Genomic DNA, 56,754 nt, shown 5'->3' with positions numbered 1-56,754 from the left:
GCTAGGAGCGAGGAATAAACGGGAGCTTAAAATTCGCGTGTCGAGTGAATATCTAACGGAAATGTTTCAATCAGAGCTAGGATGATTGTCGTCCAAGCTGCTTCAATATCCCCGACTATAGGAACGACGACCGTGATGCAGAAGCAATTTCCAGTAGAGCGCACAGACGCTGAATGGCGTGCCCGCCTGACGCCCGAGCAATACCATGTCATGCGTGGGCATGGCACCGAGCGGCCCGGCTCCTGCGCGCTCAATTACGAAAAGCGTGCCGGCCGCTTCACCTGTGCCGGCTGCGACCAGCCGCTTTTCATTTCAGGGACCAAGTTCGAAAGCGGCACCGGATGGCCCAGCTTCAACGATCCCGTGCCGGGCTCGGTCGAGACCAGCACCGATCGCAGCCACTTCATGGTCCGGACCGAAGTGCATTGCGCGACCTGCGGCAGCCATCTTGGCCATGTGTTCGAGGATGGCCCGCCGCCGACCTATCTGCGCTATTGCATCAATGGTGTCGCCATGAACTTCGCGCCGGAGGAATGAGGGTCCGCCCTGGCTAGAAGCTGATCTCGGCCATCGTGGCGCGGTGATCGGACGGCCAGGGTGTCACCACGATATCGGCTTCCGGCGCTTTCTCGCCAACGATGCCGGCTTTGATGACCTTCAGATCCTTGGCCCGGGCAAAGGCGAAATCGATCCGGTCGTGATGATCCTCGGGGTCGGTCGGCGCCGTCGTCGGCGTCCAGGTATAGGCTGGCTTGGCGACGGGGTCGGGAAAGGCCGCGCGGAACGTATCGGTGAAACCATGCTCCTCGATGGCGGCCGTGCTGGGAAAGCGGACCGGCACCGGATTGTGCCCGGCCTTCACCGTTTCCGCCGTCCAGTCGCGGAACGACGGTTCGTTGAAATCGCCGAAGATGAAGGCCGCATCGGCCCCGTCGGCCGCCTTCAGATCCTCGAACAGCAGCTTCAACGCGGGTCCGCGCGTTTCGCTCGCGAACTTTACCGCTTCGGCCTCGGTCTTGATGAAGGGAGAGGCGCCGTATTCGATGCCGAGCAGCTGATAGGGCTGATAGGGTGAATCGTCGAGATGGATGTTGAACGCCCAGACCTTGCGCCCGTCCACGTCGATCGGCACGCCGAGATCGTGCGGCGTCGCCTGCCCGATCGGATAGCGGCTGATGATCGCATTGGCCCATAAGGCATCGTTGACCTGCGTCTGGTCGTAATAGTGAAAGCCTAGCTTCTCGGCGATGGCCTTGGCGGCGCTGTCGCCGGTCGGGGGGCAGGAATCGGCGGTGCAGGGATCCGATTCAAGCCGCGTTTCCTGCACGCCGATAATGTCGGCACCCGCTGCCTTGATGGCCGCCACGGTCTCGTCGACCGGCTTCTGTTCGTTGGCGCCGCCGCCCCAGATGTTGAAGCTCATGATGGTGAGCTTGGTGTCGGCAAGGGCCGGTTGAGCAGTCAACGCGATCAGGCCGGCAAGCGGCAGCAACTTTCCCAGAAACATTCCCTGACACACTCCCAGGCGCATGGCATTCCCCCATCTGACTTTGGCTTGTTTGAATGAATGGCCAACCAATAACAGAGCAATGTTGCAAGTCTGGGACGGGTTTGGTGTTTCTGTCCAGTCCCGATCGTCTTCATGGATCTCCTCTATGCCGCAGGCAATGGCGAGCAGCCTGTTTCGGGCAACGATCTGACCGCGCGGTATCTGTACGAAGGCAGGCAGCCCTCGATACACGCGAGCCAAGTGCGGATGGCAGGGTGAGGGTCGATTGGAGTACGGTCTTCCACCGCCACCGCAGTGTGGCCGAAGGATTACTGATGAGAAAAGCGGCCTACCTTGGTGTGATCTATATCAACTCTGGTTGCGGGCAAACCCAGCGGCGATTGGAACAAGTCGGCCCGATGGGCTTGACCGCACAAGCCAAAATAGTGAAGGCGGATCGACGTGCGAGGGGCTGGTCATGGCGGCAATCTCCTCAGCGTGGAAAGGCTACCGAGAGGATGAAGGCGATGTCCTAGGGGTAGACCAGCCCCCCGCTCTATTCACTATGTCAGAATATTCAATGGTCGACTCGCCCCTGCTATTCGGTGGCTTTGAGGAATAGGTCGCGGAACTGTGCCTGCATGACAACCGGGGTTTCATCCAACCCGGGTTCTGCTACACCGGGAATACGAACGACGAATAGCGGGTCCAAGGCGTCGGAGATAACCTCCGGTGGCAGGTCGGAATCTGGTTTGATCCGTTTCGCCTGCTTCATGATACGCGATCCATGATCGCCATGGATGAAGATCATCGCGTTCTTGCCAGATGGGCTGGCGAGGATGGTGTCGACAATTTCCAACGCGCGTTTGTGGGTGCATGCCATCTGTTTGGCAAACCCCTGGTAGCGCTCTGCATCCGAAGCGTCGCTCTTGTCGTAATTTTGCAGGGTCCACTCGCTGAGCGGCTTCAAGCTGCAATCCTCGTTCACAATGTATGGGTTGTGGGGCATCAGGACATGGGCAAAGTAAGCCTGCCCCGGCTTCAGGTCCATGACGCGCTTCTGCAACTCATCCATTACAGCAAGTGCGCTGCCGGCGCGCAGCTGGAAGCCGCGTGGGATCGGCTTGAAGCCGGCATTCTTCAGCGGCTTGCTGAAGAGCCGATACAGCGCCACCTTACCGATATGACCCTTATTGTAATAATGGAAGTCCATCACCAGCAACGGGAAGACCGCGCGTTGCAACAGGCTGCCGGCGAAACGAGTCATCGAATGACCTTCACCGTTCGCACGGTAGGAATAGCACTCATCGACTCCTTTGCTGCACAGATCGATGTAGCTCGTGCTTATCGTGGTGATGCGATAGCCAAGTGATTTCAACCGTTGCACCCAGCGGTTTTCCTTCACCATATTGTATTCTACGCCGTTGCGGCGCGATTGTTCGGTGTTGTAGTCGAAGGGCTGGGTCTGATCGCCAAGACCAAGAAGATTGCTGACTGACACGCGCGTTGAGCCAGCGACCGAGCGCGCCGCACCGAATACGCGGAACCCTCGGCTGATGTAATCGTCGGTGACTTTCTGCGCCAATGCAGCGTCGAGCATCCCAATACGAGCGGCGGCGGTCGGCGACATAAACTCGTCAAGCACGATATGAACGATCGGCGGAGATGCCGGCGTGGTCGCGGCTGGAGCGGCATCCTCCGCAGCGACGGTCTCCTGGGTGAGCAGGGGTCGTGTTCCGGCAATCATGCTCGACAAGACGAAAACGAGGCCGAACACTAGAATCATCGGCCGCACCGAATTTTCCAGACGGGTATGCATCAGCAGGCAAATGCCGAGCCCGATTAGAATCGGTACCAGCGCCTTGTCCAGAAAATAGGAATCGACGATCCAATAGATCAGGATAGCGATCAAAATCCGCCCGACGACTTTGTGGATCTTTGCAAGACCCGTGAACAAGCCTGCCAGGACCAGCGATCCGGCAGCATAGATCAAGGTCTCTGCGTCGCCAGGCCAGTAGCCCAAGTCCATCAGGTTAGGGATGAAGACGGCCAGAAACAGGACCGCAAAGATTGCAAATTGCATTGAAAAAACCCCCCAATTCGAGTGCCAACGCGCCGATCCAGCCTATTGCCGATGGCGAAGCTTCAATTCCTGCGTGAGTAGGCCACCAGCAGGCGTCCGTTTTCTGTGAAGCGATGCTCCGCTATCGTCGTCGCCCTGGTGCCAAGATAGGCGCGAAAGTTCGACTCGTCATAGTCGAGGAAGACATCATCCCTGTTCTGCAGCATCTGCTGGACCATCGGGTCTGACTTGGGAACGAACTCGATGATTCCATGCGGCGCAAGGTCGAGAAACCAATCGACCACGGAACGCAAAGGGATATTTCGTCCAATCGCCATGTGATGAATGACGGCGAGGCCCAGGACGGCATCGGCGTTGACGCGCTCCTTCAGGCCCTTGCGTTCAGCTTGGTTCCATCCTTGATTGGAGCTTGGGTCGGCACAGTCAACATAGAGCGGCAGCAAGCCGGGCTCTCCAGCGGTGCGACGCCGATAGGCCGTTTCAAGGGAGTCGAGGTCGCCATCGAGAACAACCGCATGTTTGGCTCCGGCCGAAAGGGCGGCTGCAGAATAGTCGCCGGTATTCCCGCCGACATCCCAAATCGAGCGGACGCCGTGGCGCTTGACCAATTCTCGAACGAAGTTGCCTTTGACCGACTGCATCTCGTTGGAATAGGTGTTCACATTGGCATAGGCGCTCCAAAAGGTCGGGGCCATGCGGGCGGACTTAAGGCCCGCTATGCTGGCGCGCAGTTCGCCAAGCAGTGCCTTAAAGCGCGCCGCAGGTAGATTGACCGTGGTGGCAGCTCCGCGCTGAGTGCTGCCTGCACCGCGTCCCGCACGTTCCTGCAGCGTGACATGCATGAGTCCGATGAGCGAGAGATAGCGCTTGGAGAACGGCAGGAGCTTCACAGCGTCCACGAGAGACATACCATCTGTCTGGCCGCGCAGCATCGCCTGGAATGGCACGCCACGCCACGCTTCCAGCAACAGTGGCAGTAAGAACAGCCGGGTGAACTGATTGTATCCAACCCAGATCTCGCCAGGTCGATAGCGGCGCAATGACAGCACATCAATGTGCAGGACTTTGCCTTCGATGAACTGCATATTATAGGGTGTCGCGTCGGAAAGAACGAACCCGAGATCGAATGCTGCAATCTGCAAGTCGAGATGCGCCAACGCCGCATCTTTAAGCTGAGAGAAAGTCCACTCAAACGGATACGAAATCGTTGATACGCGCGGATGCCGAATAACAAATTCGGGCAACTCTCCCCGCGGTCCGGCGAATGCGGCCGCTTCCTCTGCACTCACCGGTTGCGGCTCGCTCTCAATCAACAAACCTGTGTCAACCAGTTTCCGAAGAGCTCCAGATTCTATTAACGCGCGAAATTCCGGCACGGCCGCCGGATTGACGCTGCGTATAACTTCATTGTCTCCGATGAAAACGTAACCGGACGGATCGCGAAACGAGCCCGGATCGCGGCAAATCTGATTTGTCAAAACCACCCCATTGCGGTGACGCCAGCAGAAGAAGTGCTCGGATTACTTCTTGCGCGACACGATGGATGAGAAGAAACCTACAATTCGCTGCCGAAGTGAGCGAATTCCTGCAAGGCAAGCAGCAACGCCGGCGATTATGCCCTGAATCAAGAATGTCCCCGTGACCGGGTCAAGATAGGCATAAGCAGGCATAGCAGTCAGGACCAGCAGCAAGCCGCCAGTGGCGATGTAACGAAAACTCAGCAATTGAACCTCCAAACAGCGGCCAAATACCCATCCAAGCCAAAAGGCCTACGACGATCCATAGATTGAGGCCGAAACAGGGCGACACACTAGCTTTGCCCCTGAATTTTGGCAATCGCAGGTAGCGGTCTCATTCTCAGCACCCGTTCCCTTCTACAGAACAGATTATGCAATACCGATAACCTCATATTGAAAATTGGTATAGCTACATGGATTGGCCTGACTCGGTGCGCATTTTCTCGCTGGTGGCCGAGGTGGCCGGCTCTGCAGCGGCGATGAGGGCACTGCGGCTGGAGCATCAATCTGGCTGATCGGAATCGATCTGGATCCTTGCCAACCGCCCCGGCGGCGCCGACAGTCCCGGTCATGCCTGCCGTCATCGCTTTTGCCCGTCGCCTACCTGTTGGCCTTCTGTTGGCGATCTTTTCTGCCTGCGCTCTCCCGCCGCCTTTACCTGGCCAGGCGAACGGGATTTACCGGCTGGATTACAGCGGCGTCTATGGCACCGGCCGGGTCGACCTTCAACTGGCCGGCGGTCACGTGGCGGGGCTGGGCATTGGCGGCCCGGGCCCGGTCTTCGGCGGTCATTATTCCTGGACGCCGGATCGCCGTTTGCTGCGGCTGCAGCTTCGCATTCACCTGCCGCCACTCCGGCAGCTGGTCGGCGATGTTGCGGTCGTGGGTGCAGCGCGCCAGATGATGGTCGCCTTCGATTTCTCGCCGGATCTCGACGCGGGAGAAAGCTGGCCGGTTTCCCTAGCCACCCAATACGGGCCCATCGAGGGCCGCTTCCAGCGCCTCGAATGACACCTTCTATGCTGCGCAGCAAATAAGTGATTTCAATTACTTAATCGTAGCTGAGCGGTGTCGCCTTGCCGCGGAAGACATGATAGCTCAGGGCCGAATAGCCGATGATCGCCGGCAGCACGACCAGGGCCCCGATCAGGATGACGAGCAGGCTTTCCGGCGCCGATGCCGCCTCGAACAGGGTGATCCGGTCCGGGACGACATAGGGGTAAAAGGAATAGGCAAGGCCGGTGAAGGCCAGCGCGAAAAGCCCGGTCACACAGATGAAGGGCAGGCGCGACCAGCGGTCATGAGCGGGTGTCATGTTGCGCAGGAAGACGGCGAGGCCGATGAAAATCGCCGCCGATCCGACCGGCAGCGGCGCCAGCAGCAGGATCGTTGCGCCGCCGAACCATTTCTCGAAGATGCGCGGGCTGACCAGGGGCGAGGCGATGGAAATCGCTGCCATGCCGATCGCCGCGAAGACCAGACTGCGCAGCGCCCAGTGGATGGCGCGTTGCTGCAGATCGCCCTCGGTCTTGATGATGAGCCAGGTGGCACCCACCAGCATGTAACCGGCCACCAGGCAGATGGCGGTGAGCGCGCCGAAGGCCAGCGTTGCCGGTGTCTGCTCAAGGCCCATCACATAGACGCCCAGCATATAGCCTTGCGACAAGGACATCAGGAACGAGCCGAAAATGAAGATGCGGCTCCACAGCCGCTTGGTGCGGCCCTCCGCCTTGGCGCGAAACTCGAACGCGACACCGCGCAGGGCGATGCCGATCAGCATCAACACGACCGGCAGGTAGAGCGTCGACAGGATGATGCCATGTGCCAGCGGAAAGGCGACCAGCAGCAAGCCCACCGCCAGCACCAGCCAGGTTTCGTTGGCGTCCCAGAAGGGACCGATCGCCGCCATCATGCGGTCCTGTTCGCGCTCATTGGCCAGGGCGAACAACATGCCGATGCCGAGATCGAACCCGTCGAGCACGACGTAGATGAGGATGGAAAGCCCCATCAGCCCCGCGAAAGCGAGCGGCAGCCAGATGGTCGGATCGCCGAATAGGTTGAGCATGATCGTCACTCCGCCGCTGCGAACGTGCCGGCTTCGGCCGGCTTGTCGGCTTGGGGTTTATCGCCCTTCGCCGCTTTCCAGGCGAGGCGCGTGATGACGCCCATATAGGCGACGATGAGAAAGGCATAGACGATGAGATAGAGGGAGAGGCTCAGACCGATCATCGGCGCCGGTACGGGGCTCACGGCATCTTCGGTGCGCAGGATGCCGGTCACCAGATAAGGCTGGCGGCCGATTTCAGTCACGTACCAGCCGGAGAGCACCGCCACCCAGCCCGAAAAGGTCATGCCGATGAAAGTTCGCTGCAACAGAAGCGGCAACTCGCCTCGGCGCCACAGATAGAAACTGCCGGCCCAGGCCACCACCAGCATGAGGAGCCCCAGCCCCACCATGATGCGGAAGGCGAAGAAGAGCGGCGCCACCGGTGGATGATTGCCCGCATAATCGTTGAGGCCCGGCACTACCCCGTCCGGCGAATGGCGCAGGATGAGGCTCGCCCCAGACGGTATGCCGATCTCGAAACGGTTTTCGCGCTGGGCTTCGTCGGGCCAGGCGAAGAGCAGCAGCGGCGTCCGGCTCTGCGTCTGCCAATTGCCCTCCATCGCCGCCACTTTCTGCGGCTGGTATTCCAGCGTGTTGAGGCCGTGCATGTCACCGGCCAGGATCTGCAGCGGAATGAGGATCGCGGCCAGATAGATTCCGGTCTTCAACGCAGCCTTGAGATCGGCCGCCCGGTCGCCCCAGTACCAGCGCAGCGCCGAGACGCCCGCCACCAGGAACGCGGCAGTGAGGCCCGAGGCCAGCAGCATGTGGACAAGGCGGTAGGGGAAGCTCGGGTTGAAGATGATCGCCACCCAATCCTCGGCATGGACGATCCCGTCGCGGATCGTGTGGCCGGCCGGCGTCTGCATCCAGGAATTCAGCGCCAGGATCCAGAAGGCCGACAGCGTCGTGCCGAAGGCCACCAGGAACGTCGCCGTCGTATGCACCCAATTGGGCACCCGCTTGAAGCCGAACAGCATGATGCCGAGGAACACGGCCTCCAGAAAGAAGGCCGTTAGCACTTCATAGGCCAGCAGCGGCCCGGCGACATTGCCGACCGTCTGCATATAGCCCGGCCAATTGGTGCCGAACTGGAAGCTCATGGTGATGCCGGAGACGACACCCATGGCGAAGGACAAGGCGAAGACCTTGACCCAGAAGCGGTAGGCCGCCATCCAGCGCATGTCGCCGGGCTTTGTCTCCTGCAGCCCGTCATGGCGCAGCTTGAAGTAAAGCAACACCCAGGCGAGTGCGATGGTGATGCTGGGAAAGAGAATGTGGAACGAGATGTTGGCGGCGAATTGCAGCCTCGCCAGAATGACGGCATCCATCTTTCCATCTCCTCCTGCCGTCTTGGAATTGCAACGGCCCACGACAAAGATTGGAATTACTCTAACCGGCTAGCCCAAATCCGATAGCCGGCATTTGGCCGCATGCGGCGCAAACGCCCACACCCTAACCGTGGTTATCGGCCGGCGCGAACAGCTCGACCGGTGTCGAAACGCCGCGCACGGTGCGGGCGCCGACATGGCGCATACCGAGATCTGCCGTTGCCGCAAAGGCACCCGAGGCAAGGATCGGCAGGCCGATCTCCTTGGTGAGATCCTGCAGGCGGCTCGCCTCGTTGACGGCAGGCCCGATCACCGTGAAGTCGAGCCGCGTCCCGGCGCCGATATTGCCGAAGGCGACGTTGCCGATATGGAGGCCGATGCCGAAATCGATCGTCGGTTTCCCTTCCTCGACCAAGGCCGCATTCAGTGCTTTGAGATTGTCCCGGGACTGCAATGCGGCTTGAAGCGCATCGCTGCTGACGGCCGCCCGCGTCATCGTATCCGTTACCGGAAAGACGGCGAGCAGCCCATCGCCCATGAATTTCAGGATCTGTCCGTCATGGGCGGCGATTGCCGTGCCCAGCGTGTCGAAATAGCGGTTGAGAAGATCGACCATCGCAATCTCGCCCAGCATCTCGCTGAGATGCGTGAAGCCGCGCAGATCGGCAACGAGGATCGCCGCATCGATGGGCTCCACCGCGCCGCGCTCGATCTGGCCACCATAAACCCGCGCGCCGGCGATCTTGCCGACATAGGCCTCAAGGAGATCGAGCGCGATGACCCGCAGCGCCACGCGCTCGAGAAACGGCGTCATCGCCCAGGCGACGCGGCGCAACAGGGCCAAGCCCGCATCGTCGCCGCCCAGCGCACCGAAGCCGCCCGGCCGCTTGGTGGCGAAGGACATGGTGCTGGTGCGCGTCGTGTCCTGGATGGGCAGCGGAAAGAGGCAGTAATCGGTGACACCTTGCGCTGCCAGATCCTGGATCAGCGGCATGTCCGGCACGGCATCGCCCGCGCGCCACCGCCAGGGCCGGTTGGTCTGCTCCGCCACATAGACGGGGCTGCGCAGGTAATCGTCCCAGGTCAGGATGCCGGCGCGTTTCAGCTGCCGCTCCTCGATCTCGCCATCGCGCCAATAGAACGTGCCGCCGGACAGTTCCGGGTGCAGCACTTCCATGGCGATGGAAATACGGCTGAAGGGGCCGATCCATTCGTTGAGCCGGTCGCAATAGCCAGCGAAGATGTCGGCATAGGGCAGAGCACCCAGATTGTTGTCGGATGTCCCGTCGCGGCGCTTGCCGGTATCGCCCAGCGCCGCCTGTGTCAGCCAAGCCATCAGGCGGCCGAACCCATCCATGTCATTGGCAGGAAGATCCGTCATGGGCGGAGGATAGCGGCCGCCACCGCCGCTGAACACCCTTTACGACAGCTTCAGCGCCAAGCGCACGGCGCCCCAATGCTTGCCGCCGGCCTTGATCGGTGCGTCGATTTCCTTGAGGATGACGAAGTTGCCGCCGCCCATGTCGCGGGCATAGGTCTGCACGATGGTGCGTGTGGCGCGACCGGCGAGCGTCCCGGCGCGGTCGGTATAGATGCGCCGGTTGCGGGAATTCGCCGTGTTCCACAAGGTTTCGCCGGGCTTCTGCGGCAGCGAATATTTTTTGTTGTGGGCGGCGATATAGCCTTTGCGGTCGATGATGCAGCAGAAGACGATGCGGTTGTCGCGTGTGAGCGGCGGCTCAATCAGCGGCGGGAACAAGCGTTCGACCAGATTGGTATGCCGCGCCATCACCTGCTGCGGGTCGGTTCCGGCGATGGGGTCGTACTCGACGTCGAACAGGTCCGTCGCACTGATGTCGCGGTCCGACAGCGCCTTCTCCAGCGCAGCGCTCGCCGTCGAAGCGACATCGCCGGCAAGTTTCATATAGGGCTCGTCTTCCTGCGAGGCCAGAACCAGGCGCTTGTGCAGGGCTTCGATTTCCGCCGTGCCGGGATTCATGAACTGGATATGGATGCCGAGCGGATCCTGACCGACCAGCCGCGCCCGGAATTGACCGACACCCTGCAGATCGCAGCTGCCCTCGCCCGGTCGCAGCGTCACATTGTTGTCCGCCACGACCAGCACGCCGCCGTCGGAGACATCGCCGGTAAAGCCGGTGACGGATTGGCCGTCGAAGGTTCCCTTGAAGGCAATGGCCGCAGTGCGGCGCACGGAATCCCGCCGATTGCCGCCGACGGAGGAGCGCAAGATGACATAGAGGCGCTGCTGCAAAGCGCCGATATCGCGGCTGACCAAGGCGGACAGATCGTTGACGTGGCCAGCCGTCTGACCCGTCCGTTCGACACTTTCCAGCATGCGCGCGACATTGTCGGCGACGGACCGGGTCGACGCCGCGGCTTGGCCCGCACTCTGCATGATCTCGGCGGTGGCGGCGCGCTGCTCTTCGCTGGCGCGCGCGACCTCGATCGTCACCGCGTCGATATCGCGGATGCCGCCCGCCACATTGTCGACGATGCCCACGGCCTTGGCGGTCGATTGCGTGATCTCCTCCGCCTGGCCGTTGACCTGGGCGATCCCTTCCTCGGTCTGACGGGCAAGGCTCTTCACCTCGTCGGCAACGACCGCGAATCCCTTCCCCATCTCGCCGGCGCGCGCCGCTTCGATCGTTGCGTTGAGCGCCAGCATCTTCGTCCTGGCCGCGATCTCCTGGATCATGGTGACGACATTGCCGATGTTCGATGCTGTCCTGGAAAGACCCGCCACCTCGGCATTGGCAATCTCGGCGCCTTCGCGGGCGTTGGCGGCAAGCTTGCTTGAATTGTCGATCTGGGACGAGATGGCGCGGCTCGACGCCTCCAGCTCTTCGGTGGCGCTCGCCACCGTCTCGACGTTGCGGTTGGTGGCGTCGACCAGTTGGTTGACCTCCATCGCCATCTGCTTGAGGTCGCTCGCCGTCTGCGACAGAAGCAGTGCGTTCTCGCGCAGTTTCCCGGCCTGGGTCGAGATGTCGCCCACCGTCTCCTTCACCTCATGCTCCAGCGTCTCGGTGAGCTGCAGCATCTCGGCCTTCAACTGCTCGTCACTGCGCTTGCGCTCTTCCTCCTGCGCCGCGCGCAGCCGCTCATTCTCCTTGGCATTGTCACGGAAGATCGCGACGGCCTTGGCCATCGCGCCGATCTCGTCGCCGCGCTGGGTCGATGGGATGGCGATATCGTGTTGGCCCTCGGCCAGCGCCGTCATGGTGTCGGTCATGCGGATGATCGGGCGAATGACGCCCAGTGCAATCGCCGCGATGCCGCCGGCCACCAGAATGAGGACGACGATCGTGACCGCCCAGATGATGGCGACATAGCTGCTGTCGGACGCTGCGGCATCCGCCTCGATGCGCGCATTCTCGGTGTTCGATCCGGTGACGATGGCATCGATCACCTGGCGATGCGCCTGATAGGCGGCACTGACTTCATCATAGAAGGCATCGATTTCCGCCTGATCGCCCTTCTCGATCGCCGGCAATAGCTTGTCGATCGCGGCGTAGAATTTCACCACCTCGGCGTGACTCTCATCGACCAGCTTCTTGCGCAGAGCCTCATCATAGTCGGCCGTCTGCCAATAGGCGTGCCGGGCGTCGTAATCCATCTTCAGCTGAGCCAGCCGGTCGCGGTGCTGCGCCAGCTCGGCCGGATGTTTCACTGCCAGCGTCGCTTCGAGATAGGATTCGATCACATATTCCGGCGGTGGCAGGATATCGGCGATGAGGTCTTTGCCCTGCACGATCTGGCGATAAAGCGGCCCGCCGACCTTGAGCTCGCTCAGGGCCAATGAATTGGTGACGAGCACCGCCGCGAAGCCACCGGCGATGAGCAGGCCGAAAAGGATGATGGCTTTCGCCACACTCAGTCGCAGTCTCATTGTCGGATCGGCTCGGCAGAAATGTTGAAGGGTTGGCGCTTGAAGGAAGTATTCGGCCTGTCCCGTTTATGCTGGGTTAAGAAGCAGGCTGAAGAAATACCGACTATGGTCGCAAGTCCTAACGCTGTCCGATCCCATTCCTAAAGACGTGACGGCGCCCCCGGTGCAGTGCACAATCGGCCGGACGCCGGAATCTGCCGCGCGCATCCGCCATTGATCGATTTTCTCCATCACTGAAGCCGGGACTATCCATTTCCCCGGTTCCTGCATCGGCGCGATGATGGTTGCCGAAAGCGCTACGCCAAGCTGAATCAAGGAGAAGCCAGCCATGAACGATGTCAAGAAAGCCGACGGCAAATGCCCCTTCCACAATCCGCAATCCGGCGGCACGACGAACCGGGATTGGTGGCCCAACCAGCTCAAGTTGGAAATCCTCAACCAGCATTCCGACCGCTCGGACCCGATGGGCGAGGCATTCGACTATGCCAAGGAATTCCAAAGCCTCGACCTTGCCGCGGTGAAAGCCGACCTCAAGGCGCTGATGACGCAGTCGCAGGATTGGTGGCCGGCCGATTTCGGCCATTACGGCCCGCTCTTCATCCGCATGGCCTGGCACAGCGCCGGCACGTACCGCATCGGTGACGGCCGCGGCGGTGCGGGTGGCGGGCAGCAGCGTTTCGCGCCTTTGAACTCTTGGCCCGACAATGTCAGCCTCGACAAGGCGCGGCGCCTCATCTGGCCGGTGAAGCAAAAATACGGCCGTAAGATTTCATGGGCCGATCTCATCATCCTCACCGGCAACGTTGCGCTGGAATCGATGGGCTTCAAGACGTTCGGCTTTGCCGGCGGCCGCGCGGATGTGTGGGAACCGGAAACGGTCAATTGGGGCTCGGAAACGGCCTGGCTTGCCGGCGACAAGCGCTATTCCGGCGAACGCCAGCTCGAAGGAAGCCTCGGCGCCGTGCAGATGGGCCTCATCTATGTGAACCCGGAAGGACCCAACGGCAATCCGGACCCGCTCGCCGCCGCCAAGGACATCCGCGAAACCTTCGCCCGCATGGCGATGAACGATGAAGAGACCGTGGCGCTCATCGCGGGCGGCCATACGTTCGGCAAGACCCACGGCGCCGGTCCCGCAAGCCATGTCGGGGCGGAGCCAGAAGGCGCCGATCTCGCGGCGCAGGGCCTGGGCTGGGAAAGCAGCTATGGCAGCGGCAAGGGCGCCGATGCCATCACCAGCGGGCTTGAAGTCATCTGGACCTCGACGCCGACCAAATGGAGCAACAATTTCTTCTGGAACCTCTTCGGCTATGAATGGGAACTGACCAAGAGCCCGGCGGGTGCCCATCAATGGGTCCCGAAGGGCGGTGCCGGTGCCAATTCGGTGCCCGATCCCTTCGACAAATCGAAGCGCCGTCCGCCGTCGATGCTCACCACCGATCTGGCGCTGCGTTTCGATCCGGCCTACGAGAAGATCTCGCGTCGCTTCTACGAAGACCCGGATGCCTTTGCCGATGCCTTCGCGCGGGCCTGGTTCAAGCTCACCCATCGCGACATGGGACCGCGCGCCCGCTATCTCGGGGCCGAGGTGCCGAAGGAAGAGCTGATCTGGCAGGACCCGATCCCGCCTGTCGATCACAAGCTGGTCGACGATGCCGATATGGCGGCGTTGAAGACAAAGGTGCTGGGTTCCGGCCTCACCACCGCAGAATTGGTGGCGACCGCCTGGGCCTCGGCTTCGACTTTCCGCGGCTCCGACAAGCGCGGTGGCGCCAACGGTGCGCGCATCCGCTTGGCCCCGCAAAAGGATTGGGAGGTCAACCAGCCCAAGGAACTGGCCAAGGTGCTGAAGGTGCTCGAAGGCATCCAGGCCGACTTCAACAAGGGCGCGTCCGGCGGCAAGAAGATCTCGCTCGCCGACCTCATCGTCCTTGCCGGCAATGCCGGTGTCGAGGCGGCGGCGAAGAAGGCCGGCCATGACGTGACCGTGCCCTTCGCACCCGGCCGCATGGATGCGACGCAGGCGCAGACCGATATCGAATCGTTCGCCGTGCTGGAACCGGTTGCCGACGGTTTCCGCAACTACCAGAAGGGTCATCTGGGCTCGGTCGCCGAACATCTCCTCATCGACCGCGCCAATCTGCTGACCTTGACGGCGCCCGAACTCACGGTGCTCGTCGGCGGCCTGCGTGTGCTCGGCGCCAACAGCGGCGGCGCGCAGCACGGTGTCTTCACCAAGCGTGTCGGCACGCTTGCTAACGACTATTTCGTCAACCTCCTCGACATGGGGACGGAATGGAAAGCGGTGAGTGACGCGAAGGAAGTCTATGAAGGCCGCGACCGCAAGACCGGCGACGTCAAATGGACCGGCACGCGTGTCGATCTGGTCTTCGGCTCAAACTCGGTGCTTCGTGCCCTTGCCGAAGTTTATGGCAGCGCCGATGCCGAGAAGAAGTTCGTGACCGACTTCGTTGCCGCCTGGGCGAAGGTCATGAACCTCGACCGGTTCGATCTCGCCTGACGTATTAAGTTTGAACGAATAGGTGCGGGCAGGAAGGGGTGGCCAAGTTGGCCGCCCCTTCTTGTCGTTCAGATGAAGCTCAGAACAAGCCCGCCGGCTGACGTCAGCGCCAGCGTCTTCACCAATCCCAGGCGGAAGTGGAACAGGATGAGCGCCGCCAGCAGCGCCAGCAGCAAGGCAATCGGATCGACACTTGCCAGCACAGGTAGGTCGATTGCAAACGGACCGAAGGCAATGCTCACCTGCGCGCGGAACAGCACATGGAGCGCGAACCACAAGGCCAGGTTGGCAATGACACCCACGACGGCCGCCGTGACCGCTGCCAGCCCACCGGCCAAGACGCGGCTCCCCTGCATCTTCTCGATCCAGGGCGCGCCGAGGAAGACGAAGGCAAAGCAAGGCGTGAAGGTCACCCACAGCGTGATCGCGGCACCCAGCAATGCGCCACCGATGCCGCCGTCGCGAAAGCCCGCCAGGAACCCGACGAATTGCAGCACCAGGATGAGCGGCCCCGGCGTCGTCTCGGCAAGGCCCAGCCCCGTCAGCATCTCGGGGCCGGTCAGCCAGTGATAGGTCTGGACCGCATCCTGCGCCACATAAGCGAGCACCGCATAGGCGCCGCCCATCGTCACCACCGCCATCTTGGAAAAGAACAAGGCGATATCGCCATAGGTGCCGCCGATAGCGAAAGCGAGCATACCGGCCGGCACCAGCCACAGCAGAAGCGCGCCGACGCCTGCCTGCGCGGCGCCTTTCGCCAGATCCGCGGCCCGTTGCGGCTCCCGCATCAGCAGCGTGTCGATGAGGGCCAGCGTCTCTGCTTCCGCCGTTTCATGCCAACGATGCGTGAAGCCGCGTGGGATGACGAGGCCGATGAGCCCCGCACCGATGACGATCAGCGGAAAGGGTATCTTGAGGAGGAAGAGACCGACAAAGGCTGCCGCCGCCATCGCATAGGCGGCTTTGCCTTTGAGCGCCCGCTTGGCCACGCGCAGCAGCGCCTCGACCACCAGCACCAGCACCGCGCATTTCAAGCCGAAGAAAAGTCCGGCGACGAGCGGCAGATGCCCCAGCAGCACGAACGCGAGCGACAGGCCCAGCATCACCAGCGCACCAGGCAGAATGAAGAGCAGCCCCGCCATCAGCCCGCCCCAGACCCCGTGCATCAGCCAGCCGAGATAGGTGGCAAGCTGCTGCGCCTCCGGCCCCGGCAGCAGCGTGCAGAAATTCAGCGCATGCAGAAAACGCCGCTCACCCACCCATTTCAATTCGTCGACGATGATCCGGTGCATGAGGGCGATCTGCCCGGCCGGACCACCGAAGGACAGCAGGCCAATCTTCAGCCAGACACGGAACGCAGCGCGCCGCGTCGGCATCATTCCATCCGGCATGTTCATCGGCCGCTCCGCGCCTGGTGGCCCACCCAATTATGCGCTTCGCCCACCGCATCGCGGCACCAGCGATAGAACGCGTCGTAGAGTGGCAGGCTCGCGGTGAGCTGCGCGACGTCATCCTTGTACATGCGCGAAAATCCGAGCGAAGCGGCGAGCAATCCCGCTGCTTGCGGCGCGATGTCCAGTCGGTCTGTGTCGGCGCCGCGCACGATTTGGGCCAGCCGCTCCAGCGCATCGCTGTTCAGACCGAACTCGGCCAGCATCGTGTCGAAGGTGCAGGTGTCGCCACGATGACTCCAGAAGGCCCCCTCGATATCGAAGGGCGTTGCGCCGAACCGGTCGGCGACGTTCATCACCTCGCTTTGGGCGACGAACAGGAAGATCGCGTCAGGATCGACGAAACGGCGGATCAGCCACGGGCAGGCGATGCGGTCGATCTTGGGTCGGGCCCGCGTCACCCACAGGGTGCGGCCTTGGGCATCCCGCTTCGGCAGGGCGCCGTCATTGACCAGCAGGCCGCCTTGCGCGACCCAGGCTTCGTGGCCGCCTTCCAGGCTTTCGGCGGCGATGCCTTCATGGCGCAGCCAGGCGGCGACACCCTGGCTCAATTTGAGGCCACGCTGGCAACTGACGATGACGGTCTGGCCGGCAAAGTCCTGCGCCCAGTCGGCGACCTTCGTGTAGTCGCGCCGCTTGGCGCCGGGGATGAAGCGGGGGTCGGCGGCGAAATCCTCATCGTTGCGCACGTCCAGAATGACGGGCGCATCGGCAAGGCCGATCAGGCGCGAAAGCTGCTGCGGTTGAATGCTGTCGAGATTGGGCATGGCGACGTCCACTCCAAAAGGGAGATGCGGACGCGATACTCTAGCCAAGGCCTCACGGGGCGATCGCGGTCAACCCCTTAAGGGCAGATGATCTGAAGGCGCCCGGTCGCTGTCAAGTTACCGCGTGGATTAGCCAATTTGGATATTTTTATCCGGGTGATATTGACGGCGTATATTTACCCGGATAATAATATGCCAACGACAAAGGAAAACCACCGTGACCGAGACCTTTACCGCCTTCGAAGGGCAACGCCGCTTGGCAGCGGGCCCACTCGCCGAAATCGCCATCGCCGTTAAACGGGCCGAGGGGCGGCACGACCGGCCGATCCTGATCTATGCCGATGCCACTGGAAAGGCGATCGACCTCGATACCCGTGGCAGCGAGGCTGAAATCGCCGCGCGCTATGCCCCTGCCGCAGCCGGTCCAGCGCCGGAACCGCGTGGCCGCGGCAGGCCTAAATTGGGTGTCGTCGCTCGCGAGGTGACTTTGCTGCCGCGTCATTGGGAATGGCTCGGTGAGCAACAGGGTGGTGCATCGGTGGCGCTGCGCAAACTCATCGACGATGCACGCCGACGCGAAGACGGCTGGGCCGGTGCCAAGCGCGCGCAGCGTCGCGCACAAGATGCTGCCTACCATTTCATGTCGGCGATGGCGGGCGATCTGCCGGGCTTCGAAAGCGCGATCCGTGCCCTCTATGCCGATGATCGACCGGCGGTCGAAACGCTGACTGCTTCGTGGCCCACGGACATCAGAGAACATGCGCTGAAGCTTGCCTACGTAGATCTCTAGGCACCGCCCTCCCCGCCCGTTGGCGCGCGCCAGCGTTGCTAGGCGATGGCCTTCACCGGTCCGCCGTCGGCATCGATGCAGGGCTCGCTCATGCGGGCGGCCGACCCGTCGGCCTGGTGGCCGCTGGGGAGACTCGGGTCCAGCATGCGGATCGCCTCGAACTGGCTCAGGAAGATGTGTCCGCCGCCTGCCTGCAGATGATCGAGGAAATCGCTGCGCCGCAGGGCGTCCATCACGGGTCCCTTCACCTCGGACAGATGGAAGGTGACGCCGGCATCGTGGAGCCGATGCTGGATTGCCTCCAGGCTCTCAAGGGCGCTCGCGTCGATGAGATTGACCGCCGGGCACATCAGCACGACATGGGCCAGGGTCGGCCGCGCCGCGATCTCGGCATAGATGCGGTCCTCAAGCGCGCGGGCATTGGCAAAGTACAGACTCTCATCGACGCGGATGCTGAGGACCCGGTCGCTCACCAGCACGCGGTGGCGGTCGACATTGCGGAAATGCTCGCTCTGCGGCACCAGCCCGACGATGGCGACATGGGGCCGGCTGGTGCGCCACAGGAAGAGGAGCAGCGACAGGGCGACACCGGTCATGATGCCGGCCTCGACGCCGACGAAGAGAACGACGGCCATCGTCGCCGCCATCGCAATCGCATCGTGGCGCGAATAGCGCCAGGTGCGCGGCAACGCCTTGAGATCGACCAGCGACAGCACGGCAACGATGATGGTAGCAGCCAGCACGGCTTGCGGCAGATCGTGAAACAAGGGCGTCAGCAGCAGCGCCGTGAGCAGGATGCCGAGTGCCGTCATGGCTCCGGCAAGCGGCGTTTCCGCCCCGGCATCGAAATTGACGACCGAGCGGGCAAAACCACCCGTCACCGGGAAACCGCCGGTAAAGGCCGCCGCCAGGTTCGAGGCACCGAGCGCCATCAGCTCATTGTCGGGCGTGATGCGCTGGCGGCGCTTGGCGGCCAATGTCTGCGCGACCGAGATGGATTCGACGAAGCCCACCAAACTCAAGAGCGCTGCGCCGCCGATCAATTGCGACCACAGATCGGCATCGAAGCTGGGCCATGTCAGCGGTGGCAAGCCTTGTGGAATCGCACCGACGATCTTGACGCCCTTGGCATCGAGCCCGAATGCGGCGACCGACAGGGTCGAGACGATGACGGCGGCCACGGGCCCGGCCTTGGCGATGACATCGGCGGTCCGCGGCCCCAGGCCGGCCTTTACCAGCAGCGGCTTCAGCTGCTTGCGCACCCAGAACAGGAACAAGGTGGCGCTGATGCCGATGATGAGCGTCGGCAGGTTGATATGCGCCGCCTCCCGTACCAGGGCACTTACCATCTCGGGCAATGTGTCGCCACCCGCCTTGACGCCCAGGATATGCTTTACCTGGCTCGTCGCGATAAGCAGGCCCGACGCGCTGATGAAGCCCGAAATCACCGAATGGCTGAGGAAGTTCGACAGGAAGCCGAGGCGCAACAGCGCCATGCCCACCAAAATCAGGCCGGAGAGAAGCGCCAGGACAAGTGCTGCTTCGATATAGAGCGGTGAGCCCGGCTCGGCGATCTTGGCGGCCGCCGCTGCCGTCATCAGCGAGATGACGGCGACCGGCCCCACGGCCAAGGTGCGGCTGGTGCCGAAGAGGCAATAAGCGATGAGCGGCAGGATGCTGGCGTAAAGACCGATATAGGGCGGCAATCCCGCCAGCATGGCATAGGCGAGACTCTGCGGGATCAGCATGATGGTGACGATGATCGCCGCCACCGCATCGTTGCTGAAAGTCGTCGCCTTATATTCCCGCGCCCAGCCGAGCGCGGGAATCCATTTTTCCAAACCGTTCATAGAGGGCATTTCGTCGTTACTTGCGTTGCGTGGGATCGGCGCAGGCCGCGGCCGATTCATGGGGTTGCGGCTGGTGCGGCAGGATGGTGGGGCTTGCCAGCCATTCGCGGGCCTTCAGCATGGCATCGAAATAGAGCCAGGGCAGGACCGACACCTTGGCGAACCAGGCGCTCCAGCGGGGCTTGGTCGAATCCCACGGGAAGGTCGGCAGCAACTTGCCGCCATAGCCGAACTCAGCCAGGATCACCTTGCCGCGCTCGACAGTGAGCGGACACGAGCCATAACCGTCATAGATGGCGCGCGGATTCTTGCCATCGAGAATGGCGATGACATTTTCCGCCACGATCGGCGCTTGCTTCCGGACGGCGGCCGCCGTCTTGGCGTTGGGTGTCGAACCGACATCGCCGAGCGCGAAGATGTTGCCAAAGCTCTTGTGCCGCAAAGTCTCGGAATCGACATCGACCCAGCCGGCGCCATCGGCCAGCGGCGATTGGCGGATGAAGGCCGGTGCCGTCTGGGGCGGCACGACATGGATCATGTCGAAGCTCTTGGTGACGCGCTCGACCGACCCGTCATCCTTCTTGATCTCGAAGGTCGCCTGCTTGTTCGGTCCGTCGATCGATTTCAGGTTCGAATTGAAGACCAGCTTGGCGCCGTACCGCTCCACATATTTCATCAGCGGCGGCACGTAATCCTTGACGCCGAACAACACGCCACCGGCATTGTTGAACTCGACGGTGATGTTCTTGAGGCAGCCTTTCGCCTCCCAATGGTTGGCGGAGAGATACATCGCCTTTTGCGGCGCGCCGGCGCATTTGATCGGCATCGGCGGCTGGGTGAAGAGCGCCGTGCCGCCATTCAAGCCCTGCACCAGCTCCCAGGTATAGGGGGCAAGGTCCAGCATGTAGTTGGACGTCACACCATTCTTGCCCAGGGTGTCCTTCAGGCCATCGATCAGGTCCCAGCGCAGTTCCAGGCCCGGCGCCACAATCAGCGCTGAATAGCCGATCGGCGTGCCGTCTTCGAGAAGGACGGCGTGGCGGCTGGGATCGAAGGTCGCGACCGCGGCCTTGATCCAATCGACGCCCGCTGGAATGCAATCGCTCATGGGGCGCGTCGTCTTGCGGCGGTCGAAAACACCGCCGCCGACCAGAGTCCAGCCCGGCTGGTAATAATGGATTTCTTTGGGCTCAATGATGGCAAGCTTCAGCGCCGGGCGGCGCTTCAAAATGCTCGACGCAACCGAGCATCCGGCGGCACCGCCGCCGACGATGACGATATCGAAATTCTTGGCAGGCTTCGCGGGCACGGTGCCGGTCCCGCTCGCCGTCATCTGGCTGGGTGTGGCCGACCATTCAGCCTCGAGGCGCGGGCGCAGCGGATTGAGATCGTAGCCAGCGTCGGCGGCGACTCCGACAAGAACCGCCGGGTCGAGCCGTGCGGCTTCGGAGAGCGCCCACAGCGTGGTCGAACGCGTGCCGGTACGGCAATAGGCAAAGACCGGACCTTTCAGCTCGGCCATCGCCGCACGGAAGGCGGCGACATCGGCTTCCGTCACCTTGCCGGAGACGACGGGGATGTGGCGATAATCCATGCCGCTGGCCTTGGCAGCCGCGGCGATGGCGGCACCAAGCGGCTGGCCGTCGCCTTCATTGTCGGGCCGGTTGTTGATGATGCTGTGATAGCCCCGGGCGGCGAGTGTTGCGACATCCGCCTCGCTGATCTGCGGGGCGACGGAAAGGAAGGGCGTCAGGCGGCGCAGGTTCTCCATGATGCGATCCTCCCTCTCACAGCGCGTTGATGGGCAGCTTCAGATAGCTGACGCCGTTCCCTTCCGCGGGCGGCATGTGACCGGCACGCATGTTGACCTGGACCGAGGGCAGGATGAGGCGCGGCATGTCGAGCTTCGCGTCGCGCGTCTCGCGCATGGTCACGAATTCGTCCTCCGACTTGCTGGCGCCGACATGGATATTGTTCTTCTTCTCGGCGCCCACCGTCGTTTCCCACACATAGTCCGTGCGGCCGGCGGGCAGGTAATCGTGGCACATGAAGAGGCGCGTTTCTTCAGGGAGCGCGAAGATCTTCTGGATCGAGCGATAGAGTGTGCGCGCATTGCCGCCGGGGAAGTCGCAGCGCGCCGTGCCGTAATCCGGCATGAACAGCGTATCGCCGACGAAGCCGGCATCGCCGATCAGATAGGTCATGCAGGCCGGCGTGTGGCCGGGCGTATGCATCGCCTTCGCCTCGATCGATCCCAGCTTGAAGGTCTCGCCATCCTTCAGCAGACGGTCGAACTGGCTGCCGTCGCGGGCGAACTCGGTGCCGGCGTTGAAGACCTTGCCGAACACGTTCTGCACGGTGACGATCTCGAACCCGATGGCAAGCTGCCCGCCCAGTTTGGCCTTCAGATAGGGGGCGGCCGACAGATGGTCGGCATGGACATGCGTTTCCAGCAGCCAGGCGACGGTGGCGCCCTTTTCGGTCACATGGGCGATGAGGCGGTCGGCGGATCTGGTCTTGGTGCGGCCCGAGGCCGGATCGAAATCGAGTACGGAATCGATGATCGCCGCTTGGCGGGTCGCCGGGTCGATGACGACATAGCTCACCGTGAAGGTGTCGGGATCGAAAAAGCCGGTCACTTCGGGCTTCGGGCTGGCGCTCATCTCAACTTCCTCCTGGTTTTCCGTGTTTTATGTGTGAAATTATGTTGGTCTTTCAGCGGTTTGGTGACCTGCCGGCTAGCCGTTCTGGTCGCAGGCCGGCGCGCAATAGGTGACGTAGAGAAACTCAATGAGGCGTCGCACGTCGTCGCGGTCGAGGGCGTAGAGCACGTTCTGCCCGTCGCGCCGGGCGCTCACGATCCCGTCCTTGCGCAGCAGGGCCAGCTGCTGCGACACGGCCGGCTCCTTCATGCCGGTCAAGCGCGCCAGTTCCGTCACCGACCGCTCGGCCTCCGCGAGCTGGCACAGGATCAGCAGACGCTTGGGGTTCCCCAGCGACTTCATCAGCTCGCTGACCTTGCCGGCCGTCTCGAGGAGATCTTGCATCTGCATATCTGCAGATATCTGCAATTATGCAGGAAATGGCAAGAAAAACCGCCTGCGACACCCCGCCGCAGTTCGGGTCAGCCCTCGCTAAATCCCGGAAATTGCATTGAAAAAAGGGCGAGACTGATGGGCGAGAGCGGCTCGCGGTCAGGCACCACCAGACCCACCTGCCGGCTCACTTCCGGCTCCAGGAGGTCGAGCGCCACCGCACCCGTCGGCATGCCCAGCACCTGGATGAGCGATTTCGGCACGATTGAGGAAAGCCGGCCCGAGCGCACATGGGCGCAGAGATTGACCACCGAATTGGTTTCCAACTGCGGGCGCGGCGCGCAATCCAGCGACTTGAAGACGGAATCGATGATGCGCCGGTTCTGCATGTTGGGGGTGAGCAGGCAGAGCGGCAGTTCGGCGGCCTGCCGCCAGGTCGCGAACTTCGCATGGCCGAGCGGCCCCTCGACCGGGGTCAGCAGCACATAGCGCTCGGTATAGAGCGTCCGCTGCAGCACGCCCTTCAAGGGCTCGGCCTCCAGATAGGTGATGCCGGCCTCAAGCTCGAAATGATCGAGCCCCTGCTGGATCTCGATCGACGAGGTCGACCAGACCGTGACCTTCACCTGCGGGTGCCGGTCGTAAAGCGGGTCGGTGACCAGCGGCACCAGCGGCAGGGCGGATGGAATGACGCCGAGCCGCAGATTGCCGGTGAGTGAGCGCTTGGCGTTCTGGATCCCCTGCCGGAGGCTTTCATAGTCGGAAAGGATGCGCCGCGCCCACAGCAGCACCTCCTGCCCTTCCGGGGTGAAACCCTTGAAGCGCTTGTCGCGATCGACCAGCGGCACGCCCAGCTCTTCCTCGAGCTGCTTGATTGCAGTCGAAAGTGCCGGCTGCGTGATGTTGCAGGCGGCGGCGGCGCGGGCGAAATGCCGCTCGCGCGCGAGGGCCGCCAGATAGACCAGCTGCCGGACGAGCATGCCGGCCTCTTTCCGTCAGGCGCTCTTGGCGAGGTCGGGCTGCTTGGCAGCCAAATCCTGCAGCGCCTTCAAGGTCAGTGGCTTCAGGCCCGCACCGCCCGCCTTGAGATGGGCGAAGATGCCGCGGCGCATGCGCGGGTCCCAGAATTTTTCGATGTGCGTGGCGATGCCGGCGACCGCTTCCGTCTCTGGATAGGATTGGAAGAATTCGGCGATCTGGTTCGCCATCGAAATGAGCCGGTTGTCGTCCACGTGTGTAGCCCCCTTAAGGCAGAATGCGATTGGGATGGGTGAGCGACAGCGCGCTGTCGCGGCGCGCCAGCGCCAGCAGGGTGATGCCGGCCTCGTCGGCGACGCGCACCGCCATCGCCGTCGGCGCCGACACGGAGACGAGCAGCGGCAAGCCGGCAATGGCCGCCTTCTGCACCATCTCGACCGAGCAGCGCGAGGTGATGAGCCCAAAGCCTGAAGTCGTGTCGATCTTCTTCGCCATCAGCGCGCCGATCAGTTTGTCGAGCGCGTTGTGCCGCCCCACATCCTCGCGCACCAGCAGCAGATTGCCGTCGATGTCGGCAAAGGCCGCGGCATGGAGCGCATGCGCCTTGGCGTTCATAACCTGCGCCGGTGACAAAGCATGAAGCGCCTTGTCGATGGCACCGAGCGATACCTGAGTTGCGGCCGTCACCACCGGAAGATCGCGCGCCACCGCGTCGAGGGAATCGAGCCCGCACAGGCCGCATCCCGTGCGCCCGGCGATGGTGCGGCGGCGCTCCTTGAGCTGATGGAACCGTTCCGAGGCCAGCTCGATCTTGACCTCGATCCCCTTTTCATGGGTAACGGTCTCGATGTCGCGGATCTCATTGCTGCCGGCGATGATGCCTTCGGAGAGCGAAAAGCCCAGCGCGAAATCCTCGAGGTCGGCGGGGCTTGCCATCATCACGGCGTGGGAGATGCCGTTATAGACCAGCGCCACCGGCACTTCCTCGGCAAGGAAATCCAGCCGGTCGATGACGCCGCCGTCGAAGCCGAGTTGGCGCAGCTTGACGGGCGCTACCGCCGGCGGCAATTCCGCCGGCGCCGCCGCGTCGAAACTGGGCCGCTTCTCGATCATCGTTCCCCTATTCGGCGGCTTTGGCGATACGCCGCGCCGCGTCGCGGAACAGGGCGTATTCGCGCTGCCATTCCGACTGGTGGTTGGAAAGTCTGACCTCAACCGCCGTCACCTTGTATTCCGGGCAATTGGTGGCCCAGTCCGAGAAATCGGTGGTGATGACGTTGGCGCCGGTACCCACATGGTGGAAGGTCGTGTAGACGACGCCCGGCTGCATGCGGTCGGAAATGACGGCCTTCAAGGTCGTCTCGCCGACGCGGCTCACCACCGAGACATTGTCGCCCTCGCGGATACCGCGCTGCTCGGCATCGTGCGGATGGATCTCCAGCACGTCCTCGGGGTGCCAAGCGACATTGTGCGTGCGCCGCGTCTGGGCGCCGACATTGTACTGGCTGAGGATTCGGCCCGTGGTGAGCAGCAGCGGGAAGCGCGGTCCGACCCGTTCTTCGGTCGGCACGAATTCCGTGATCATGAAACGGCCCTTGCCGCGCACGAACTTGTCGATATGCATGGTGGGCGTGCCGTTGGGGGCGGCATCGTTGCAGGGCCACTGGATCGAGCCCATTTCCTCAAGCCGCGCGTAGGAGACGTTCTTGAAGGTGGGGGTGAGGCGCGCGATCTCGTCCATGATTTCGGACGGATGGCTGTAATTCATCGGATAGCCCAGCGCGTTGGAAAGCATGATGGTGACTTCCCAATCGGCATAGCCCGGCATCGGCGGCATCGCCTGGCGCACGCGGTTGATGCGGCGCTCGGCATTGGTGAAGGTGCCGTCTTTCTCCAGGAAGGTCGTGCCCGGCAGGAAGACGTGCGCATAGTTCGCCGTCTCGTTGAGGAAGATGTCCTGGACCACGACGCATTCCATGGCCGCGAGGCCCGCCGTCACATGCTGCGTGTTGGGATCGGACTGCGCGATATCCTCGCCCTGCACATAGAGGCCCTTGAAGGTGCCGTCGATCGCGGCGTCGAGCATGTTGGGGATGCGCAGGCCCGGTTCCGGATCCAGTGTCACACCCCAAGCGGCGTTGAACTGCTCTCGCACTTCCACCGTCGAGATATGGCGATAGCCCGGCAGTTCGTGCGGGAACGAGCCCATGTCGCACGAACCCTGCACGTTGTTTTGGCCGCGCAAGGGATTTACCCCCGCACCAATGTGCCCGACATTGCCGGTCGCCATCGCCAAATTCGCCATGCCCATGACCATGGTCGAGCCCTGGCTGTGTTCAGTGACGCCGAGACCGTAATAGATGGCGGCGTTCTTGACGCTGGCATAGAGGCGCGCGGCGGCGCGCACCTCGGCCGCCGACACGCCGGTATATTTCTCCATCTCCTCCGGCGAATGCCGCTTGTCGGAGACGAAGTCGCGCCAGCGGTTGAATTCCATCATGTCGCAGCGTTCGGCGACATAATCTTCCTTCACCAAGCCTTCCGTCACGATCACATGCGCCAGCGCATTCACCATCGCCACGTTGGTGCCGGGCTTCAGCGCCAGATGATGCTGGGCCTGGATGTGCGGCGACTTCACCAGATCGATGCGGCGCGGATCGACGACGATCAGCTTCGCCCCCTGGCGCAGGCGCTTCTTCAGATGGCTGCCGAAGACCGGGTGGCCGTCGGTCGGGTTGGCGCCGATCACCATCACCACGTCGGCTTCGCGCACCGAATCGAAATTCTGTGTCCCGGCCGAGGTGCCGAAGGTCTGCGACAGACCGTAACCTGTCGGCGAATGGCAGACGCGGGCGCAGGTGTCGACATTGTTGACGCCGAAACCGGCGCGGATGAGCTTCTGCACCAGATAGGTTTCTTCATTGGTGCAGCGGGACGAGGTAATGCCGCCGACCGCACCCTTGCCGTACTGGGCCTGAATGCGCTTGAACTCGGAAGCGGCGTGGTTGATCGCCTCTTCCCAGCTCACTTCCTTCCAGGGGTCGGTGATCTTGGCGCGGATCATCGGCTTGGTGATGCGGTCCTTGTGGGTCGCATAGCCCCAGGCGAAGCGGCCCTTGACGCAGGAATGGCCGTGATTGGCCTCGCCATCCTTATAGGGGACCATGTTGACGACTTCGGTACCGCGCATCTCCGCCTTGAACGAGCAGCCGACACCGCAATAGGCGCAGGTCGTGACGACCGAATGTTCCGGCTGGCCGGCTTCGATCACGCTCTTTTCCATCAAGGTCGCCGTCGGGCAGGCCTGCACGCAGGCGCCGCACGAAACGCATTCGGACCCTAAGAAATCTTCCTTCTGGCCCGGCGACACGGTCGAGGCGAAGCCACGGCTGTCGATGGTGAGGGCGAACGTCCCCTGCACTTCCTCGCAGGCGCGGACACAGCGCGAACAGACGATGCATTTCGACGCGTCGAAGGTGAAATAGGGATTGCTCTCGTCCTTGGGCGATTCCAGATGGTTGGCGCCCTTGAAGCCGTAGCGGACTTCACGCAGGCCGACGACGCCCGCCATGTCCTGCAATTCGCAATTGCCGTTGGCCGGACAGGTCAGACAGTCCAGCGGATGGTCCGAGATATAAAGCTCCATGATGTTGCGACGGAGCTTCGCCAGCTTGCCGGTCTGGGTCCAGACCTTGAGGCCGTTCTCGACCGGCGTCGTGCAGGAAGCGGGCGTGCCACGGCGGCCTTCGATCTCGACCGCGCACAGGCGGCAGGAACCGAAGGCTTCGATGCTGTCGGTGGCGCAGAGCTTCGGCACCTTGGTGCCCAGCTCCGCCGCCGCGCGCATGATGGAGGTGCCTTCCGGCACGGTCACATCCTGGCCGTCGATGGTCAGCGTCACCATCTTGGTGGAAAGGCGGATCGGGGTGCCGAAATCGGTTTCCTTGATCAGCATCTTCTATCTCCTCACTCGGCCGCGGCGCGGGCCGTCGAGCCCAGGGGTGAACGGTTGAAATCTTCCGGGAAATGGCGGATGGCGCTTTGCACCGGGAACGGCGTCAGGCCACCCAGCGCACACAGCGACCCGTCGAGCATCGTGTCGCAAAGGTCAGCGAGCAGTTCCATGTTCTTCTGCCGGTTTTCGCCGGCACGGATGCGGTCGATCACCTCGACGCCGCGCGTCGAGCCGATGCGGCAGGGCGTGCACTTGCCGCAGGATTCGATGGCGCAGAATTCCATCGCGAAACGGGCTTGGGCGCCCATGTCGACCGTGTCGTCGAAAACGACGATGCCGCCATGACCCAGCATGCCCTTGGCTGCCGCCATCGCTTCATAATCCATCGGCGTGTCGAGGAGGCTCGCCGGGAAATAGGCGCCAAGGGGACCACCCACCTGCACCGCGCGAATAGGCCGGCCCGACGCCGTGCCGCCGCCGAAATCCTCGACCAGCTGGCGGATGGTGATGCCGAAGGCTTTCTCGATGAGACCGCCATGCTTCACGTTGCCGGCAAGCTGGAACGGCTTGGTCCCGCGCGAGCGGCCCATGCCGAAATCCTTGTAGAAGGTCGCACCCTTGTCGAGAACGGTCGGCACCGCCACGAAGGACAGCACGTTGTTGATGACCGTGGGCTTGCCGAACAGGCCCTTGATGGCGGGGAGCGGCGGCTTTGCGCGCACCGTGCCGCGCTTGCCTTCAAGACTCTCCAGCAGCGAGGTTTCCTCGCCGCAGATATAGGCACCGGCGCCCAAGCGCAGTTCCAGCTGGAAGGCCTTCCCCGATCCCATCACATCGGGACCCAGATAGCCCTTGCGGTTGGCGGCGACGATCGCCTTTTCCATCTGCTGGTAGGCCAGCGGATATTCGCTGCGGATATAGACGAAGCCCTTGGTGGCGCCCACCGCGAGACCGGCGATGGTCATGCCTTCGATGAGCAGGAAGGGATCGCCCTCCATGATCATGCGGTCGGCAAAGGTGCCGCTGTCGCCCTCATCCGCGTTGCAGACGATATATTTCTGGTCGGCGGCGCAACCCTGCACGGTCTTCCATTTGATGCCGGTCGGGAAACCGGCGCCGCCGCGCCCGCGCAGGCCCGATTCCGTCACCGCGGTGATGATTTCGTCGCTGCTCATGCGCACGGCGTTCTTCAGGCCGCGATAGCCTTCATGGGCGATGTAATCTTCGATGTCGGTGGGGTCGATGATGCCGCAACGCGCGAAGGTCACGCGCTCCTGGTTCTTCAGGTACGGAATCTCCTCGGGCTTGCCGAGATAAAGCGGGTGCGCGCTGCTCCCGTCCAGGAAGCCCGCCTTGACCAGGGCAGGGACGTCTTCCGGCGTCACCGGGCCATAGGCGATGCGGCCCTGGGGCGTCTGCACTTCGACCATCGGCTCCAGCCACAGCAAGCCACGGCTGCCGTTGCGCACGATCTTCAGGTCCAGCTTCTGCGTCAGCGCCTCGATTTCGAGCGCGCGCAGTACCTCTTCCGCACCGCAGGCGATGGCGGCGGAATCGCAGGGGATATAGATCGTCGTCATCAGCGCAGCTCCGCCGCAATCTTGTCGAACTTGGCGGGTGTGACACGGCCATGCAGTTTGCCGTCGATCATCACCGAGGGCGCGGTCGCGCACAGGCCTAAGCAATAGACGGCTTCGAAGGTCACGCGCTTGTCGGCGCTGGTGTCGCCAAGCTCCACCTTGAGGTGCCGCTTGATATGTTCTTCCAATTCGCGCCCCTGCATCGACTGGCAGGCTTCGGCGCGGCAGATCTTCACCACATGGCGCCCGGCCGGTGCGCGGCGGAATTCATGATAGAAGGTGAGGACGCCATGCACTTCGGCGCGGGAGAGATTGAGCTCGTCGGCGATGACGGGCACGATGCTGTCATCGACATAGCCGAACGCGTCATTGAGTGCGTGCAGGATGGGCATCAGCGCGCCATCCAGGGACTTCTTCTGCTGGACGATGCTGATGGCAGCATCCTTATCCCAGGATTTTGCGACGGCTAATCCCGACATGGCATATCTCTCCCGATGGCCTTGCCTCTTCTTCGCTCATGGATGTAGGGCGAAGGTCGCGGCCTTGGTGTCCTAAAAGCGACATCCCAATAGTAAATCCACAACCGGGCGGCGGGATTCAAATCGCTTCCGGTTATGACCTAATAAAAGAAATTTATCAAAACCGTCGGGAATCGGCTATCAGCTGACGGGAACGCTTGCTTCCGGCTTTGCGATGCCAAAGGAATCCGGGTAAATTATCCTGCCTTTTCCATCACTTAACGCGCCCGGACGCAATTCCAGCGCCATGAAGGCCGGCCCCTCGAATGGTCCGGCAAAGCCCGCAAGCGGCCCGGCGGAAAAACCGAACCGCCCATAATATGTTGGCTGGCCCAGGACGATGACGACGTCCCAGCCTTGCGCCCGCACCTCTTCCAATCCCGCCTTGATGAGGGCGGTGCCGATCCCCTTCCCCTGTGCTGCGGGGAGGACGCCGAGCGGCGCCAGGGCCAGGGCCATGACCGGAGCACCGCCGACTTCGACCAGCAGCGGCGAAAAGAGGATGTGCCCGACAACGCGCCCGGCCTCCACCGCGACCAGGGAAATGGCGGCCAAATCCGCGTCCGTCAGATCGGCAACCAGCTTTCCTTCAAAGGTCGTGCCGAACGCCGCGTCATGCAGCGCAGCGATGGCGGGAAGATCGGTGGGACGTGCAGCTCTGATATCCATGAATGAGATATAAGCGCTTCCCACCTGTCGCCAAGCTGAAGACAATCGGCGCAGCAACCAACAGCGCATCATTTCGATAAAGGAAGTCGGACGACATGCGTCTCGCCTTGGCCCAATTCCAATCCCATCCCGGCGACAAGACTCGTCAATTGGAGCAACTGCGCGCGGAGGCACATCGTCTTCGCGGCCAGGTCGATCTCCTGGTGACGCCCGAATTGTTCATGACCGGCTATCGTCTGCCGACGGCTGAGATAAAGGCCCTGGCCGAACCCGCCGATGGGCCCTTTGCCGCCGACATGGCGGCACTCGCGCGCGAAACCGGGATCGCTCTGCTTTATGGCTATCCCGAACGGGCGGAAGGCACCGTCTTCAATGCCGTCCAGGTCTTCGGTGCCGATGGCGATCGTGTCGCCGGCTATCGCAAGCTGCATCTGCCGTCCGATGACGAACGCGCGGCGTTTACGCTGGGCAATCGCTTCGTCACCTTCTCCTATCTCGGATTCCGCGTGGCGCCGCTCATCTGCTACGACGTCGAATTTCCGGAAATGGTGCGCGCCGCCGCCATCGCCGGCGCCGATCTCGTCATCGCACCCACGGCGCTCCGCCGCCAATGGTCGATGATCGCGGAAAAACTCATCCCCGTGCGCGCCCTCGAAAGCGGCCTCTTCGTCGCCTATGCCAATTGGGCGGGAGCCGAGGCCGATTGGGACTATGCCGGCCTCTCGGTCATCGCGGCACCCGACGGGCAGGAACTTGCCCGCGCCGGCGACGCGCCGCAGACCGTCATCGCCACGCTCGATCGAAATGCCGTCGCTGCGGCCCGCGCCCGCCTGCCCTATCTCAAAGACGCGCGCATGCGCCTCTCGGGTCTTCTCTGACGCGGCGCATTCGCGATTCCGTCAAATCCGGGTCACCTATCGTCAAGCACGCGCGCTGCGCACGGCCTAGGTTTGCGACAATGGGTGCGCGAATGCGCTTGATATTGCATCTGCGAAAGCCCTAGCATCGCCGGCTGTACACACGCCCAATAAGAACGTGTGACAGATAAGAGCGTGACGGGACAGGCTTGAAACGTGACGAGGGACGGGTGATGTGGCGCGAAATTCCCGCCGATGAGCGGCATGAAATTACTGTCGATGGGTATAAGGTCATCGCCTATTCCTTCGGCAGCGGCGATGAAACCCTGCTCTGTCTCAATGGCGGCCCCGGTCTTCCTTGCGACTATCTGCGCGAGGCGCATTCCTGTCTGAAGGACAAAGGCTTTCGCGTCGTCGCCTTCGATCAGCTCGGGACCGGCGCCTCAGACCGGCCGACGGATCCGAAATTGTGGGACATCACACGCTATGTGGCCGAAGTCGAAACCGTGCGGAAGGCGCTGAATCTGGGCCGCGTCCATCTCCTCGGCCATTCCTGGGGCGGCTGGCTCTCCATCGAATATGCGGTGACGCACCCAGAGAATCTGAAATCGCTGATCCTCGCCGACACCAATGCCGACATGCCGCATCTGGTCTCCGAATTGATGCGCCTGCGCGACGCGCTGGGCTCCGAGACGGTCGCCATGATGCAGCGGCACGAGGCGCAGGGGACGCTCACCCATCCCGAATATCAGGCGGCGGTAACCATCCTCAATTACCGTCATGTCTGCCGTCTCGAGGAATGGCCGGCACCGGTCAAGCGCTCGCTCGACGATTGGAACATGGGGCCTTATGTCACCATGCAAGGGCCCAACGAGTTTCTCTATACGGGTAACCTCAAGGATTGGAACCGCGTCCCCGATCTTCACAAGATTCCGTGCCCGACTCTTATCGTCACCGGCCAGCATGACGAGTTGACACCGGCCTGTTCGCTGCGCATGAAGCTCCACCTCAAGAACGCAGAACTTCACGTCTTCCCGAATTCCAGCCACATGCCTTTCTATGAAGAGCCGCACGCCTATTATCCGGTGCTGCTCAATTTCCTCGATCACCAGCGCGGCAAATGAACCTCTACCGTTATCGTTTCATCCTGGCGCGGCCGCTGCAGCTGCTGCCCGTTCTCTTGGGCATCAGCATCATCACCTTCGTGCTGGTGCGCCTCATCCCCGGCGATCCGGCGCGGGTGCTCCTAGGGGCCAAATCGACGCCGGAAGCGGTCGCCCGCATCCGCGCGCAGTTCGGCTTGGATGAGCCGATCTGGCTGCAATATCTCTACTTCATCAAAAATCTGGTCATGGGCGATATGGGGAAATCGATCCTCTACAAATTGCCCGTGCTGCAGCTCATCGCCGAGCGCCTCGCGCCGACCCTGCTTCTCATTTTGGGCAGCGTGCTGCTGGCCTTGGCGTTGGCCATTCCGCTGGCCTCGGTCGCAGCGGTGAAGCGCGGGCGCTTCGCTGATCATGCGATCCGCCTCTTCTCCACCGCCGGCCTCGGCTTTCCGCCCTTCTGGCTTGCGATCATGCTGATCATCCTCTTCAGCGTGAAGCTCGACCTCTTTCCCGTCGCGGGCTATGGCGATAGCTGGGGCGACCGGCTGCATCACTTGGTGCTGCCCTGCTTCACCGTGGCGCTGGCGCTTTCCGCCGTCATCACGCGCAATCTGCGCGCCAGCATGATCGCCGAACTTGCCTCCGATCACGCAACGGCAGCGCGGGCGCGGGGTCTGTCCGAGGCGCGCGTTTTTTGGCGCCATGTGCTGCCCAATGCCGTCATCCCGGCAATCAACCTGCTCGCCGTCAATATCGGCTGGCTCATCGGCGGATCGGTCGTGATCGAGACCGTCTTCTCCATCCCCGGCATGGGCCAGCTGCTGGTGCGCGGCATCTTCACGCGCGATTACATGGTGGTGCAATCGGTGGCGATGGTCTTTGCCTGTGCGACCGTCATCGTCAATTTCCTCGCCGACATCTTGACCGTCGCCATCGATCCCAGGGTGGAATTGTGAGGGGGGTGGAGCTATGAGCAGCGCCGTGGCTCTCCGCCCCAACTGGCTGCCGCGTTTCGGCAAGCATCCGCGGCCGCTCATCCTGGGTGCCGCCATCATCGGCACCATCGCGCTGCTGGCGATCTTGGCGCCCATCGTCGCCCCGTTCGATCCGATCGCGCAGAATCTTGAGGTGAAGCTGCAGGGTCCCAGCCTCGCGCATTGGTTCGGCACCGACAATTTCGGCCGCGACATTCTCTCGCGCATCATCTGGGGGGCGCGCATTGATCTGCAGATGGGGATCATCGGCGTCTTCTTCCCCTTCCTCATCGGCACCACCATCGGCTCGATCGCCGGTTACGCGGGACGTGCCGTGGATGCGGTGGCGATGCGTGTCGTCGATATCGTGCTGGCTTTCCCGTTCCTGGTGCTGATGCTGGCCATCATCGCCATCCTGAAACCCGGCCTCACCTCCTTCTATGTCGCGATGGCGCTGGTGGGCTGGGTCTCCTATGCGCGCCTGATCCGCGCCCAGGTGCTGGTGGCAAAGTCGGCGGACTATGTGATCGCGGCGCGGAGCCTCGGCTACAGCCACCCCCGCATCCTCTTCCGCCACATCCTCCCCAACGTGCTCACCAACTCGATCGTCTTCTCCATGTCGGACGTGGTGCTGGTGGTGCTCTCGGGTGCCGCGATCTCGTATCTGGGGCTGGGGGTCCAGCCGCCGACCGCCGAATGGGGCATCATGATCGCCGAGGGGCAGAATTTCATCACCACCGCCTGGTGGATCACCGCCTTCCCCGGTTTCGCCATCGTCATCATGGCGCTGGGTTTCAGCCTGCTGGCCGATGGGCTGGGCGAAAAGCTGGGGGTCCGCGAATGACCTCCCAAAACGGGCTTTTACGGGTCGAAAATCTGGCCGTCCGGGCGCAAATGGGCGGGCGCATATTCTACATTGTAGAACAAACGTCCTTTTCGCTGGGCCGTGGCGAGATCCTCGGATTGGTCGGCGAGAGCGGGTCGGGAAAGTCGGTCACCTGCCGGGCGCTCCTTCGCCTCCTCCCCGGCGCCAACCTCTCCATCGCCGAGGGCCAAGTCATTTTCGACGGCCGCGACTTCACCGCCATGTCGGAGCCTGAGATCCGTGCCGAGCGGGGGTCATCGATCGGCATGATCTTCCAGAACCCGGCGAGCCATCTCGACCCCGTCATGACCATCGGCGATCAGGTGGCCGAGGCGATTACCCGCCACCGCGACGTCTCCAAGAAGGAAGCCTGGGATCAGACCATCGACCTCCTGCGCCAGGTCGGCATTCCCGATCCCACCCGCCGCGCGCGGCAATATGCGCATGAATTCTCAGGTGGCATGAAGCAGCGCGCGATGATCGCGGCGGCCTTGGCGTGCGATCCGAAACTCCTCATCGCCGACGAACCGACGACGGCGCTCGACGTCACGGTGCAGGCGCAGATCTTGAAGCTGCTGATGGAGCTTCGCGACAAGCGCGGGCTTTCGATCATCCTGGTGACGCATGATCTGGGTGTCGTCGCGCAAGTCTGCGATTCCATCGCCGTCATGTATGGCGGGCGCATCGTCGAGCGGGGGCCGAAGCGTGACGTCTTGAAGGCGCCGTTCCATCCCTATACCGCGCGGCTCATCGCCTGTCAGCCGGCGCATGGAACGAGCGGCGAGCTGCTGCCGTCGATCCAGGGCCAGCCGCCCAGTGCCGGCAACATGCCGGAGGGTTGCCGCTTCCATCCGCGCTGCGACCTCGCCGTCGCCGCATGCCGTGAAAAAGTGCCGAGCCTGACGGAACGCGCACCCACGCATCTCGCCGCCTGCCCGGTGACGGAGGCGCGCGCATGAGCGACACGCTTCTCAATATCGAGGATGTCGAAGTCCATTTCCATGCGCCCAAGGGCAAGTTGGTGCGCGCGGTCAATGGCGTCACCTTCGCGCTCAAAGCCGGCGAGACCTTAGGCTTGGTGGGCGAAAGCGGCTGCGGCAAGTCGACCTTGGGCCGCGCCATTCTGAAACTGGGGCCACTCACCGCCGGCCATGTGACGATCGACGGGCGCGATATCGCCAGCGGCAGCGCCGCCGATATCATGGCGATGCGGCGCGAGACGGCGATGATCTTCCAGGATCCCTATAACGCGCTCAACCCGCGCCTGAGCATCGGGGGCGCCATCGCCGAGGTGCTGAAGGTCCACAAGAAGGTGCCGCCGGATCAGATCGAGGCGCGCGTCGCCGAGCTGATGCAGCTCGTCGGCCTGTCGCCGCAGCTTGCCAACCGGCGCCCGAGCGCTTTGAGCGGCGGGCAGTGCCAGCGCGCCGGCATCGCGCGGGCGCTGGCGGTCGAGCCGAAGCTCATCATCGCCGACGAATGTGTCGCAGCCCTCGATGTCTCGATCCAGGCGCAGATCATCAACCTGCTGATCGAGCTCAAGGCGCGCATGAACCTGGCGCTCATCTTTATCGCCCATGATCTCGGCGTGGTGCGGCGCCTCTGTGACCGCGTCGCCGTCATGTATCTGGGGCGCATCGTCGAGGAAGGGCCGACCGAGGATGTGTTCGGGGCGCCGAAGCATCCCTATACCCAGGCGCTGATGCGTGCGATCCCGGAGATCGACCCGGATCGCGGCCTGCCCACGGACCCGTTGGGCGGCGAACCGCCGAGCCCGCTCGATATCCCGCCGGGCTGTGCCTTCCATCCGCGCTGCCCGCAGGCGCTGCCCATCTGCCGCGAGCGTCTGCCGATCGAACGGCGCATCGGCACCGTGAAAGTGAATTGCCATCTTTACGACGAACCAAGCATCCACAGAGAACAGGAGAGGGAGACAATCCATGCCTAGTAAGAAATTCTTGAGTATGTGTGCGGCGAGCGTGTTCGCGCTGCTGACGGTCGGCACCAGCATCGCCTCGGCCGACAGCGTGCTGACCATCGGCCGGCGCGAGGACGGCACCACCTTCGACCCGATCAAGACGACGCAGAACGTCGATTTCTGGGTTTTCTCGAACGTGTTCGACGTGCTGGTGCGCGTCGACAAGACCGGCACCAAGCTGGAGCCGGGCATCGCCGAAAGCTGGGAGATCTCGCCCGACGGCCTCGTCTACACGTTCAAGATCCGCGACGAGAAATTCTCCGACGGCTCGCCCGTCACCGCCAAGGACGCGGCCTTCAGCCTGACCCGCATCCGCGACAATCCCGGCTCCCTCTGGGCCGACAGCTACAAGGTGATCAAGACGGCGGAAGCCAAGGATGACCGCACCCTGGTCGTCACCTTGAACCAGCCGGCGGCCCCGTTCCTCGCCTCGCTCGCCATGCCGGGCGCCTCGATCCTGTCCGAGAAGTGGGTGACGGAGAAGGGCGAGGATGCCTTGACCGACCAGCCGCTGGGCTCGGGTGCCTTCGAGCTTGTCGAATGGAAGCGCGGCGAGAAAGTGGTCCTCAAGAAGAACCCCAATTTCTGGGAAAAGGACCGCGTGAAGCTCGACGGCGTCGAATGGATCTCGGTGCCTGACGACAATACCCGCATGCTGAAGGTGCAGGCCGGCGAGCTTGACGCCGCGATCTTTGTGCCCTTCTCGCGCATTGCTGAGTTGCAGAAGGATTCGAACCTCGAGGTCCATCTCGATCCCTCGACGCGCGAGGATCATCTCCTCATCAACCAGCGCAACGAGACCCTGGCGAAGATCCCGGTCCGCCAGGCGCTCGACATGGCAATCGACAAGAAAGCCATCGTCGACACCGCGACCTTCGGCTTCGGCGAGGTTGCCAATTCCTACGTGCCGAAGGGCGCCCTCTATCACAACGACAACAATCTGCTGCGCGCTTACGATCCGGAAGGCGCCAAGAAACTGCTGGCCGAGGCGGGCGTTTCCGACCTCAACCTCAACTTCATCGTCGATACCGGCGACGAGGTGCAGGAGCAGACGGCGATCCTCATCCAGGAACAGCTCGCCAAGGCCGGCGTCACGGTCAACATCAACAAGGTCGATCCCAGCTCGTCCTGGGACATGGAAGTGAATGGCGAATACGATCTCGCCATCAACTATTGGACCAATGACGTGATCGACCCGGACCAGAAGACGACCTTCGTCCTGGGTCATGACGCCAACAACAATTACATGACCCATTACAAGAACGACAAGGTCAAGGAACTGGTGGCGGCGGCCCGCGTCGAAATGGACCCGAAAAAGCGCGAGGCCATGTATATCGAGATCCAGACCATCGCCAAGGAAGAGGCGCATTGGATCGATCTCTATTACAGCCCCTACCGCAACGTGACGCGCAAGAACATCAGCGGCTTCTACCAGAACCCGCTGGGCCGCTTCTTTCTGGAAGACACGGCGAAGAACTAAACCGCGTCGGAACTTAGAAGCAGGGCCGGGCAAGCGATTGCCCGGCCGTTTTTCTTTGCCCCTCAATCGCCTCATTGTCGCAACCGGGTAAACAATAAGGTTCCGTGAAGCAGCATTGTTTGCATTGCTTCCTGCCCCTACTTTCAATCCCAAGTCGTCACGAACAAAGAGTTGAGAGCCATGACCATCCGGCAGACCGAACATATCATCCGGGGCGAGGATGCCTCGGACGGGGCGGGGGTGAAGATGAAGCGCGTCTTCCCGACCCAGCGCGTCGCCCTGATCGACCCGTTCCTGTTGTTCGACGAGTTCGGCTCCGATGATCCCAATGCCTATATCGGCGGCTTTCCCGACCATCCGCATCGCGGCTTCGAGACCGTCACCTACATGCTGGCCGGGCGCATGCGCCATTTCGACAGCCGCGGGAACAGCGGGCTGCTGACGGCCGGTGCCGCGCAATGGATGACGGCGGGCAGCGGCCTCATCCATTCCGAAATGCCGGAACAGACCGACGGGCTGATGCGCGGTTTCCAGATCTGGATCAACCTGCCCGCCAAAGAAAAGATGATTCCGCCGCGCTATCAGGATTACGCACCGGAAGAGATTCCGGTGACGACACTCGAGAACGGCACCGTCGTCAAAGTGGTGGCGGGCGAGGCCGCGGGTATCATCGGCCCCGTCAATGGCGTCTCGCGCCAGCCGCTCCTTGTCGACGTCACCTTGCCCGCCGGCACCAGCTGGCGTCAGGCGGTCGATGAAGAAGCAACCGTGCTGGCGCATGTCTTCGAAGGCACGGCCGAGATCGGCGGCAAGGCGCTGGGCACGACGCAGATGGCGGTGCTGGGTCAAGGCGATGAGATCGAACTCAAAGCCGGCCCCCTGGGTGCGCGCATCCTGGTGCTCGCCGCCAAACCCATCGGCGAACCGGTCGCGCGCTATGGCCCCTTCGTCATGAACACGCGGGAAGAGATCGAACAGGCGTTCGAGGATTACCGCGCCGGCAAGATGGGGTGACGCGGCCGACGGATGTTGATGTCGATCGGCCTTTGCCCTGATTGCTTTTGCCCTGATTGCAATTGATGGGGGCTTCATGCATCAATCGGTCCCGGATTTTCGACCTATGAACATCGGGGACAGGCATGCGCGTTTTCATCAGCAGCGATATCGAAGGCACCGCCGGCATCACGCATTGGGATGAGGCGGAGAAGGCGCATGATTCCTATCCCGAGTTCCGCGAGCTGATGACGGGCGAGGTGCTGGCGGCGATCGAAGGGGCGCTCGATGCGGGGGCGACCGAGATCCTGCTGAAAGATGCCCATGATTCCGGGCGCAACATCATCACCGAGAAATTGCCGCCGGCCGTGAAGATCATCCGTGGCTGGAGCGGGCATCCCTTGAGCATGGTGCAGGGGATCGACGAGGGTTTCGACGCGGTCATTTTCACCGGCTATCACAGCCGCGCCGGGTCCGAGACCAACCCGTTGGCGCATACGATGAATCTGCGCGTCCAGGAGCTGCGCCTCAATGGCATTCCGGCCTCGGAATTCCATCTGCATGCGACCGCTGCCGCCTATTACAAGGTGCCGGCGGTGTTCATCTCCGGCGACAAGGGCATCTGCGAGGATGCGGCGAAACTGAACCCAGGTATGGTAACGGTGGCGGTCAGTGAAGGCATTGGCCGCTCGACCATTTCGGTGGCGCCGAGTGTTGCCCGCGCCCGCATCAATGAGGGTGTGAAGCAGGCGTTGAAGGCCGACCGCAGCAAGCTCTGCTTGCCCGTTCCGGATGTGACGGTGCTGGAAGTGGTCTTCAACAACCCGACCGATGCCTATCGCGCGTCCTGGTATCCGGGCGCCAAGCATATCGGTCATCGCACCGTGCAGTTCGCGGCGCGCGATTTCTTCGAGGTCATGCGCGCGCAGAAATTCATTCTGGGAATCTGAATCGTCGGCCAATGGCGAGGGGCGGGAGATGAGCGAGCAAAGACCGGTCACGATCTCGATCGCGCAGTTCAACGCACAGGATGACGACAAGGCGGGCAATCTCGCCAAGGCGCAGCATTATCTCGACCTCGCCGGGGCGCGCGGCAGCAATATCGCCGTGCTGCCGGAACTGTTCACCGGTACCGGATTTTCCAGCGGCGACGCGCACAAGATGCTGGCCGAGCCGATCCCCGGTCCCACGTTTGAGATGATGGCCGCTGCCGCCCGCCGCCATGCCATGTATGTGACGGGCTCGTTCTACGAGAAGGGCAGCGACGGGCGCATCTACAACACGGCACCGGTGGTGGCACCCGGCGGCGACCTGCTGGGCTGTTATCGGAAGACCCATCTTTTCGACGTGCCCAACCGCACCGACCTGCCGCCCGGCATCATGGAATCGAAGAAGGTTTCGCCGGGCGCCGAGCTGCAGGTCTATGACACCAATCTCTGCCGCTTCGGCATCGGCATCTGCGCCGATATCCGCTTCCCGGAAATGTTCCGCGCCTATGCGCGGGCCGGAGCGGAACTCATCCTGCTGCCGACCGCCTTCCTTTCTCCCCGCTTCGATCATTGGGATTTCTTGCTGAAGGCCCGTGCCACGGATCATCAGATGTTCATCGCCGCCTCCGGCATGACGGGGAAGGAAAAGGTGACGGGCATCGGTTTCATCGGCCGCTCGGCCGTGGTCGATCCCTGGGGTGTCATCCTGGCCGGTGCCCCGGATGAGGAAGCGATGCTCACCACCACGATCGATCTTGATCAGGTCAGGCGCGTGCGCAATTGGTGGCCGCTCAACGATCAGGTTCGGCCCGATCTTTACGGTGCGGTGGCCGTGAAGACCTCGCGTCCATGAAGCGCTTCCTCGCCGCCCTTCTCATCCTGCTGATTGGTGCCGCCAGCGAAAGTGCGGCACAGCAGAAAGTGACGCTGGTCGCTGAGAATGACTGGTTCCCCTATGCCGCCGAACGGCACGGCGCACCGGAAGGCATGGCGGTCGATCTGGTGCGGGCGGCCTATGCGGCGGCCGGGGTCGAGCTTGATCTGGTGAGCCTCCCCTATGCGCGCTGCCTCGAGGAAGTGGCGAAGGGCGTCCGGCTCGGCTGCTTCGACACGATCCGCGAACCGGAGACATTGGCGCGCTTCCTCTTCCACAAGGAGCCGCTTTTCTCGGCCCGGATCGTGATCATCGCCCCCATCGACGCCACGGTCGAGAATCTCACCGCCGCCGATCTCAAAGGGCAAACGGTTGCCGTCACCAACGGCTATACTTATGGCGAGCCGTTCCAGAGCGATGCCACCATCAAGAAGGATGTCGCCAAGAACGATCTTGCCATCCTGCGCCTCGTCGCCAATCAGCGCGATCCTTATGGCGTCATATATGACAAGGTGATGGCGCATCTTCTCGCCGAGCACGGTGGAGAGCTGGCCGGCAAGGTGAAGGTGGTGGGGCTTCTCACCGAGCCCGACCTCTATGTCTCCTTCTCGAAGGAACGGCCGGATGCGCAAGCAGCGATGGCGGCCCTCGACAAGGGCCTCGGCATCATCCGCGCCAACGGCACCTATGCCGAGATCGAAGAACGCTGGTCGTTGCGCTTCTCGGTGGCGGCGCCCTAGCGGAAGGGCATGGCGAGGAGGCGCAGGAGTGTCAGCTTCTCCGGCTTGCGCGCTTCGGCAAGGCCCAGGATGACACCCATCTGCCCCAGGGCCGGTGCCGCGAAATAGGTGCCGAACAGGCGATCCCACAAAGAGAAGATGTTGCCGTAGTTGGAATCGGTCTCATCACGCTGCGTCGAATGATGGCGCCGGTGCATGTCCGGTGTTGCGAAAATTCGGCGCAAGTGCCGATCCCATCTTTCCGGCATGGCGACATTGCCGTGGGTGAAGAGAGCGAAGGCGTTGAGCAGTGCTTCATAGACAAGAACGATGAGCGGATCGACGCCGAGCGCGAGCACGATCGCCGCTTTCCAAAGTGCGGAGAGCAGGATTTCGATCGGGTGGAAACGCAGGCCCGTGGTGAGATCGACATCGAGGTCGGCATGATGGACTTTGTGCAGGCGCCAGAGCGGCGGGATGAGATGCGTCGCCACATGCTGCGCATAGATCGCGAGATCGAGGAGCAGGATCGCGGGCAGCGCCTCGGCCCAGCGCGGTAGGACAAGAAGATTGAAGAGTCCCCAGCCCTTCTCGCCGGCCAGGAGGGCTACGCCGAGCACGATAGCGCCGACCGTCAGGCGCTGTGCCACGACGTTGATGAGGAAGAGGCCGAGATTGGTGCGCCAGCGCTGTGTCTTGTCGGCCGCCAAGGGACGGCGCGGTCTCCAAACCTCGGCGAGGCCGATCAGGGCAAAGACGATGAGAAAGAGACCAAGGCGAAAGAGGGCTTCATTCATGAAGCCATTAGAGCAGGCCTCAATTGGCGGCGGTCAACGGATATTCACCGGCAACGAGATGCGCGTCATAGCCCTGGTCGATGAGCACGGTCGCCAGCCAGGCCGAGCCTTGGCCGGCGGCGGCGATGCGGGAATCGCGGTCGATCCCCTGTGCCGCGAGGATGGCGGCGATCTGGTCCGCCGTCTTCAGCCTTCCGTCGGGCGTCAGCAGCTCGGCCGAGAGGCCGCTTTCGACGATGCGATAGTCGCTGGGGCGCAGCTTCGTGGCCTCGACCGACCAGCGCTGGCCGCGCGCGATCTCGGCATTGCCGAGGCCGAAGGGCGGCTGGACGGTGGGGAGACCGGCCGCCAGCAAGGCGGGAAGGCCGCCATCGACCAAGGCGACACGGTTCTGCCCCAGCTCGCGCAGGGCCAGGACCAGGGCCGCGTCGGCCCCGAGATCATGACCCGGGTCGCCGATGACGACGGCCGCGGCATCACGGTTGAAGCCGAGCTGGCGCAGGCGCTCCGTCACCGCGGCATCGCTGCCGGCAAGGTCGGCGGGGGTCAGGGCCTGGGCGTTGCGGATCGGGGCCTGGGCGCGGAGATCCGCGCTGCGGGCATCGATCACCAGGGCGCCGGACGCGATCAGGGCCCGGGCCTCGTCGACCGACAGCACCCATTTGCGGTCGAAACCGATGACGTCGATGGCGGAATGGGGGCCTGAAGCCAGGCCGGTCAGGGCGGCAACAGCGCCGACGGCAATCGGCGTCGCCGCCAGAAAAGCCGCCACAATCAGGGTCTTAGGTTGAAGCATACGCGCCTCCGGTGACCCAAATGGGTCAATGGAACGAACCTATCCTTCCGACTTTAAACACTATTAGTTCGATAGAGTAAAGAGAGAATTTTTTAGGGCATGAGCGAGAGAAACTGGGGGGCCTCAGGCGGCGGCTTCGGCGAGGACCCAATCGCGGAACAGCCGGGCGGGTGGCGGCAGGCGCTCGCCCGCCCGTTCGACCAGGTAGAAAGCCTCGCTGCTCTTGATCTTGGCGGCGCAGGGAGCGACGAGGCGGCCTTGCGCCACCAGCCGATCGACGAAGCAGCTCCGCCCCAGCAGGAAGCCGCCCCCGGCCAAGGCGAGATCGACGGCAAGGCTCGCCGTGTCGAAGACGATGTCGCCGGGGTTGGCTTCGAAGGCACCGGCACCGGCACCGCGAAACCAATCGACCCAGCCTTCGGCGAAGCTTGCGACATGAATGAGGCGCTGGCCGGCCAGATAGGCGGGTGGCAGGGGCCGCGTCGTCTCGGTCAGCAACCCCGGCGCGCAGACCGGAAAGAGCCGGTCGCGGGTGAGCGGATAGGCGGTGAGCTGCGGCCAGCTGCCGATGCCGCAGCGGATCTCGAAATCCGCCTCGCTGTCGATCTCCAGCGGCGTCCACAGCGTGGTGAGAAGCCGCAGGCGCAGATCCGGGTGGCTCGCCAGAAAGCGGGAAAGGCGCGGCATCAGCCAGAGATGCGCAAAGCCCGCCGTGACGCGGACCGAGACGTCGCTGCCCGAGCGGCCGTGGAACAGTTCCTCGGTCCCAGCCCCCAGCCGGTCGAAGGCGTCGCGCAGCACGGTGAGATAGGAAAGGCCCGATTCGGTGAGCGCCAGCCCCTGCGGCCGGCGGTGAAAGAGGGCGCGGCCTAGATGATCCTCGAGCGCCTTCACCTGCTGGCTGACGGCCGCCGCGGTGACGCCGAGCTCGGCCCCAGCCCGGGCGAAGCTGATATGGCGCGCCGCCGCCTCGAACGAGCGCAGCATGCCGAGCGGCGGAAGCTGTCGGAAAGTCATGGCCGAACCCTAGGCTAAATCAAACTTAGCCTATGACCATAGTATTTTTGGTTTGTTTGAGCGAGACCCAAGGTGGAGACTTGGCCTCAGCTTCAAGAAACCGAGGGGATCCCAACATGGCCAAGCGCAAGCCCAATTTCGTCATCTTCATGCTCGACCAGCTGGCCCCGCAATTCATGCCGAGCTATGGGCATAAAGTGGTGAAGACGCCTTCCCTGTCGGCCTTTGCCGAGAAATCGGCGATCTTCGACGCCGCCTATTGCAATTACCCGCTCTGCGCCCCGGCGCGCTACTCGTTCATGTCGGGGCGCCTGCCCACCAAGATCGGCGCCTGGGACAATGCGGCGGAGTTCATGGCCGAGATCCCGACCTTCGCCCATCATCTCTCGGCGCTGGGCTATGACACGACCCTCTCGGGGAAGATGCATTTCTGCGGGCCCGACCAGCTGCACGGGTTCCACCGCCGCCTCACCACCGATGTCTATCCGTCGGACTTCGCCTGGGTCCCCAATTGGGACCATCCGGAAATGAAGCTCGACTGGTTCCACAATATGGACGTGGTGCACGATGCCGGTATCTGCACGCGCTCGGCCTATCTCGATTTCGACGATGAAGTCGTCTTCATGGCCAAGCGGCACCTGTTCGATCTGGCGCGCAAGGGCGGCGACCAGCCCTTCTGCCTGGTCGTCTCGCTGATCAGCCCGCACGATCCGTATCTTGCGCGGAAGGAACATTGGGATCTCTACCGGCACGACGATATCGACATGCCGACGCTCAAAGCGGGCTCCGTGCCGCTGGGGCCGCATGAGCAGCGTATCTCGAACGGGATCGGCATGCTCGACCCGGCGCCGACCGAGGATGCCATCCGCAATGCGCGCCATGCCTATTACGGCACCGTCTCCTATATCGACGAACGCTTTGCCGATCTGATGCAGGCGCTCAACGAAAGCGGCTTTGCCGACAACACCTATACGATCGTCACCGGCGATCATGGCGACATGCTGGGCGAGCGCGGGCTGTGGTTCAAGATGAACTGGTTCGAGAATGCCGCGCGCATTCCGATGATCATCAACGGTCCCGGCGTGAAGGCCGGCCGCGTCAAGCAAGCCGTCTCGCAGATCGACATCCTCCCCACCCTGCTCGATCTCGCCAGCGACGGAGCGCCTTTGCATGAGCAAGTCGTCACCGAAGGCCGTTCCATGGTGCCGCATATGACGGGCGGCGAAGGCCATGACGAAGTGATCGGCGAATATATGGGCGAAGGCGCCAAGGCGCCGGGCGTCATGATCCGGCGCGGCAAGATGAAGTTCGTGCATTTCCAGTCGGACCCGGATCAGCTCTATGACCTCGAAGCCGATCCGCTGGAAGTGAAGAACCTCGCTGCCGATCCCGCATATGCAGGCCAAGTCGCGGCATTGCGTGCCGAGATCGCCAAGGGCTGGGACATGGAAGCGATCCGCCAACAGGTGGTCGCCAGCCAGCGCCGCCGCCGGTACTTGAACGACATCATCCGCGCGCAGAATATCGCCTGGGACTACCAGCCGGTCTTCGACGCCAGGGGCCAGTATATCCGCAACACCGTGCCGATCTTCGAACTGGAAATGCGCTCGCGCTTTCCGGCGGTGAAGAAGGCGGCGGAATAAGCGTCACGCGATTTCGATCGCGATCTTGCCCGTCGCACGCCGCTCGCGCAGAGCGGTGTGCGCGGCGTCGGCTTCAGCGAAAGTATAGCGCGTCGGATCAAGGCGCGGCAGCAACTGACCACTCTCCGCGAGCGTCGTCGCTTCCGCCATGATCGCACCGTGATGGGCGCGATGCTTGCCGGTCAGCAGCGGCATCAGGGTGAAGACGCCGGAATAGGTCGCCGCGCGGAAGGAGAGCGGCGCCAGCGCATGCGTGCCCCAGCCGAGGCAGCTGACGACACGGCCGGTATAGGCCTTCACCGCGCGGAACGCGGCGTCGAGCGAGGCACCGCCCGCGGTGTCATAGACCACATCGAACCCCTCACCGTTGGTGAGCTCGGCAACGTAATCATCGACCGGCTTTTCGCGGTCGATGAAATGCGCGCCATAGCCGTCGATGATCGCGGCACGCGATCTGGCATCGGTCGCAAAGACCTTGGCGCCCTTCGCCTTGGCCAACTGCACGGCCATGTGACCGACACCGCCGGCAGCACCCAGAATCAGCACGCTCTCGCCAGCCTTCACGCCGGCGCGGTCGACGAGACCTTCCCACGCGGTGATGAAGATCAGCGGCAGCACAGCGGCTTCGCGGAAGGTGAGGTGGGCCGGCTTCAACGCCAGCAGATCGGCATCGGCGGCGACATATTCGGCAAGCGTCCCTTGATGGCCGCCGACCCCGCCGACCATGCCGTAGACCTCGTCGCCGATTCGGAAACGGGTGACACCGGGCCCGATGGCCTCGATCCAGCCTGCCATATCGAGGCCGAGAATGGCGGGCAGGGGATGGCGCGCATGACCAGCCTCGCCGGCCCGGATCTTGAGGTCGAGCGGATTTATCCCGCTCGCAGCTATCCGCACCAGGACCTGACCGGGTCCCGGAACGGGGCGGGGTAGCGTGATCACCTGCAGCGGCGTGCTGGGATCGGTTGCCTGGAGAGCCTGCATGGTGGGTTGGATGGTCATCTTCGCCTCCGGTTTGTGCCTAGAAGTAAGATGACCGTTCATATTCGTATGGAAATGAACAAATATGTTCGACATTCATGCAATTTTGCATGACACGCGTTAGAGTGCGGCATGGAATGGAGCGATCTCAGACTCTTTCTCGCCATTGCCCGGGCGGGGACGCTCGCCAAGGCAGCCAAGTCGGTTGGCCTCACCCAGCCGACCATGGGGCGGCGCCTGCGCGCCCTTGAAACCGCCCTTGGCCAGACCCTTTTCCAGCGCGGCAGCGACGGCTTCAGCCTAACCGATGAAGGTCAAGCCGTCCTCGCCCATGCCGAGCGGATGGAGGAAGAAGCGCTGGCGGTCGGCCGTATCACGGCTGGGAGTGGTCTCAGCGGTGAGATTCGGCTTGCGTCATCCGACTGGTTCGGCGCGCATGTCCTGGCGCCGCATTTGGCCGCTTTCACGGCGGCGCATCCTGGTATCACGGTGGAACTGCTGACGGATCAGCGGCGCTACAGCCTCGGCCGGCGCGAGGCGGACGTCGCTTTCCGCATAGCGAGCTTCGACGAACCGGACGTCATCCAACGCAGGGCGCTCACCATGACCTATGCGCTCTATATGCCCGCAGCATCGCCGTCCATCGATCTGGGCGACGGCGCCGGTATCAGTCTTGTCACGATGGACGAGGCGTTCAGCGATATGCCGGACCGTGCGTGGCTGCGTCGGGTGCTGCCCAAGGCCCGCATCGCCTTTCGCAGCAATAATCGCGATGTGCAGGCGCAGGCTTGCCTGGCCGGGGCGGGTCTTGCCGTGTTGCCGCGCCTGCTGGGGGATCGCGTGCCGGGCCTGCGCGTCATCGATGCCGGCGAACCGCCGCCCGGGCGAGACGTCTGGGTCGGCTATCATCGCGACCTCAAACGTCTCGCCCGATTGCGGGCCTTGCTCGACTTCGTGCTGGCGGAACTGCCCTAGGACGACGCGAACGATCTTCCTCAGGCCGCGCGGATCGTGCCGAGGAAGCGGTTCACTTCGTTGGTGAGGGCGTCGGCCTGGCGGCTGAGTTCGCGGGCGGCACCGAGGACCTGGGTCGCAGCGCTGCCTGTTTCGCTCGCCGCCTGTGTCACCGAGCCGATATTCGACGAAACCTCGCTGGTGCCGATGGCCGCCTGCTGGATGTTGCGGGCGATTTCCTGCGTCGCGGCACTCTGTTCCTCGACCGCTGCGGCGATGGCGCCGCTAATGCTGCTGATCGAGCGGATCGTCTCGCCGATATCGGCGATGGCGCGGACCGAGCCCTCGGTCTCCAACTGGATGCTGGAGACATGCTCGGTGATCTCCTCCGTGGCCTTGGCCGTCTGGCCGGCGAGATTCTTCACCTCGCTGGCCACCACGGCAAAGCCGCGACCGGCTTCACCGGCCCGCGCCGCCTCGATGGTGGCGTTGAGGGCCAATAGATTGGTCTGGCCGGCAATGTCGCTGATGAGGCGCACCACATCGCCGATGCGCTGGGCGGCACCCGCCAGGGCTTCGACCTTGGCATTGGTGCGGTCGGCATCCGTCACCGCCGCCGCCGTCATGCCGTTCGACTGCGCCACCTGTCGCGAGATCTCCTGGACCGAGCTGGTCAGTTCCTCGGTCGCTGCCGCCACCGTCTGAACGTTGCTCGATGCTTCCTCGGAAGCGGAGGCGACGACGGTCGATTGCTTGGCGGTGCGTTCGGCCGTGCCGGTCATGGCCTCGGCCGAAGACTGAAGCTCGGTCGCTGCCGAAGTCACCACTTGGATGACCGATCCGACGGCGCTTTCAAAATCGTCCGCCATGCGCAGCATGGTGCTGCGCCGCTCGGCCGCCGCCTGTTCCTTCATCCGCTCCTGCTCCGCGCGCAGGCGTTCGCTGTCGATCATGTTCTGGCGGAAGACGCCGACGGCCGCTGCCATGCCACCCAGCTCGTCGCGACGGCCGGTCCCCGGAATGTCGACATCGGTGCGGCCGCCGGCCAGCACGTTCATGACCGCGGTCAGCGCCTTGATCGGGTGCGCGATCATGCGCGTGAGGCCAAAGGCGACACCGAGCGCCACCAGCGCGGCAACACCGGCGAGAATGGCGCCGGTCAAGACGCTGCGGTCGCCCGTTGCGTCGAAATCGGCGTCATGCGCCACAGCTTCCTCATCGATCGACTGGCGGATCTTCATCAGATTGTCGGCCAGGGCCGCTGCTGCCGTGTCGAGCCGGTCATCGACCGCGCGCATCGAATCATTGATGCCGGGATCCTGCTTGAGGAGCGGCAGCATGTCCTGTTCGAATGCTGCGATCAGATCGGCATAAGCCTGTTTGGCGGCATCGAGGCTCTGATGTTCGAGATCGCTGTCGGCGCGGCGGCCGATCTCGTCGAGCTGTTCCTCCACCTCGTTCTTCTTGTCGGCCCAATCCTTGGCCGTCATGTCGAGATCGCGGTTGATGACCGCGTCGGCGATGATCTGATAAAGCTCGGCCCCGGCAGCCGATGCGCCGGTTACGAAGACGGCATCTTCGGCGCGCGTGGCGCCTTCGTCCTGCAGATCGAGCAATTGCGAAACTGTAAAATAGCTCAGCGCGGCCAAGGCCACGACCAAGGCAATATTGATCGCTGAGGCAAAGCCCAGCTTGCCACCGATGGTCATCGATTTCCCCCCCAAAAGGTCAGACCGAATAATTTTACGAGCAGGCAGCAGCGTAGGAATGCGGCCTTAACAGGCCGTAAAGAATTTAGAAAAATACGTTGAAACTTGACGACGCAGATATAATTCGTATATTCGAATGATTGAATGTATTGGCGCTGACAAACAGCCTAGGCTTCTAATCCCCAATGCCCACAAAGGAAGTGTCCCTTCTTGAAAAAGCAGGTGAAGCGGCCGCCTTGCTGCGTGCGCTCGCTCATGAACATCGCCTGGCGATTCTCTGCACGCTGGAGGGCGGCGCGATGAGCGTCGGCGACATTGCAGCGACCCTGGGCGAGCCCCAGCCCAAGATCTCGCAGCACCTCATGCGTCTCCGCGCGGAGAAGCTGGTCCGCACACGGCGCGACGGCACGACCATTCATTACGAGATCGCCAGCGACACAGCGCGTGCCATTGCCGGCGTTCTCAAGGAGGCCTTCTGTCCGCCCAAGCGCGGGCGAAAGAGCAGATAAGGAAAGAAGATCATCATGGATTGGACGAATTTCCATCCTCTCAGTGCTTTGCTCGGCGGCGGCCTCATTGGCCTTGCCGCCCTCATTCTCCTCCTTGGTCTCGGTCGCATCGCTGGAGTGAGCGGAATCCTCGGCGGGCTGCTGCAACGGCTCGACAATGATTCATTCTGGCGACTGGCCTTCGTTCTCGGCATTCCGCTGGGAGCATTGCTGATGGCGCAATTCCTCGGCGGCTTCGTGCCGCGGCTCAATGTCGGATCGGCGGCTCTTGTCGTTGCCGGTCTCGCGGTCGGGTTCGGCACACGCCTCGGCGCCGGCTGCACCAGCGGTCACGGTATCTGCGGCCTGGCGCGGCTGTCGCCACGATCCCTGGTCGCCGTTCTTGCTTTCATGGCCAGTGCGATGGCCACCGTCTTCATCATCCATCATCTGCTGGCGGACTGACCCATGCTGCGCATCGCATTCGCCCTTCTTTCCGGCCTTGTCTTCGGGGCCGGCCTCGTACTTTCCGGCATGGCCGATCCGATGAAGGTCACAGCCTTCCTCGACCTCGCGGCGATGGCGAACGGTGGGTGGGACCCGAGCCTTGCCTTTGTGATGGGTGGCGCCCTCATCGTCACCCTGCCGGGTTTCGCCTTGGCCCGGCGGCAGGCACGGCCCGTTGCTGCCCCCGATTTCCAATGGCCGAGCGCGCGGGCGATCGACCGCAAGCTTCTTCTCGGCAGCATCATTTTCGGCATCGGCTGGGGCCTGGCCGGCATCTGTCCGGGGCCGGCCCTCACCTTGCTGGCGCTCGATGGCCAGCAGGGGCTGATCTTCTTCGTCGCCATGCTCGCCGGCATGGTATTTTTTCGCATCACGCAACGCTGATTGGGGATCATTCATGTTCTACGAACCGCGGCTCAAGAACAGCGGGTTGGCCATCGATCCCCTAAAGGCCCTTATCGTGCCACGCCCGATCGGCTGGATTTCCAGCATCGATCTTGAGGGCCGCGTCAACCTCGCCCCCTTCAGCTTCTTCAACATGGTGGCGGACAGCCCGCCCATCCTGATGTTCGCCCCGACCGGCGCCAAGGCCGATGGCAGCCGCAAGGACAGTCTGGAGAATGTCGAAAAGGTCGGCGCCTTCGTCGCCAATCTTGCGACCTATGATTTGAAGGATGCGATGAACGTCACCTCGGCACCCTTGCCGGCGGGCGAGAGCGAGGCTGCGAAAGCGGGGCTTGAGATGGTGCCGTCGCAGATCGTCGCGGCACCCCGCGTCAAGGCATCGCCGGTGGCACTCGAATGCCGCTATCTGCAGAGCGTCAGCTTGCCCACCCTCGACCCCGACCAGCCCAATACGGTTGTTTTCGGCGACGTGGTCGGCGTTCATATCGACGATGCGCTCATCGTCGATGGACGGGTCGACATCACCCGCGCGCGCCCGATCGCGCGCATGGGCTATTCGCTCTATGCGGTGATCGATCAGGTCTTCAAGATGACAAGGCCCGCCGGTGGCGCTTAGCGAGGTTCACCAGGCGAGATAGGGCAGGGCATAATCCGGGGCGTGACCGCCGGTCGCCAGCTTCTTCAGCGCCGCCGGGTCGAGCTTGCCATCCTTCAGCAACGCTGCATGGTGGATACCGCCGGCAATGAGCAGCGACTTGGCGCCGATCCCCGCCGCACCGGCGACATCGGTGCGCAAGGCATCGCCGATGCCGACGAGACGCTTCGCCGGCACCTTGAAATCGGCCAGCACCCGGCGATAGATGCCGGCATGGGGCTTTCCCTCGATGAGGATGCTGCCATCCATTTCGAGATAGGCTTCGGCAATGGCCCCGGCGCAGATTTCGGCAACATTGCCGCGATGCACGATGAGATCGGGATTGGCGCAGACCAGCGGCAGGTTGCGCGCCCGTGCCGCCTTGAGCAGCTCGCTGAAATGCTCGACCTTCGTCTCCGGTGAGCCGACGCCAAGGACGAGGAGAAAATCGGCCGCCGCAATATCATCGACGAGCATGACGTCGAGGCCTTCGGTGAAAGTCTGGTCGAGCCCGCCCGCCACGGCATAGGCCTTCTTCCCAAGTTCCGCATATCCCGGCGCGTCACGCCGGGCGATATGGTTCCAGACTTCCTCGCCCGAGGTATAGAAGCCGGCGTAAAGCTCGTCCCCGATGCCCATTTCGCGCAGACGCGGCCGCACGGTCTCGATGCGGCGCGGCGCGTTGGAGACGAGGGCCACGGGGATATTGTGCGCCTTCAACTGCCGCAGCGCCTCGACGGCCGCAGGATAGGCGCGGATGCCGTCATGCATGCAGCCCCACAGATCCATGACGACAAGATCGATTTCGCCGGCAATGGCGCCGAGGCCGGTGGGGAACTGAGTCATGATGCGTCGGTACTTTTCGTCAGTTGAGGGCGGCGTTGGTCTCGGCACGGGCGATGCGCGGCTCGCCGAAGAGATAGCCTTGGCCGAAATCGAGATGCATGTCGAGGAGCTCGAGGAGCATCGTTTCCGATTCGATGTGATCGGCCACCAGGTCGATCGCGAATGAATCGAGCATCCGCTTGAACTCCTGCGGATCGTCGCCGAGTGCTCCGGCGCGGGCGGCGGCAATCAGGCGTTCGGCTTCGATCTTCATGAAACGGAAATGATGGCTGGAGAGCTGCGCCGGATTGAGATCGAAATGCGTCACCTGATCCAGGCTGAAGCGATAGCCGAGCTGTGCCAGGCGCGCGAGATCGTGGAGCAGCGCATCGTCGGCCATCTCCATCGCGCGCTGCGAGAATTCGAACACGATGGCGGGCGCCAGCTCGGCATTGTGCGCCATCATGTTGATGAATTCGCGGAAGAAGTCGCGATCGGCCAGCGTGTGGGCCGAGATGTTGATGAAGAAGCCGATGCCGGCATTCGATTTGCGGATGCGGCGCAGGATCTGGATGCAGCGGAAGAGCTGCATGTTGTCGATGGCGGTGACGAGGCCCTCGCGTTCGGCGAGCGGCAGATATTGCTCGGGGGTCAGCACGCGGCCGTCGCTGATGCGCACGCGGGAGAAGCACTCGAAAAAGCGGCGCTTGCGCTGCGGCAGGGTGACGATGGGCTGCAGGGCAAGCTCGACACCGCTCTCGCGCAAACCTTCGCGCAGCGCGTCGAGGATCTCATCCTCAGCCAGATCGTAGGCGACCGGCGGCATGGGCAGGCTGGCACCCGAAGATGCGCCGGCAGGTATGGGCGCCGGCTGGGCCGGTGCGGATGGCGCCGAAATTGATGGTGCCGAAATTGTTGGAGTAGGCGCTGCCGGCGACGGCGCCGTTTGAGGTTGGGCGGCGGGCGACACAGCTGCAACCGGTCGCGCGGCGGTGCTTTCCTTGACCGGCACGGGCTTCGCGGATTTGGGCGCGGCGGAAGGTGTCTTGCCACCGCCGGCAGCACGGGCGCTGTAAAGCTGCTCGATCAGCTTCTGCAGGACCTTTACCTCATTGACCACATCGCCCACATCCTGGGCGGGGGCGCTGGCGATATTCGCCAGTGTGGCACGAAGCTGCAGCATATCGTCTTCAAGCTTGCGCTGATCCCGCAGCACGTCGGCCAGCAGCCGGTTGAGCTCGCCCAGTGAATGGGCCTGGCTGCGCGAGCGCTGTGCCCCGAGGGCCGCTTGGTGCGCGAGCCCGCCCGCCATGACGACGAAGCCACCGGCGATGTAGGCGAGAATCCGCGACACGCCGGGGACAAATTCCGGCAGCCAGAAGGCAACCAGGACCGCGCCCAGGGCGTAGAGCAGAAAGATGAGGATATGCGCGCGCTGGCTCATCGTCTTAGCCCTAGCAAGGTCTTGGTTAAGGGGGTGTTAAAATCGGCCGCCACAAAAGCTGCGGCATCCTAGCGATGATCGGCGCCGACCGCATCCTTGAGATGCGCGAAGCCGTCGGCACGAAGAAGGGCGGGAAGTTCCGCGACGATCCGCCGGGCAAGCCCCGGCCCCCTATAGATCATGGCCGAATAGAATTGGATGAGCGAAGCGCCGGCCCGGATTTTGGCATAGGCGTCCGCGGCCGAGGCGATGCCGCCGACACCGATGAGCGGCAGGCGACCCTCGGTCAGCCGGTACATGCGCCCGAGCAGTGCCGTCGACGGCGCCAGCAGCGGCGCTCCCGAAAGACCGCCTGTCTCGTTGGCAAGGTCACCGGATTGCAGCGGCGGGCGGGCAATCGTCGTGTTGCTGACGATGAGACCGTCGAGCCCTTCCTCAAGGGCTACCAGGGCGATGTCGCGCTGGTCATCCTCGGTGAGGTCGGGTGCGATCTTGAGGAGAAGCGGCGGGCGCTTTCCCAGCGCATCGCGCGCCGCGCGCGTGCGGCGGATGAGATCCGCCAGCGGCTCCTTGCCCTGCAGCGCGCGCAGGCCCGGCGTGTTGGGCGAGGAGACGTTGATGACCAGGTAATCGGCGAGCGGTCCCAGGCGCGCGACGCCCAGCTCGTAATCGGCGGCGGCATCCGCCGTTTCCTTGTTCTTTCCCAGATTGACGCCGACGATGCCGCGGGCCGGATCGCGCTGCGTCAGACGCGCCGCGACTGCTTCCATCCCGTCATTGTTGAAGCCCATGCGGTTGATGACGGCGCGGTCCGCGACGAGACGAAACAAACGCGGTTGCGGATTGCCGCCTTGCGGGCGCGGCGTGACGCTGCCGATCTCCACAAAGCCGAAGCCGAGGCCCAGAGCACCGTCGAAACATTCGGCATTCTTGTCGAAGCCGGCGGCAAGACCCACCGGGTTGGGAAAGTCGAGCGACCAGAGGCGCTGGGCGAGGATGGGATCGGCTACAGCGGGTGCCGATGGGGCCGGGCAGGCGGCCAGGGCCCGGACAGCGAGACGGTGCGCTTTCTCGGCCTCCAGCAGGAAGAGGGCCGGGCGCAGAATGGGGTAGAGCGAGGCAAGGAGGGTCATGAGCCAGCGGAATTAAAGGAGATGGACCGGCCGCACAAGGACCCGTGCTGCGGGTAGGCGTGGGACCCGAAGCGGCCCATGCCGAGGGACCCGCAACGATTGAATTAAGCTCTTATTCCTTCGCATGCAGAAAATTTTCCCGTGCGCCAAGAAAATCCCGGAAGCGCTTGAGAAACCAAAGTAAGCAAAAGAAAAACAACGCTATCGAGTAAACGACCGGCATTCAGTCTTATACGAAAGTATAGAGGTAACTAATCTAATTATTTACAAATGAACAGTTCTTCCTAGGGACTTCCTCAGCTAATATGACAATCATCATCACTGGCGGTGCAAATGCCTTCGGGGGGAGGCGGTGCCGAACGGAAGATGATCCTGGCACCGAAAGTTGCCCAGGTTTGGTTGTTAGGAATGGAACGCTTCGTCCTGGGCTGCGGCAAGCGCGTCGTTGTAGGCTGACTTTTAGGAGAAGCGATCGTGTCAGTTCCCATGTTGCAGCATGCCGATGTTTGGCGCGGAATCGACCGTCTGGCGCAGAAGCACGGACTTTCCGCCTCGGGTCTTGCGCGTCGCGCCGGCCTTGACCCGACCGCCTTCAACCCGTCGAAGCGCATCACCCGCGAGGGCCGGCCGCGTTGGCCCAGCACTGAATCGCTCTCGAAGATTCTCACCGTGACCGGCGAGCCCTTTGTCGATTTCGTGCTTTTGACCGGTGCCGGCAACGGCGAGGCCAATGGTAATGGCCACGGCGGCGCTGCCGCTTATGACCAGGCGATCGGCGGTGGCCGCCTCATGCGCAATGCCACGCGCACCATCCCCGTCATCACCTTGGACCGCTTGGCCGCCGGCGATTGCTTTGACGGCAGCGGCATGCCGGTCGGCAATGATTGGGGCCATCTCGAGTTTACCGGCGCCGGGAAGGATTGCTTCGGCGTCGAGATTACCGGCGGCGATTTCGACCCGATCTATCGTGACGGCGATACGCTGATTGCTGCGCGCGGGGCCGAGATCCGCCGGGGCGACCGCATCATCATCGGCACCACTGCCGGCACCGTGCTGGTGCGCAAGGTCGTGCGCCACGATGCCGACGGCTTCTACCTCGAGGCGATCCGCCAGGGCGGCCAGCCGCAATTCGTGCCGCAGGACCAGGTACGCTTTACCGCCCGGATCCAGTGGGTCAGCCAGTAAGGGCTTCCAGACCGGTTCCACCCCGCTTGAGCCTTCCAAGCCGCCGCTGGGCCTCATAACCCGCCGGCGGCTTGACTTTCTCGCAAATGTTCCCTATATGTTCCATCATCTGAACGATGGAGATGGCAATGGCGCGGTCGGCCCGGCAGTTCGAGTTTGCAGACGCGGCGGTGGAACAGGCCAGTTTCGACTTCCTGCCCCAGGACGTGCGGTTGCGGCAGCGGTTCGGTGGCGCCACCCAATTGGCTGCGGCCCAGCGCCGGGCGCAATTGCGCCTCATCGATGCCCAGGTCCAGGGCCTGGGGTCGCGCATCGTCGCCCAGCGCCTGCGGGAAATCCTGCAGCCCGTGGCGCAAGATGACATCGAAGCAGCCTCGGGCGCCTTGGTCTCGGCCGATGCGCTGGTAGCGGCGCGGGCGGAATTGCGCGAGATCGGCAATGCCATCTTCTATTTCCGCAATGCCGAAGACGAAGCCGATACACCGGCGGATCAGCAGCCGCTGCATCCGCGGCCGTTGCCCGCCCGTTATTTCGCCGCCTGATCGACGCCACGATCATCTTGTCGAAAACGGATCGAGCGGGTGCCGGAGCATCCGAATTCGGCCCTAGGACCGAACCTGTCGCATGCAGGGAACTTGACGTCACCTGAAGGCAGGTCTTAGCGTTTCACTCAGCAGTCGGATCAACGGTGCAGCCAAAGGGATTCCCGCCCCGGGAGTTTCTGGTAGCGCCGATCCAACCCGTGTCATGAGTGAGGCCAGCCATGGACCAGTGGCATTTCGTTGACGGCAAATGGGTCACCGGCAATCCGCCGTTGATGCGTGCCTTCGATCACGCGACCTGGCTG

52 protein-coding genes are annotated in these 56,754 nt (G+C 63.0%); 23 read left to right on the top strand and 29 right to left on the bottom strand.

The window, feature by feature from the left end:
• Positions 1-135: 135 nt before the first annotated feature.
• Complete coding sequence (msrB, locus tag ACE3PP_RS09225) at positions 136-537, top strand: peptide-methionine (R)-S-oxide reductase MsrB (RefSeq protein WP_374381218.1); 402 nt, start codon at positions 136-138, stop codon at positions 535-537.
• Between the two features lie 13 nt (positions 538-550).
• On the opposite strand, the gene ACE3PP_RS09220 is transcribed toward msrB, so the two are convergent.
• From ACE3PP_RS09220 to ACE3PP_RS09205, 4 genes are all read right to left on the bottom strand, one after another.
• Complete coding sequence (locus ACE3PP_RS09220) at positions 551-1,507, bottom strand: endonuclease/exonuclease/phosphatase family protein (RefSeq protein ID WP_374380915.1); 957 nt, start codon at positions 1,505-1,507, stop codon at positions 551-553.
• 580 nt (positions 1,508-2,087) lie between these two features.
• The gene (locus tag ACE3PP_RS09215) at positions 2,088-3,572 is read right to left on the bottom strand and encodes a hypothetical protein (protein WP_374380913.1); all 1,485 of its coding nucleotides are present in this window, start codon (positions 3,570-3,572) and stop codon (positions 2,088-2,090) included.
• A 62-nt stretch (positions 3,573-3,634) separates the two neighbouring features.
• Positions 3,635-5,050 carry a hypothetical protein gene (locus tag ACE3PP_RS09210; protein WP_374380910.1) on the bottom strand — a complete coding sequence of 472 codons (1,416 nt, stop codon included), beginning with the start codon at positions 5,048-5,050 and terminating at the stop codon, positions 3,635-3,637.
• A 42-nt stretch (positions 5,051-5,092) separates the two neighbouring features.
• The gene (locus ACE3PP_RS09205) at positions 5,093-5,296 is read right to left on the bottom strand and encodes a hypothetical protein (RefSeq protein ID WP_374380907.1); all 204 of its coding nucleotides are present in this window, start codon (positions 5,294-5,296) and stop codon (positions 5,093-5,095) included.
• A 363-nt stretch (positions 5,297-5,659) separates the two neighbouring features.
• On the opposite strand from ACE3PP_RS09205, the gene ACE3PP_RS09200 reads away from it, so the two are divergent.
• Positions 5,660-6,100 (top strand): hypothetical protein, encoded by a 441-nt coding sequence (locus ACE3PP_RS09200; protein ID WP_374380904.1) that lies wholly within the window; start codon positions 5,660-5,662, stop codon positions 6,098-6,100.
• 40 nt (positions 6,101-6,140) lie between these two features.
• Here the strand turns inward: ACE3PP_RS09200 and ACE3PP_RS09195 are convergent, their stop codons facing one another.
• The 4 genes from ACE3PP_RS09195 to ACE3PP_RS09180 all read right to left on the bottom strand — a co-directional run bounded on the left by ACE3PP_RS09195 (position 6,141) and on the right by ACE3PP_RS09180 (position 12,437).
• Positions 6,141-7,154, bottom strand: a complete 1,014-nt coding sequence (locus ACE3PP_RS09195; RefSeq protein WP_374380901.1) for a cytochrome d ubiquinol oxidase subunit II — start codon at positions 7,152-7,154, stop codon at positions 6,141-6,143.
• Between the two features lie 5 nt (positions 7,155-7,159).
• On the bottom strand, positions 7,160-8,527 hold the full coding sequence (locus tag ACE3PP_RS09190; protein ID WP_374380898.1) for a cytochrome ubiquinol oxidase subunit I: 1,368 nt from the start codon (positions 8,525-8,527) through the stop codon (positions 7,160-7,162).
• A gap of 124 nt (positions 8,528-8,651) precedes the next feature.
• Positions 8,652-9,908, bottom strand: coding sequence for an adenylate/guanylate cyclase domain-containing protein (locus ACE3PP_RS09185; protein ID WP_374380895.1), 1,257 nt, complete (start codon positions 9,906-9,908; stop codon positions 8,652-8,654).
• A 39-nt stretch (positions 9,909-9,947) separates the two neighbouring features.
• Positions 9,948-12,437 (bottom strand): methyl-accepting chemotaxis protein, encoded by a 2,490-nt coding sequence (locus ACE3PP_RS09180; RefSeq protein WP_374380892.1) that lies wholly within the window; start codon positions 12,435-12,437, stop codon positions 9,948-9,950.
• A gap of 328 nt (positions 12,438-12,765) precedes the next feature.
• Between ACE3PP_RS09180 and katG the strand changes: the two genes are divergently transcribed.
• On the top strand, positions 12,766-14,958 hold the full coding sequence (gene katG, locus ACE3PP_RS09175) for a catalase/peroxidase HPI (protein WP_374380889.1): 2,193 nt from the start codon (positions 12,766-12,768) through the stop codon (positions 14,956-14,958).
• A gap of 68 nt (positions 14,959-15,026) precedes the next feature.
• Here the strand turns inward: katG and chrA are convergent, their stop codons facing one another.
• On the bottom strand, positions 15,027-16,355 hold the full coding sequence (chrA, locus tag ACE3PP_RS09170) for a chromate efflux transporter (protein WP_374380886.1): 1,329 nt from the start codon (positions 16,353-16,355) through the stop codon (positions 15,027-15,029).
• Positions 16,352-17,176 (bottom strand): chromate resistance protein ChrB domain-containing protein, encoded by an 825-nt coding sequence (locus ACE3PP_RS09165; RefSeq protein ID WP_374380883.1) that lies wholly within the window; start codon positions 17,174-17,176, stop codon positions 16,352-16,354. Before ACE3PP_RS09165 ends, chrA begins: the two co-directional genes overlap by 4 nt.
• 217 nt (positions 17,177-17,393) lie before the next feature.
• On the opposite strand from ACE3PP_RS09165, the gene ACE3PP_RS09160 reads away from it, so the two are divergent.
• Positions 17,394-17,966, top strand: a complete 573-nt coding sequence (locus tag ACE3PP_RS09160; RefSeq protein ID WP_374380881.1) for a DUF2239 family protein — start codon at positions 17,394-17,396, stop codon at positions 17,964-17,966.
• A gap of 38 nt (positions 17,967-18,004) precedes the next feature.
• Here the strand turns inward: ACE3PP_RS09160 and ACE3PP_RS09155 are convergent, their stop codons facing one another.
• From ACE3PP_RS09155 to ACE3PP_RS09105, 11 genes are all read right to left on the bottom strand, one after another.
• On the bottom strand, positions 18,005-19,816 hold the full coding sequence (locus tag ACE3PP_RS09155) for a SulP family inorganic anion transporter (RefSeq protein WP_374380879.1): 1,812 nt from the start codon (positions 19,814-19,816) through the stop codon (positions 18,005-18,007).
• A 16-nt stretch (positions 19,817-19,832) separates the two neighbouring features.
• A complete protein-coding gene (locus ACE3PP_RS09150; protein WP_374380876.1) occupies positions 19,833-21,587 on the bottom strand; it encodes a TIGR01244 family sulfur transferase in 1,755 nt (584 codons plus the stop codon).
• 16 nt (positions 21,588-21,603) lie between these two features.
• Positions 21,604-22,479, bottom strand: a complete 876-nt coding sequence (locus ACE3PP_RS09145) for an MBL fold metallo-hydrolase (protein WP_374380873.1) — start codon at positions 22,477-22,479, stop codon at positions 21,604-21,606.
• A 75-nt stretch (positions 22,480-22,554) separates the two neighbouring features.
• Entirely contained in the window at positions 22,555-22,863 is a 309-nt protein-coding gene (locus ACE3PP_RS09140) for an ArsR/SmtB family transcription factor (RefSeq protein WP_374380870.1), read from the bottom strand.
• 77 nt (positions 22,864-22,940) lie between these two features.
• On the bottom strand, positions 22,941-23,831 hold the full coding sequence (locus ACE3PP_RS09135) for a LysR family transcriptional regulator (RefSeq protein ID WP_374380867.1): 891 nt from the start codon (positions 23,829-23,831) through the stop codon (positions 22,941-22,943).
• Positions 23,832-23,846: 15 nt separating this feature from the next.
• Positions 23,847-24,083: a formate dehydrogenase subunit delta gene (locus ACE3PP_RS09130; RefSeq protein ID WP_374380864.1), complete on the bottom strand. Its 237-nt coding sequence runs from the start codon at positions 24,081-24,083 to the stop codon at positions 23,847-23,849.
• A gap of 13 nt (positions 24,084-24,096) precedes the next feature.
• Positions 24,097-24,942: a formate dehydrogenase accessory sulfurtransferase FdhD gene (gene fdhD, locus ACE3PP_RS09125; protein WP_374380862.1), complete on the bottom strand. Its 846-nt coding sequence runs from the start codon at positions 24,940-24,942 to the stop codon at positions 24,097-24,099.
• A 7-nt stretch (positions 24,943-24,949) separates the two neighbouring features.
• Entirely contained in the window at positions 24,950-27,784 is a 2,835-nt protein-coding gene (gene fdhF / locus ACE3PP_RS09120) for a formate dehydrogenase subunit alpha (protein ID WP_374380859.1), read from the bottom strand.
• Positions 27,785-27,795: 11 nt separating this feature from the next.
• The gene (locus ACE3PP_RS09115; protein ID WP_374380856.1) at positions 27,796-29,364 is read right to left on the bottom strand and encodes a formate dehydrogenase beta subunit; all 1,569 of its coding nucleotides are present in this window, start codon (positions 29,362-29,364) and stop codon (positions 27,796-27,798) included.
• A complete protein-coding gene (locus tag ACE3PP_RS09110) occupies positions 29,364-29,843 on the bottom strand; it encodes a formate dehydrogenase subunit gamma (protein ID WP_374380853.1) in 480 nt (159 codons plus the stop codon). The genes ACE3PP_RS09115 and ACE3PP_RS09110 overlap by 1 nt, the downstream gene beginning before the upstream one ends.
• Positions 29,844-30,023: 180 nt before the next feature.
• A complete protein-coding gene (locus ACE3PP_RS09105; RefSeq protein ID WP_374380850.1) occupies positions 30,024-30,551 on the bottom strand; it encodes a GNAT family N-acetyltransferase in 528 nt (175 codons plus the stop codon).
• 95 nt (positions 30,552-30,646) lie between these two features.
• On the opposite strand from ACE3PP_RS09105, the gene ACE3PP_RS09100 reads away from it, so the two are divergent.
• From ACE3PP_RS09100 to ACE3PP_RS09050, 11 genes are all read left to right on the top strand, one after another.
• Positions 30,647-31,429, top strand: a complete 783-nt coding sequence (locus tag ACE3PP_RS09100) for a carbon-nitrogen hydrolase family protein (RefSeq protein WP_374380847.1) — start codon at positions 30,647-30,649, stop codon at positions 31,427-31,429.
• A 188-nt stretch (positions 31,430-31,617) separates the two neighbouring features.
• Positions 31,618-32,532 (top strand): proline iminopeptidase-family hydrolase, encoded by a 915-nt coding sequence (locus ACE3PP_RS09095; protein ID WP_374380846.1) that lies wholly within the window; start codon positions 31,618-31,620, stop codon positions 32,530-32,532.
• On the top strand, positions 32,529-33,473 hold the full coding sequence (locus tag ACE3PP_RS09090) for an ABC transporter permease (RefSeq protein WP_374380843.1): 945 nt from the start codon (positions 32,529-32,531) through the stop codon (positions 33,471-33,473). The genes ACE3PP_RS09095 and ACE3PP_RS09090 overlap by 4 nt, the downstream gene beginning before the upstream one ends.
• Positions 33,474-33,486: 13 nt before the next feature.
• Positions 33,487-34,335 (top strand): ABC transporter permease, encoded by an 849-nt coding sequence (locus tag ACE3PP_RS09085; protein WP_374380840.1) that lies wholly within the window; start codon positions 33,487-33,489, stop codon positions 34,333-34,335.
• Entirely contained in the window at positions 34,332-35,315 is a 984-nt protein-coding gene (locus tag ACE3PP_RS09080) for an ABC transporter ATP-binding protein (RefSeq protein WP_374380837.1), read from the top strand. Before ACE3PP_RS09085 ends, ACE3PP_RS09080 begins: the two co-directional genes overlap by 4 nt.
• A complete protein-coding gene (locus ACE3PP_RS09075; protein WP_374380834.1) occupies positions 35,312-36,304 on the top strand; it encodes an ABC transporter ATP-binding protein in 993 nt (330 codons plus the stop codon). The genes ACE3PP_RS09080 and ACE3PP_RS09075 overlap by 4 nt, the downstream gene beginning before the upstream one ends.
• Complete coding sequence (locus ACE3PP_RS09070; RefSeq protein WP_374380831.1) at positions 36,297-37,814, top strand: ABC transporter substrate-binding protein; 1,518 nt, start codon at positions 36,297-36,299, stop codon at positions 37,812-37,814. Before ACE3PP_RS09075 ends, ACE3PP_RS09070 begins: the two co-directional genes overlap by 8 nt.
• A 180-nt stretch (positions 37,815-37,994) precedes the next feature.
• Positions 37,995-38,828: a pirin family protein gene (locus tag ACE3PP_RS09065; protein ID WP_374380828.1), complete on the top strand. Its 834-nt coding sequence runs from the start codon at positions 37,995-37,997 to the stop codon at positions 38,826-38,828.
• 125 nt (positions 38,829-38,953) lie between these two features.
• Positions 38,954-39,757, top strand: a complete 804-nt coding sequence (locus ACE3PP_RS09060) for a M55 family metallopeptidase (RefSeq protein WP_374380825.1) — start codon at positions 38,954-38,956, stop codon at positions 39,755-39,757.
• A gap of 28 nt (positions 39,758-39,785) precedes the next feature.
• On the top strand, positions 39,786-40,649 hold the full coding sequence (locus tag ACE3PP_RS09055; protein ID WP_374380823.1) for a carbon-nitrogen hydrolase family protein: 864 nt from the start codon (positions 39,786-39,788) through the stop codon (positions 40,647-40,649).
• Positions 40,646-41,410, top strand: a complete 765-nt coding sequence (locus tag ACE3PP_RS09050) for a substrate-binding periplasmic protein (protein ID WP_374380820.1) — start codon at positions 40,646-40,648, stop codon at positions 41,408-41,410. Before ACE3PP_RS09055 ends, ACE3PP_RS09050 begins: the two co-directional genes overlap by 4 nt.
• Here ACE3PP_RS09050 and ACE3PP_RS09045 read toward each other — a convergent pair.
• The 3 genes from ACE3PP_RS09045 to ACE3PP_RS09035 all read right to left on the bottom strand — a co-directional run bounded on the left by ACE3PP_RS09045 (position 41,407) and on the right by ACE3PP_RS09035 (position 43,999).
• Complete coding sequence (locus tag ACE3PP_RS09045; RefSeq protein WP_374380817.1) at positions 41,407-42,186, bottom strand: sterol desaturase family protein; 780 nt, start codon at positions 42,184-42,186, stop codon at positions 41,407-41,409. The two genes, ACE3PP_RS09050 and ACE3PP_RS09045, sit on opposite strands and share 4 nt — an antisense overlap.
• Before the next feature lie 19 nt (positions 42,187-42,205).
• Positions 42,206-42,982, bottom strand: a complete 777-nt coding sequence (locus ACE3PP_RS09040; protein ID WP_374380814.1) for a rhodanese-like domain-containing protein — start codon at positions 42,980-42,982, stop codon at positions 42,206-42,208.
• 123 nt (positions 42,983-43,105) lie between these two features.
• Positions 43,106-43,999 (bottom strand): LysR substrate-binding domain-containing protein, encoded by an 894-nt coding sequence (locus ACE3PP_RS09035; RefSeq protein WP_374380811.1) that lies wholly within the window; start codon positions 43,997-43,999, stop codon positions 43,106-43,108.
• Positions 44,000-44,115: 116 nt separating this feature from the next.
• Between ACE3PP_RS09035 and betC the strand changes: the two genes are divergently transcribed.
• Entirely contained in the window at positions 44,116-45,642 is a 1,527-nt protein-coding gene (gene betC, locus ACE3PP_RS09030; RefSeq protein ID WP_374380808.1) for a choline-sulfatase, read from the top strand.
• Positions 45,643-45,645: 3 nt separating this feature from the next.
• Here the strand turns inward: betC and ACE3PP_RS09025 are convergent, their stop codons facing one another.
• A complete protein-coding gene (locus ACE3PP_RS09025) occupies positions 45,646-46,644 on the bottom strand; it encodes a zinc-dependent alcohol dehydrogenase family protein (protein ID WP_374380805.1) in 999 nt (332 codons plus the stop codon).
• 111 nt (positions 46,645-46,755) lie between these two features.
• Between ACE3PP_RS09025 and ACE3PP_RS09020 the strand changes: the two genes are divergently transcribed.
• Positions 46,756-47,598: a LysR family transcriptional regulator gene (locus ACE3PP_RS09020; protein WP_374380802.1), complete on the top strand. Its 843-nt coding sequence runs from the start codon at positions 46,756-46,758 to the stop codon at positions 47,596-47,598.
• A gap of 20 nt (positions 47,599-47,618) precedes the next feature.
• Here ACE3PP_RS09020 and ACE3PP_RS09015 read toward each other — a convergent pair whose 3' ends face one another.
• Positions 47,619-49,286: a methyl-accepting chemotaxis protein gene (locus ACE3PP_RS09015; protein WP_374380799.1), complete on the bottom strand. Its 1,668-nt coding sequence runs from the start codon at positions 49,284-49,286 to the stop codon at positions 47,619-47,621.
• A 185-nt stretch (positions 49,287-49,471) separates the two neighbouring features.
• Between ACE3PP_RS09015 and ACE3PP_RS09010 the strand changes: the two genes are divergently transcribed.
• The 4 genes from ACE3PP_RS09010 to ACE3PP_RS08995 are packed head-to-tail and all read left to right on the top strand — an operon-like array spanning position 49,472 to position 51,302.
• Positions 49,472-49,795, top strand: coding sequence for an ArsR/SmtB family transcription factor (locus tag ACE3PP_RS09010; RefSeq protein ID WP_374380796.1), 324 nt, complete (start codon positions 49,472-49,474; stop codon positions 49,793-49,795).
• A gap of 15 nt (positions 49,796-49,810) precedes the next feature.
• Entirely contained in the window at positions 49,811-50,239 is a 429-nt protein-coding gene (locus tag ACE3PP_RS09005; RefSeq protein WP_374380793.1) for a YeeE/YedE family protein, read from the top strand.
• Positions 50,240-50,242: 3 nt separating this feature from the next.
• Positions 50,243-50,665: a DUF6691 family protein gene (locus ACE3PP_RS09000; protein WP_374380790.1), complete on the top strand. Its 423-nt coding sequence runs from the start codon at positions 50,243-50,245 to the stop codon at positions 50,663-50,665.
• 13 nt (positions 50,666-50,678) lie between these two features.
• Positions 50,679-51,302 (top strand): flavin reductase family protein, encoded by a 624-nt coding sequence (locus ACE3PP_RS08995; protein ID WP_374380787.1) that lies wholly within the window; start codon positions 50,679-50,681, stop codon positions 51,300-51,302.
• A 6-nt stretch (positions 51,303-51,308) separates the two neighbouring features.
• On the opposite strand, the gene ACE3PP_RS08990 is transcribed toward ACE3PP_RS08995, so the two are convergent.
• The 3 genes from ACE3PP_RS08990 to ACE3PP_RS08980 all read right to left on the bottom strand — a co-directional run bounded on the left by ACE3PP_RS08990 (position 51,309) and on the right by ACE3PP_RS08980 (position 54,722).
• The gene (locus ACE3PP_RS08990; RefSeq protein ID WP_374380786.1) at positions 51,309-52,166 is read right to left on the bottom strand and encodes a TIGR01459 family HAD-type hydrolase; all 858 of its coding nucleotides are present in this window, start codon (positions 52,164-52,166) and stop codon (positions 51,309-51,311) included.
• Positions 52,167-52,185: 19 nt separating this feature from the next.
• Entirely contained in the window at positions 52,186-53,589 is a 1,404-nt protein-coding gene (locus ACE3PP_RS08985; RefSeq protein WP_374380783.1) for an EAL domain-containing protein, read from the bottom strand.
• Positions 53,590-53,657: 68 nt separating this feature from the next.
• Positions 53,658-54,722, bottom strand: a complete 1,065-nt coding sequence (locus tag ACE3PP_RS08980) for a quinone-dependent dihydroorotate dehydrogenase (RefSeq protein WP_374380780.1) — start codon at positions 54,720-54,722, stop codon at positions 53,658-53,660.
• A 474-nt stretch (positions 54,723-55,196) separates the two neighbouring features.
• Here ACE3PP_RS08980 and ACE3PP_RS08975 point away from each other — a divergent pair, with 474 nt between their 5' ends.
• The gene (locus ACE3PP_RS08975) at positions 55,197-55,907 is read left to right on the top strand and encodes a helix-turn-helix transcriptional regulator (RefSeq protein ID WP_374380777.1); all 711 of its coding nucleotides are present in this window, start codon (positions 55,197-55,199) and stop codon (positions 55,905-55,907) included.
• A 128-nt stretch (positions 55,908-56,035) separates the two neighbouring features.
• A complete protein-coding gene (locus tag ACE3PP_RS08970) occupies positions 56,036-56,449 on the top strand; it encodes a hypothetical protein (RefSeq protein WP_374380774.1) in 414 nt (137 codons plus the stop codon).
• The last annotated feature ends 305 nt before the right edge of the window (positions 56,450-56,754 follow it).

The sequence above is a fragment of the Dongia sp. genome (assembly GCF_041910485.1).
Classification (GTDB): domain Bacteria; phylum Pseudomonadota; class Alphaproteobacteria; order Dongiales; family Dongiaceae; genus Dongia.
Note: the sequence above shows the minus strand (reverse complement) of the source record. Positions and strands in the feature narration are given on the sequence as shown.

Bases quoted from the DNA above. Each gene is read 5' to 3' on its own strand.
- ACE3PP_RS09215 (WP_374380913.1), bottom strand. From the start codon at position 3,572: ATGCAATTTGCAATCTTTGCGGTCCTGTTTCTGGCCGTCTTCATCCCT.
- ACE3PP_RS09065 (WP_374380828.1), top strand. From the start codon at position 37,995: ATGACCATCCGGCAGACCGAACATATCATCCGGGGCGAGGATGCCTCG.
- ACE3PP_RS09035 (WP_374380811.1), bottom strand. From the start codon at position 43,999: ATGACTTTCCGACAGCTTCCGCCGCTCGGCATGCTGCGCTCGTTCGAG.
- ACE3PP_RS08995 (WP_374380787.1), top strand. From the start codon at position 50,679: ATGTTCTACGAACCGCGGCTCAAGAACAGCGGGTTGGCCATCGATCCC.
- ACE3PP_RS09005 (WP_374380793.1), top strand. From the start codon at position 49,811: ATGGATTGGACGAATTTCCATCCTCTCAGTGCTTTGCTCGGCGGCGGC.
- ACE3PP_RS09110 (WP_374380853.1), bottom strand. From the start codon at position 29,843: ATGTCGGGATTAGCCGTCGCAAAATCCTGGGATAAGGATGCTGCCATC.
- fdhF (WP_374380859.1), bottom strand. From the start codon at position 27,784: ATGCTGATCAAGGAAACCGATTTCGGCACCCCGATCCGCCTTTCCACC.
- ACE3PP_RS09080 (WP_374380837.1), top strand. From the start codon at position 34,332: ATGACCTCCCAAAACGGGCTTTTACGGGTCGAAAATCTGGCCGTCCGG.
- ACE3PP_RS09100 (WP_374380847.1), top strand. From the start codon at position 30,647: ATGCGTCTCGCCTTGGCCCAATTCCAATCCCATCCCGGCGACAAGACT.
- ACE3PP_RS09015 (WP_374380799.1), bottom strand. From the start codon at position 49,286: ATGACCATCGGTGGCAAGCTGGGCTTTGCCTCAGCGATCAATATTGCC.
- ACE3PP_RS09150 (WP_374380876.1), bottom strand. From the start codon at position 21,587: ATGGAGAACCTGCGCCGCCTGACGCCCTTCCTTTCCGTCGCCCCGCAG.
- ACE3PP_RS09180 (WP_374380892.1), bottom strand. From the start codon at position 12,437: ATGAGACTGCGACTGAGTGTGGCGAAAGCCATCATCCTTTTCGGCCTG.
- ACE3PP_RS09190 (WP_374380898.1), bottom strand. From the start codon at position 8,527: ATGGATGCCGTCATTCTGGCGAGGCTGCAATTCGCCGCCAACATCTCG.
- ACE3PP_RS09115 (WP_374380856.1), bottom strand. From the start codon at position 29,364: ATGACGACGATCTATATCCCCTGCGATTCCGCCGCCATCGCCTGCGGT.
- msrB (WP_374381218.1), top strand. From the start codon at position 136: ATGCAGAAGCAATTTCCAGTAGAGCGCACAGACGCTGAATGGCGTGCC.
- ACE3PP_RS09075 (WP_374380834.1), top strand. From the start codon at position 35,312: ATGAGCGACACGCTTCTCAATATCGAGGATGTCGAAGTCCATTTCCAT.
- ACE3PP_RS09025 (WP_374380805.1), bottom strand. From the start codon at position 46,644: ATGACCATCCAACCCACCATGCAGGCTCTCCAGGCAACCGATCCCAGC.
- ACE3PP_RS08985 (WP_374380783.1), bottom strand. From the start codon at position 53,589: ATGAGCCAGCGCGCGCATATCCTCATCTTTCTGCTCTACGCCCTGGGC.
- ACE3PP_RS09155 (WP_374380879.1), bottom strand. From the start codon at position 19,816: ATGAACGGTTTGGAAAAATGGATTCCCGCGCTCGGCTGGGCGCGGGAA.
- ACE3PP_RS08970 (WP_374380774.1), top strand. From the start codon at position 56,036: ATGGCGCGGTCGGCCCGGCAGTTCGAGTTTGCAGACGCGGCGGTGGAA.
- ACE3PP_RS09040 (WP_374380814.1), bottom strand. From the start codon at position 42,982: ATGCTTCAACCTAAGACCCTGATTGTGGCGGCTTTTCTGGCGGCGACG.
- ACE3PP_RS09145 (WP_374380873.1), bottom strand. From the start codon at position 22,479: ATGAGCGCCAGCCCGAAGCCCGAAGTGACCGGCTTTTTCGATCCCGAC.
- ACE3PP_RS09085 (WP_374380840.1), top strand. From the start codon at position 33,487: ATGAGCAGCGCCGTGGCTCTCCGCCCCAACTGGCTGCCGCGTTTCGGC.
- ACE3PP_RS09185 (WP_374380895.1), bottom strand. From the start codon at position 9,908: ATGACGGATCTTCCTGCCAATGACATGGATGGGTTCGGCCGCCTGATG.
- ACE3PP_RS09020 (WP_374380802.1), top strand. From the start codon at position 46,756: ATGGAATGGAGCGATCTCAGACTCTTTCTCGCCATTGCCCGGGCGGGG.
- ACE3PP_RS09045 (WP_374380817.1), bottom strand. From the start codon at position 42,186: ATGAATGAAGCCCTCTTTCGCCTTGGTCTCTTTCTCATCGTCTTTGCC.
- ACE3PP_RS09090 (WP_374380843.1), top strand. From the start codon at position 32,529: ATGAACCTCTACCGTTATCGTTTCATCCTGGCGCGGCCGCTGCAGCTG.
- fdhD (WP_374380862.1), bottom strand. From the start codon at position 24,942: ATGATCGAGAAGCGGCCCAGTTTCGACGCGGCGGCGCCGGCGGAATTG.
- ACE3PP_RS09200 (WP_374380904.1), top strand. From the start codon at position 5,660: ATGCCTGCCGTCATCGCTTTTGCCCGTCGCCTACCTGTTGGCCTTCTG.
- chrA (WP_374380886.1), bottom strand. From the start codon at position 16,355: ATGAACATGCCGGATGGAATGATGCCGACGCGGCGCGCTGCGTTCCGT.
- ACE3PP_RS09055 (WP_374380823.1), top strand. From the start codon at position 39,786: ATGAGCGAGCAAAGACCGGTCACGATCTCGATCGCGCAGTTCAACGCA.
- betC (WP_374380808.1), top strand. From the start codon at position 44,116: ATGGCCAAGCGCAAGCCCAATTTCGTCATCTTCATGCTCGACCAGCTG.
- ACE3PP_RS09140 (WP_374380870.1), bottom strand. From the start codon at position 22,863: ATGCAAGATCTCCTCGAGACGGCCGGCAAGGTCAGCGAGCTGATGAAG.
- ACE3PP_RS09000 (WP_374380790.1), top strand. From the start codon at position 50,243: ATGCTGCGCATCGCATTCGCCCTTCTTTCCGGCCTTGTCTTCGGGGCC.
- ACE3PP_RS09195 (WP_374380901.1), bottom strand. From the start codon at position 7,154: ATGCTCAACCTATTCGGCGATCCGACCATCTGGCTGCCGCTCGCTTTC.
- ACE3PP_RS09050 (WP_374380820.1), top strand. From the start codon at position 40,646: ATGAAGCGCTTCCTCGCCGCCCTTCTCATCCTGCTGATTGGTGCCGCC.
- ACE3PP_RS09220 (WP_374380915.1), bottom strand. From the start codon at position 1,507: ATGTTTCTGGGAAAGTTGCTGCCGCTTGCCGGCCTGATCGCGTTGACT.
- ACE3PP_RS08990 (WP_374380786.1), bottom strand. From the start codon at position 52,166: ATGACTCAGTTCCCCACCGGCCTCGGCGCCATTGCCGGCGAAATCGAT.
- katG (WP_374380889.1), top strand. From the start codon at position 12,766: ATGAACGATGTCAAGAAAGCCGACGGCAAATGCCCCTTCCACAATCCG.
- ACE3PP_RS09105 (WP_374380850.1), bottom strand. From the start codon at position 30,551: ATGGATATCAGAGCTGCACGTCCCACCGATCTTCCCGCCATCGCTGCG.
- ACE3PP_RS09060 (WP_374380825.1), top strand. From the start codon at position 38,954: ATGCGCGTTTTCATCAGCAGCGATATCGAAGGCACCGCCGGCATCACG.
- ACE3PP_RS09010 (WP_374380796.1), top strand. From the start codon at position 49,472: ATGCCCACAAAGGAAGTGTCCCTTCTTGAAAAAGCAGGTGAAGCGGCC.
- ACE3PP_RS09165 (WP_374380883.1), bottom strand. From the start codon at position 17,176: ATGCCCAATCTCGACAGCATTCAACCGCAGCAGCTTTCGCGCCTGATC.
- ACE3PP_RS09070 (WP_374380831.1), top strand. From the start codon at position 36,297: ATGCCTAGTAAGAAATTCTTGAGTATGTGTGCGGCGAGCGTGTTCGCG.
- ACE3PP_RS09135 (WP_374380867.1), bottom strand. From the start codon at position 23,831: ATGCTCGTCCGGCAGCTGGTCTATCTGGCGGCCCTCGCGCGCGAGCGG.
- ACE3PP_RS08980 (WP_374380780.1), bottom strand. From the start codon at position 54,722: ATGACCCTCCTTGCCTCGCTCTACCCCATTCTGCGCCCGGCCCTCTTC.